Origin of the sequence: Microcoleus sp. D2_18a_B4, assembly GCF_036702475.1 — a bacterium.
Lineage (GTDB): Bacteria > Cyanobacteriota > Cyanobacteriia > Cyanobacteriales > Microcoleaceae > Microcoleus.
Window position 1 is genome coordinate 1 of record NZ_JAUBTL010000063.1, and the last position, 41749, is coordinate 41749.

Here is a 41749-nt window from a genome sequence, read left to right on the forward strand (position 1 = left end):
TCCTTCTTCCTTCTTCCTTCTTCCTTCTTCCTTCTTCCTTCTTCCTTCTTCCTTCTTCCTTCTTCCTTCTTCCTTCTGCCAAACCATGCAACTCAAATCAGCGGTGCAGTGGATACCTCATCCCGACGGTCATTGGATACTTCGCAATCCCGAAGACATTACCTGTATTCAAGTAGACGACTTGGACAAACAGGTAATTTTACAATTAAGCCAACAGCCAATAACTAATATTCTCGCTGAATACGACCTCGATTTAGAATATGTGCAAAATCTCTTGAGAGACTTAGCACAAGCAGGAATGCTAGAAGGAACCAAGCCACCGAAAGCCAAATTTAACCTGCTATCGTTCACAATTCCCCTAGTCAATCCCGATGTTTGGCTATCGCAGCACATCGACAAATTACGCTGGATGTGGACGTGGGAATTTGGCTTTTTGCTGTGCGCTTTCATCTCTTCATCCGTAGCAGTGTGGTTGGCTTCCTCTGCGGAAGTCGCAGCCTCACATCAGCAGTTGTGGATAGCCGGAAAAAATGAGACTATTTTCAAATTTGTATTGCTGACAATGCTGGTAATAGCTTTGCACGAACTAGGTCATGCTTTCACGCTCAAACACTACGGTGGCATAGTTAAAGAAATTGGATTGTTGTTCATGTGCCTCATCCCTGGATGTTACACAGATACAACCGATCAATACAGTTTAGTCAGGCGGAAACAGCGGGTTTTAGTAGTAGGCGCCGGAGTATTAATTCAAGTAACAATTTGGGCATTTGCTGTTTGGATGTGGCTGTTCTCTCAGTCAAATCCGGTTTGGCATCAAATTAGTTATTTGTTGATGGTAGCCGCCTTGCTGACAGTTGCAATTAATTTGAATCCGTTGAATAGATTTGACGGTTATTATTTGTTAGTAGCTGGAACTGGCATTAACAATCTGCGACAAAGGTCGTTTGATTTTTATGTGGACTTGTTGCGGAGGGAGGAGATTGAGGAAGCAGCAGAAACGCGATGGGTTTTGGCGGCTTACGCGCCTTTGAGTATACTTTATACTGTTTTGGTTTTGAGTTATTTAGCATCCTTGCTGGGTAATTGGGTTATGCAGGTTTGGAGTTTTTAATCGCAGATTAATCACAGGCGGGATACCCGTGGCACGAAATGCAAATTGATTATTTTAGGGGTTTATCGAAATGAATGTTTATCAAAAGTTGGGAATTGTTGGCGGAAGTTTGAGTTTTGCAGTTGTCAGTCAATGTTTTTCTGTACAAGCTGCTACTCTCACGCAAACTTATACTGTGGATCTGGGTTCCCAGCCACTAAATAGTAACACTAATGTGGTTTTGCCTAAATTTAATTCGCTGTTAGGAACGCTATTAAGGGCTTATGTTACAGTTAAATCTACTGTTAATAACAGTGTTAGCATTACTCCTTTGACTGGAGATTTTATGGGGACGGCGGCGATTAATGCAAGTATTGCTGTGAATATTCCGCTGTTAAAAGTTGACCCTAATTTGACTTTAAGTGTGTTAGCCAGTCCGCCGGAAACGAGGATTGCTAGTGGCGGTACGGGAAGTGTTAGCGGTTCGGCTTCTGGTACTGTGTCGAAGAGTTATGATTTGCCGCAGTTTTTAAGTGCTTTAACTGGCTGCGATGGTGATACTTTTACTGCAGGCGTGGCGACAACTGGTTTGACTCAAATTCTGGGGAGTCCGGCTAGAGGTAGTTTTGGGGGTAAGGTTGTGGCTAACACTACAGTTAGTGCAATTTATGAGTATGAACCTGTACCGGAACCGATGACTGCTGTTGGTACGTTTGTGGCTGCGGGAATGGGTTTGTGGTGGAAGAGAAAAGCGGCAAAAAAGGTGTAATACTAATTAGGAGATTAACTGGTTCCTAGGCTCTGCCTGGGAACCGATATCCAGAGGCTCTGCGTCGTCGATTGGGGAGAAAAAGAGGAGGCAGAGCCTCCGGGAATGCGTCCCCAGGCAGAGCCTGGGAACGAGTACATGAGCACAGCCTGGGAACGAGTAACTTTACGTTAAAGCGATCGATAAACGCGATAGTTAATTTCAGGGAAAATATTATCAATCTCCTCAACTTTCTCCAACCAACCCGAATCAACTTTCCCTTCTTTCACTTCATCGTAAAGCTTGTGAAAGCGCATTAAGTGCGATCGAGTCCGGCGCACTGCATAGGGCACCATCGTTCCTGTACGCATGATAAATGCCCAGTCAGAAGATTGAGCTAGCAGCACTTCCCGCGCCGCCTGGTTCAAAGCCCGCCACTGCAATTCATCCGCAGGTTCCATACTTCCCAACTCAATCATCCGTTCCGCAGCTTTGTGCAAGTGCGGGTAAATCCAAGCATTGGTATCGTTGAGCCAATATTCGTGGAAACCCCGGAAACCCCAGCTAGACTGAGACGGGCGGCACACTTGCTGAGTCGGATTTCCCCGCAAATAATCGGCTAAGTGCGTCATCTCGTAGGTATTTTGGTCATACCAACTCTTGCGGAACAGGTAATCTAAGAACCAAGGCCCTTCGTACCACCAGTGACCGAAAAGTTCGGCGTCGTAAGGTGAAACAATAATCGGCGGACGCTGCATAATGCCGTTGAGGTGTTCGACTTGGCGTTCCCGGTTGAAAGCAAAATTGCTGGCGTGTTCGGCTGCTTTTTCCCTTGCCCAGTACGGATCGTACAACTGTTTATCGCCTAAACCCAATCCGCGACCGGTGATTTTGTGATATTTAATCCCGGTATTTTTCCGCTGGCCGTTGGGCATGATGTAGGGCTTAATGTAATCGTAGTCAGCTTCCCAGCCCAAATCTTTGTAGAATTCGCGGTATTCGGCGGCCCCTGGATAGCCGACTTCGGAAGACCAAACCTGCTGCGATGATTCGTGATCCCGGCCGAAGGCTGCTACTCCGCATTCGGTGAAAATTGGGGCGTAGCTGCCGTAGCGGGGACGCGGGCGGGCGTAGAGGATGCCGTGACCGTCTGTGAGAAAGTAGCGGAGGCCGGCGTCGGCTAACATCCGCTCTAAGCCTTCATAGTAGGCGCATTCGGGCAGCCAAATGCCTTTTGGTCGGCGGCCGAAGTTTGCTTCGTAGTTGTCGCAAGCTACTTGAATTTGTGCCCAAACTGCTTCGGGGTACATTTTCATCAACGGTAGGTAGCCGTGGGTGGCACCACAGGTGATGATTTCGAGGTTGTTGGTATCTTGGTGTTCTTTGAAGGCTTTGACTAAATCTCGATCGTACTTTTCCCAAAAGTTGCGAACTTGAGAGAAATGGGCGGCGTAATGTTCTGCTAAATAGCGGAGGTGACCGTTTCCGCTGTTGTGTTCGATTTCGAGATCCGCTAATTCTTCGAGTTTAGCCAAGTGGTCGTCGAAGCGGTCTTGCAGCAAGGGGTCGCGCAGCATGGCAACCAAGGGCGGCGTCATGCTCATGGTAATTTTAAAGTCGATGCCGTCGCGCTTGAGCCCTTCAAAGACTTGCAGCAGGGGAATGTAGGTTTCCGCGATCGCCTCAAACAGCCATTCTTCTTCTAAAACGTAGTCGCTTTCCGGGTGGCGGACAAAAGGCAAGTGGGCGTGGAGAACGAGGGCGAGGTAGCCAATAGTCATAAAAAAAAAATTCCGTAAGTGGGAAACTCAGCGTCTTTAGACCTGAGAGGGAAACGGCTAGGCGGTTTCAACCGCCGTGAATCTTGCCATTACACGAGGATTGCTAGATGGGAGTGTACTTTTATAATGTACTTTTATAATGTACTTTCAGTGGGACAATTACCACTTCCAACCTGGCAACCCGCGATCGCATAATGTTCGCTCCATCAGGAGCCCCTATAAGAGGGGTAATGTTAGCTTGCGCCTTAGTTAAGGGCCGATACTATATTTAGGACACTGATTTAACCCAATAAGTCTATTTAATCCTAAATTTCGCTTGGCAAGGAACTAGCTTCGCATTCCCTGGTAGCTTTTTAACTCTTACCGTTAACGTAGTACGCAGGTACGCATCTGGTCAACTCGGGTTTAAGTCTTAGGCCCGAAGCAAGCGTGTCTTGAGACTTGGGTCGTTGACAGTGATTTGGATGCCGTAGTTATTAACTGACGCCATTTAGGGACAGCTTTAAAATATTTTAAGATTTTATGCTGAAACGGGACTCACAAAATGCCGTGTTTTTTTAATGACCTTTCTCTAACAAACTAAATGTCAGCAAATTCTGATTTTCTGCTTGCTGTCGGATTAGGGCTGCTGCTGTTTGAGAGTCTACTGCCTTTGAGAAAAAGAATCCCTGGGCGTACTCACATTTTAACCCTTTTAGTATAGATAGTTGCGAGGCTTCTTCGACTCCTTCGGCTACTACATCCATGCCTAAATTGTGAGACAAAGTAACGATCGACCGCACAATTTCTGTCGGGTCAATCCCTCCTTTACTGAAATCGAACTCACCTCCCATCCTGCTAACAAAAGAGCGGTCTATTTTTAAGGTATTGGTGGGGAAGCGGTGCAGGTAGGAGAGCGAGGAATAGCCGGTGCCGAAGTCGTCAATGCACAAGTGTATGTTTCGGGTTCTGAGCTGCACCAGCATTGCTGTTACTGATTCGGAATTTTCTATGAGTACGCTTTCGGTAATTTCTAGTTTTAAACTGCTGCCGTCGAGGTTAGTTTCTTGAAGAACTTGGTCGATGTATTCAATTAAGTCGGGCTGAGAAAACTGTTTGACAGAAATGTTGACGCTAACGCTTAAGGGGGGGTTGCTGGGAAATAGCTGCTGCCACTGGCGGATTTGGTGGCAAGCTGTGCGGAGTACCCAGCGGCCGAGGGGTACGATCAAGCCGGTTTCTTCGGCAATGGTGATGAATTCACCGGGGGAAACTAAGCCGCGTTCTGGATGCTGCCAGCGCACTAGGGCCTCAAAACCGGTAATTGTGTTATTGGCGATCGACACGATCGGCTGGTAGTGAATAATAAACTGGGGCGCTGCGGATAAGGGGGGTAAGGCTGATTCGGGGGATGGGGGAAAGTCTTCTTCTCTGGCCGGGTCTCTAATTGATTCGATCGCCCGCCGCAGGTCGTTTTCTAGCTGCAACAGCCGCAAAGCGTGGGCGTGCATGGAACTGTTGAAAACTTCGTGTCGGGCTCTGCCGAGTTCTTTGGCGCGGTACATTGCTGTGTCGGCGTCGCGCAGCAGGGTTGTCGGTTCCAGGTATTCGCCAGAACTCAAAGCTATGCCGATGCTGGCGGTGATAAATACTTCGTGTCCGTCTAGAAGGAGAGGGGAGGTGATTTTCTTTTGCAGGCGGTTGACAATGGTGGTAGCTTCATTGATGCCCTCGATGTCTTCTAGCAACAGCACAAACTCGTCTCCTCCGAGGCGGGCCACTGTATCTCCGGGCCTCAGACACGCTTCCAGACGCCGCGCGATCGATACTAGCAATTGATCGCCGATCGAGTGGCCGAGGGAATCGTTGACTACTTTAAATCTATCTAAATCGAGAAACAGTACGGCAAACAAGTAGTCTTTGCGCCGTTTTGCCAGCCTCAGAGCGTGTTCGAGCCGATCGGTAAATAGCGATCGGTTGGGCAATCCGGTGAGGGCGTCGTGAAAAGCATCGTGCAGCAGTTGTTCTTCGGCGAGTTTGCGCTGAGTGATGTCGTGACAGTTAATCACGATTCCTTCGACTGCGGGATCGTACAGCAAGTTGGTGGCTACAGCTTCTACATAACACCAGGAACCGTTGCGGTGGCGGACTCGGTACTCAACTGGGCACTGGCTTCTTTTGGGGTTTTCAATGGCTTTGTGGAGGGTTTCGGTGATCGTGGCGCAGTCGTCGGGGTGAACTATTTCTAAGGCGCTGCGGCCGATCGCCTGGTGGGGCGCGTATCCTAAAATTCGCTTGACGGAAGGGCTGATGTAGCGGAAGATTCCTTGGGCGTCGAGAATGATCGTGATGTCTGTGGCGTTTTCAATCAGCGAGCGAAATCGCTGTTCGCTTTGGCGCAGGGCTGATTCTGCTTGTTTGCGATCGCTGATGTCGAGGGCTACTCCGTCTATAATTACGTCGCCGTTTTCGTTTTTGGAAAATTTAGCGCTGTCTTGCACCCACTTGACCTCCCCGGATCTCAGAACGATGCGGTACTGGCGATCGCACGGCAAAAGACTCGCTCTCGATGCTGCTACACTGCTGTCACACGAGCTTTTGTCGTCTGGATGGATGATTTCGGTCAAGAGTTCCGGGTGCGAAATCACTTCTTCGGCCCCGAACCCAGTAACTTCGCGCACGCCCGGACTGATGTAGGGCATGGACATTGTGCCATCTGGATGCAGCACGGTGCGGTAGACTGAGCCGGGAATGTTGGCTGCCATTGTGGCTAGCTGCTGCTGGATGCCGCAGACTGCTGCTTCGGCGCGCTTGCGTTCTGCGAGTTCGGTTTGGGCTTGTTGGTAGAGTTCGGCTTGGTGGATCGCGATCGCGCACTGATCGGCTATGGCTTTGAGTAGCGACAGTTCTTCGACGCTCCAAGAGCGGGCCCGATCGCACTGATAGAGGCTAATTCCTCCCAAAAATGACTGCTGGTAGAGCAGTGGGGCGATCGCGACGGAGCGAAACCCTACCAACCCTGCTGATTCTTGCAGGGACGGGCACAGGGTCGATAACTCGTCGATAATCAGCGTTTCCCCGGCCGCGAGCCCCGATCTGTAGTGCTCGGCCACTTTGCAATTTAGCCCGACAAACCCTTCTCTGTCGGATGCTTTGCTGATGTAGCGAACTCTGATGCCGCCTTCAGCATCTGGCTGCAAGATGGCGCAGGCGCTGATGTCTAGAGCTTCGTGCAGTTGATCTGCGGTGGTTTGCAGCACTTCGTCGAGTACAAGGCTGAAGCGCATGGCTTGGAGGATGCGGTTGACGATCGCTTCTCGCTGAGCTTGCCGCTGAATTTGGGCGATCGCTTCTTGTTGCTGGCGTCGCATTTTGTATTCTTGGAGCGATCGTTCTAAGACTGTTGGCAACCTAAACAGTCGCCCTTTTAATACGTAATCGGTCATTCCGGCTTTGAGGCACTCAACTGCCGCTTCTTCTCCCAAACTTCCCGTTACTAAAATCAAGGGTATGTCTTGCCCTAATTCCTGCATTAATTTCAACACTTCTAAACCGTTGAAGCCGGGGAGGCGGTAATCTGAGAGTACAGCATCGTACTGGCAATTTTCGAGCAGTTTTCTGCACTCTGTTGCTGTTTCTGCCGTGTCGCACTTAAAATTTACCCCCCCCGATTCTAAGGCGAGCACTATTAATTCCATATCTTCTGCCATGTCTTCGATAATCAACAATTTTAATGTTGATTCCGCTACCATTTTTAGTAGATAGTTGGTCTCATTTATATCTAACATAAGGGATTGGGGATGTTTTCAATTGGTTATTCGTGTTGTTGCTAGGATTTTTTTAGACAGAATTTGGTTGTTAATTTCATCTCTATATTTTTAGCAAAATCAATTATATACTCTACTCTCAAAACCTTTATTTAGCACTGACCGTCGAGGGCTGACAGAACCGATTGGGGAGCATCCCAATTTTTAAAATAGCGTTTTTTAGGAGTACGAGCATCTTGCACAGCCCAGCCTATATCTTTCGCTTCCATCCCTGACAGTGAACACTCCTGTCATACCAAAATTCTGATTCTCTCACCGATTGTGACTTATTTAAGTGTATAAGAGTTTTAAATTTTGAATTTAAAACTCTTATACACTTAACTTACGAATCTATACTACCGTTTGAGATTGTTTGCCCTAGTTTAAAGTAAAAGGTGGCTCCTTGACTAGGTAGGCTTTCGGCCCAAACCGTGCCGCCGTGGCGGTGAATAATCCGCTGGACGATCGCCAAACCGATGCCGGTACCTTCAAATTCTCTCTGGGAGTGCAGCCTCTGAAAGGCTCCAAACAGGCGATCGGCATATTCCATCGGAAAACCCACCCCGTTATCCTTGACAAAAATCGTCCCATCAGGTAGACCCTCAATAACTATTGTAGCCGGAGTACGTCCGCGGCTGAACTTGACGGCGTTGCTAATCAAGTTGCTGAACACCTGTTGCAGCAATGTTGGATCTCCCATTACTGTCGGCAAATCTCCGACGACAAATTCAACGCTGTGGGGAGTTTGGGCCGGATCTGCGACGGTTGGGGGTTTAGTTAATTTAATCGCATTTTGTACCAAACGGCTCAGATCGATCGGAATTTGCCTCAACTCGGTGCGAGTCACCCGCGACAGGGCGAGCAAACCGTCAATCAACAGGCTCATTTTTTGGCTGCTGTCTTCAATTACTTCCATATAGTGAACTATTTTGCGATCGCTCAAAGCCTCAGTTAATTCTAGCCGCTGCTTCAAGGCATCCACAAAACCTGAAATGTGTCGCAAAGGTGCGCGCAAATCGTGGGAAACTGAGTAAGAAAAAGATTCTAATTCTTGATTGGCAGCTTCTAATTGCTCTGTGCGTTCTGACAAAGCTTGTTTTGTCTCTACCAACTCAGTGATATCGCGAGCAGTCCCAATTAAAGCATAAACCTCGCCGTTGAGATTTCTCAGCGGAATTTTAAACGTGTCGAAGTAAGCATTGCCACCCGGTCTTACAAATTTTTCCTCGTAATGCAGAGTTTTGCCTGATTCAAAGACGTGCAAATTTTCCCGGCAAAAGCGTTCTGTGAGTTCGCTGGGATAGCACTCAAAAATAGTTTTGCCTTGCATCTGCTGCCTGCTGTAGAAGCCAGAAAATTCGGCAAGGGGATGGTTGACAAAAGACAAGCGCATATTGTCCCGTTCTACAACATAAATGTAGTCCGGCAAAGCATCGAAAAAAGTTTCTAATTCTGCGGTACGCTGGGCAACTTGAGCTTCTAAAGTTTCGTTAAGTTCTTTGAGTTCAGCTTCTACTCGTTTGCGTTCGGTGATATCTTGACCAATGCCGATACAACTGCCGTCGGAAAGGTGAACATTTGCCCAAGAAGTGTCGATAATTCGCCCGTCTCTAACTTGTGTTTTGAAGTCGCTCCAGTTCGGAGTTGCTGCTTGCATTTCACCCAAAACGTATTGACGGTATTCTGGCTGCGGATAAAATTCGGTCAAGATATCGCGGTTTTTGATTTCTGCCAAACTCCAGCCGAGCACTTGTTCCCAGTGGCGGTTTACCCAGTTTACTTCACCGTTTTTGTCTAAGAAGGCGAGCATAATCGGCACGTTGTCGAAGATAGTTTGCAGCAGTTCTTTTTGCTGTTTTAATGATTCTTCTGCTTGTTTGCGATCGCTGATGTCGAGTACGGAACCGATAATTTGCCTCATTTTTCCGTCGGGGGTTCTTTTGAAGATTGTAGAGCGATCGTGCACCCAGCGCCATTCCCCATTTTTGTGTTTGATTCTGTAGTCTCTGTCATCCGTTTCATAGGGATTGCTGCTGTGTTTTAGGCGCTCCATACCAGTAATTAGTTTTAACAGATCATCGGGATGAACTAAGTTAGCGACAGCATCTATACCCAAATCTTGCCATTCTTTGGCAGTGTAGCCGAGTATGGCTGTGACAGATTCATTTGCATAAATATTTCTGTTTTCTACTGCATCGTAAATGTAAAGAAAATTGGGGATAGTTGTCAGGATACTCTCTAAAAGTTGTTGATGTTTTTGCAGTTCCAATTCTGCCTGCTTGCGCTCGCTTAAGTCCAGCACAAAACTAACGCCTAACTGTTGCGTTCCTTCTAAAAAAGTGCTGCCCAGCAGCACCGGAACCCGGCTACCATCGGAGCGTATAAATTCTTTTTCAAAGGGAACAACCGTATTTCTCGCCTTCAGTTCAGCAACTTTTTCTGTATCTAAACGCACGTATTCGGGCGGTGTCATTTCTTGCCAGTTAATTCTTCCTGAAAGCAGATCGTCCCGCGTATAGTTGACGGTGTTTAAAAACGCGGCATTGGCATCTGTAATGCTGCCGTTAAGATCCCAAAAAATTAAGCCGATCATGTTAGAATCAACTATGGCTTTAAATTTGGATTCGCTTTGCCGCAACTGATCTTCGACTTGTTTTAGTTCTGTGATGTCGCGGGCGATGGATAAAACTGTTTCTACTGAATTGTCTTCAGCAAACTCGGGAATGACTCGACAGTGGTAATGTTTTATGCCATCGGGAGTGGGAAATTCAAATTCTATGGTTTCTTGTTTGCCGCTACCCAAAACTTTCATAAAAGCCTCATCCCACAGGTTGCACAAGTGCGGCGGCATTCCTGATTCTTGGTTGGTTTTGCCAATCAATTTGGCGGCAGGTTTTCCAATTGTTGATTCTACTGCTGGATTGATGTAAAGGAGGCGTAGTTTGCGATCGAACCGGGCGATAATATCGGTCGCATTTTCGGCGAGGGCGCTGAAAGCTTGTTCGCGCCGATGCAGTTCTTCTTGAGCGCGGTGAAAATCGGTTATGTCTCTGGCAAAAGAGAGAATTGAAACTACTCTTCCCGATTCATCGATGAGTGCAGAATTGTACCATTCGCAGTAAATTACCGAGCCATCTTTGGTATAGTTGCGGTTGTGGCAAACATTGCGGGGTTCTCTGCTGTGTAACAGTTGATTTGTGACGGCGCACACTTGCTCGAAGTCTTCTTGATGAACTATTGACCATTCGTGCCAGTATTTGCCGATTACTTCTGCTGCACTCCAGCCAAATATTTGTTCTGCCATTGGCGACCACCGCACTACCCGAAATTCCCTGTCCCACTCTACAACTGCCATTGGTGAGTTTTCTAGATGAAATTCCCGCCGCAAGTTGGCTTGTTTTATTTGACTTTGAAGTTGCTGGCGGAGTTGCTTCGCCTCGGCCAAGCGATCGCTGAGTTCCTGTGTATTTGCTGAGCCGGCGTTGGCAATGTGAGCAATGGTTTCGGCTGTTTGTTTTTCGAGTTCGTTCCAAGCGAGTTCAAGGGCTGATTCCGCCTGCTCTAGCTCAGTGATGCTGTTCTGAAACAGTGTGGCACTTTCAACTGGAATTTCAGGCATATTTTTGACACTTAGACAAGTGTTACTTTTACAATTCAAAATTAAAGCTTAAAAATTAAAAATATGTAATTTCCTGTTAAATTATACATTTTTAATTTTTAATTTGTGCGCGGAGCCGATCGTTGGAGGCGGGCGGCGTTATTAAAGACTGCCAGTAAAAGGATTTGGGGTGCTGATCGATCGGCAATTGTGGTGGATCGATCTAAAATTCTCCTGGGTAAGGGAAGGGTGCGGGCAGGAGCTGGCCCTAACTATATTTTTGCACAGAGTTGTTGTTTGGGGGCGATCAAAAGGATCTCGGCGTGGCTGCGGCCTTGGGTCGATCGCCCATCTGTAGCAGGGCGTTGCGTATGCAGATCCCCATTTAGTAGTCTCAACTAAACACGCTTTCTCAAAGTCCGGCAGGGGTTTAAACCTGCCGAACTAAGGGTTTGACGCGCTTGTTGACACCAATGAAACCGCCCCTACCTACAAATACTCTCCAATCACTTTGGTCAATAAAAAGCTAAAATAAAATCTAAAGTTATTCAGTCTTTTAAATCGCTTATGACTGCTGCTGCACCCTCTTCGATAAAAAACCAAACTCAGTACGAAGCCATTATCGGTCTCGAAACTCATTGTCAATTGAGTACGAATACTAAAATTTTCTCCAGTTCTTCTACAGAATTTGGCAATACCCCAAATACTAACATTGACCCAATTTGTATGGGAATGCCTGGAGTGTTGCCAGTATTAAATCAAAAAGTTCTGGAGTATGCGGTGAAAGCAGGGCTGGCTCTCAACTGCTCCATCGCACCTTACAGTAAGTTTGACCGCAAGCAATATTTCTATCCCGATTTGCCGAAAAATTATCAAATTTCTCAGTTCGATTTGCCGATCGCTACTAACGGTTGGCTAGAAATTGAACTCGTGGATGAGACGGGAAATTCTACTAGAAAAAAAATCGGGATCACTCGCTTACACATGGAGGAAGATGCCGGAAAATTGGTTCACGGTGGCAGCGATCGGTTGAGCGGTTCTACTTATTCAATGGTGGATTACAACCGCGCCGGTGTGCCTCTAATCGAAATTGTTTCGGAACCGGATTTGCGATCGGGCGCGGAAGCTGCCGAATACGGTCAAGAATTGCGCCGGATCGTGCGCTACATCGGTGTTGGCGACGGGAATATGCAGGAAGGTTCGCTCCGGTGCGACGTGAATATTTCGGTGCGCCCGGTTGGCCAAAAAGAGTTCGGCACGAAGGTGGAAATTAAAAATATGAACTCTTTTAATGCGATCGAACGGGCGATCGATTATGAGATCGAGCGGCAAATTCAAGCGGTGGAAAATGGCGAAACCATCATCCAAGAAACCCGGCTGTGGGATGAAAACAAGCAGTGTACTTTCAGTATGCGGGTTAAGGAAGGTGCAAGCGATTACCGGTATTTCCCGGAACCGGATTTGCCTCCGATCAAAGTTTCAGCCGAGCAATTGCAGGATTGGCAAGCTCAACTGCCGGAATTGCCGGCAATGAAGCGCAATCGCTACGAAACTGAGCTCGGTCTTTCTCCCTACGACGCGCGGGTGCTGACTGACGACAAAGCGGTGGCGGAGTATTTTGAAAAATCGATCGCCGCCGGTGCTGTGGCTAAACAAGCTGCCAATTGGGTGATGGGCGATATTACTGCTTATCTGAAAAATGAAAAGCTGGCGATCGCAGAAATTCCTTTCCAACCGCAGGATTTAGCTGAACTGCTGGGGTTAATTGAGGCCGGTACGATCAGTGGCAAAATCGCTAAGGATATTTTGCCGGAGTTGCTGGCAAACGGTGGTTCGCCTCAGAAGTTCGTTGAGAGCAAGGGTTTGATTCAAATTTCGGATACTGGGGCGATCGATCAGGCGATCGATGCCGTGTTAGCGGCCAATCCCAAGGAGCTCGAACAGTACCGAGCCGGTAAAACTAAGCTGCTGGGCTTTTTTGTCGGCAAGGTGATGAAGGAAACGGGCGGCCGAGCCGATCCCAAATTGACCAATGAGCTGCTGGTGGCGAAGCTTAACGCCCCAGGCTAAGCAAGTCGTTAAGGGGCAGGGCTGTTTCATTCTCACCACAAACATGAATTTTGTAGGGGGTAGGGGTAGCACGACCCCTACTGAGAATGAAACAGCCCTGCGTTAAGGGGATCGTGTAGCAGATACAGCGGCGGGCGATCGGTTTTTCCTGAGCTCGCCATTCTCGCGGGATTGTAACTTTATAATTGATCTACATTTCTTTACAACATCTTCACGTTTGGGGGTAACACCCCTCATCCCGGTTGTGTTATATTGTGTTATGTAGATGCACCCTGATGGCAGAGGGAGTTACTTAGGTAGCTCTCTCTTTTTTTGTCTTTTTTTTTGCACGGACGTGAAAATACGGATGGGGGAGAGGTCGATTTAATGATGTGTCTCTCTGTTAGTTGCATTCAGAGTCTCCATCTTTCAACTCAGCGATTATTTTTTCCGTCTTTCTAGTAGCACGGCGCTGCCCGTAAAGCCGTGCAGCAAAGCTTGTAATTATCGCTACTAAGTCTTGCATCAACTCATCTTTCCCGTTATCGGCTAGATTAACTATTTCCAATTTGACTCCTAACCGAAGAAGTAATACGCCTAAGTAATTTGTACCAAATCGACCCAAGCGGTCTTTGTGTTCAACCAACAGAATATCGTAGTCATTCTGCTGTAGCAGTGTTTCCAACTGCTTTCTGTGATCGTTCAATCCGCTGCCGATTTCTTTTACATTTCTAACGATTTGATAACCGTTAGCAATTGCGTATTCAGTAAGCCGCTCTGATTGGCGGTTAAGGTTTTCTTTGTTTTCGGAGGAAGAAACTCTGCTATAAATAGCGACTCGATTCTTCTTGACCTCGGTGGATGATGTTTGTGGCACGTAATCCACGATGATTAGACCACTTTCTGTTTGTCGCGCTGGATGGGGTAGTTTATTTGCCTTCCACCACCGCCACGCAGTTGTGTAACTTATGCCTATTGCTTTGGCGTAGTCAGGTAGTTTCATTTTTCACCTCCTGACTACATATTACAGTTATTGCTTACTATTGCTTATAAGCTTAATGAAGTTTTACAATACCGATTCCCGATTACTGATTACCGATTAGCAATTACCGCTTTGAGTCGATTAATATCAACTTTAGCTATTAACTAATTTTGACAGTATGAGCGAACAAGCTAGCGAGCTAATCAAGCAGGGGATTTCGCAATATCAGGCGCGCCAATTTGAGGCGGCGCTGGATTCTTGGCAGGAAGCGCTGGGGCTGTATCGCTCAATGGACGATAAGCGCCGATCGGGTGCGGCGCTGGGTAATATGGGCGTAGCTTACGAAGCGCTGGGAAATTATGCTCAGGCGATCGACTGCTACCAGCAACATTTGGTGTTAGCGCGGGAAATTGGCGATCGCCGGGGTGAGGCAAATGCTTTGGGAAATCTGGGCAATGCTTGTTGTGCTCTGGAGGATTTTTCTGGTGCTATTGATTACCAGCAACAGCGTTTGGCGATCGCGCGGGATACTGGCGACGCGCGCTCTGAGTTGGAAACTTTGGGCAATTTGGCCCTAGCTTACGATGCTAAGGGAGATTTGCCTGGTGCGATCGAATGCTATCACCAGCAGTTGTCGATCGCGCGCACCAGCAAGGACGATCGCATTGAGCGCAATGCTCTCAAGAATTTGAAGGTTGCTTACAAGTATTTAGCAGATTACGAGAAGGCCGACGAGTACCGACAGCAGCAATTGGCGATCGTCCGGGAACTGTTTTTAATTGATAAAAATAAGAGTTTTGTACAACTTGCAGAAACAGTGGGTTTGAATCCGATTGAGGATTTTGCTGGGGCTAATTTAAGCGGTTTTGACTTGCACTACGCTGATTTTAACGGTGCGGATTTGCGCGAAACCAACCTCCGAGGCGCAGATTTGACTTTGGCAGATCTCAGTGGTGCTTTGCTGAGCGCTGCTATTTTAATTGATGCTAATTTGTGCAATGCTAATTTGCGGGATGCTGAACTCAGCAGCGCCAATTTGAGCGGTGCTGATTTGCGGACAAAGCTGCCGAGGGCAAATTTGAGCGGTGCAAATTTAACCGACGCTAATTTGAGCAGTGCTTATTTACCGAATGCGATTTTAGTAAATGCAAATTTGACAAATACTGATTTCAAAAATGCTGATTTAAGTGGTGTTAATTTGAGTGGTGCGATTTTAAACGGTGCTGATTTGAGCCGCGCTGATTTGAAAAATACGGTGGTGAAAAATACGAAGTTTGCTGGTTGTTTGGGGATTTCGGAAGCGGTGAAAACTGAGTTGAGGGCACGAGGCGGGATTTTTGAGTAGAATGGGGAATGTTAGTAATTGTAGAGGGTAACAAAAGCTATGACTGCCGTAACTGCAAAACGATTCTCGATCGCCGAATATCACCGTTTGGAAGAACTGGGATTTTTTGATCCCGATGACCGAGTTGAATTGATTCGCGGAGAAATTATCATTATGGCTGCTAAAGGTACGTTTCACTCTGTTTGCAACTCGCTATTGCTTAAAAAATTGTACCCACTGCTGGAAGAACGAGCGATCGTGCGCGGTCAAGAGCCGATTATTTTGTCGGCTGATAGCGAACCAGAGCCTGATGTTGTTATTGCTCGCAATCGTTCTGATAATTATTTATCTTCTCACCCGGAGCCTGCTGATATTTGGTTGGTAATTGAGGTTTCAGATTCTACTTTGAAGTACGATCGGAGAACGAAGTTGCCTCTCTATGCTGAGACTGGAATTTCTAATTATTGGATATTTAATTTGGTTGATAATCAACTGGAAATGCACAGCGAACCTTATCAGAAAAAAAACGGGAGTTATAGTTATCAATTGCAACGAGTGGTTTTGCCAAATCAGACGGTGGTAATTCCGGGTTTTCCAGATTTGTCTCTGGATTTGTCTTCGGTATTTCCGGCGCAGAGTGGTGACTAAACATTCTGGCTCGATAGCACATATTTTAACTCAGTAATTAAAGAGCGATCGAGCTTTTTTCGAAGATATAATGTAAAAGTGCAAAGAAATGATATTATGTCCGGTCGATTACCCCTAATACGGTAGGGGCGGGTTCACGAAAAATATCTGCCAATAATTGACAATCTCAAAAACCCGCCCTTTTAATCGCTATCATCCAAAACAATTTGGTTTCTGACCCCGGATTTATTCGCGGGAGAAATCTAAAATCTAAAATCTAAAATCTAAAATCAGATGACTGCTCAAACTCTCTCCCCGCCCGAACAAATTGTCCAGCTATCGGGTATCAGTTGGCAAACCTACGAAACTTTGCTTGCCGAAATCGGCGATCGGCAAATTCGACTGACATATAATCGCGGCAATCTGGAAATTAGGGTACCTTCTCCAGAACACGAACGCTTCAAAACAATAATGGGTCGATTTGTGGAAACCTTAGCGGAAGAATTAGAGGTGAGAATTGAGCCTCTTGGTTCCACCACTTTCAAGCGTCCTGAACTTAGCGGTGTAGAACCGGATGAATGTTTTTATATCCAGAATATTAGTGCAGTTAAAGGCAAAAAAAGAATTGACCTGACTCAAGATCCGCCGCCGGATTTAGTGGTGGAAATTGATATTACCAGCAGTTCCGAAAATAGTTTGCAGATTTATGCGGATCTGGGAGTGCCGGAAGTTTGGATTTATAATGGACTGCGACTCAGAATTAACAGATTAGAAAATGGAGAATACGTTGAGGGCGAGATCAGTTTAGCCTTTCCCAGCTTACCGATATTAGAGATTGTCAGATTTTTGGAACAAGCAGAAACAATGGACTATTTGGAATTAGTAAAAGCATTTCGGAATTGGGTAAAAAGCCAAATTCAGCAAAACCAATGAAGGGCGGAGAGAATTAAACAAAATTTACAATTTAAACCCGCGATAAAAAGCTGTGTTGTGATAAAATAAAGATGATAAACTAATTTAAATATCAATTACAGGCTGGTAGTGCCAGCAATTCTACCCGATATGCGATCGCTAGAGTCACACAACAAATACCCAGATTGCTTGTGGATGCAATTAGAAGCAATTCCCGTTCCATCGGTTGCACCCCAAACCCAGCAGCTCGACATTCACTTGAGCCTGAATTTTAACGAGCATTGGGAACCCCTGCTAGGTGGTCGCGTCAAGTTTGGTCTGCAAGGCGGGACGCTAAAACTCTATCTAGAAAACTGCGAAATTCCCGTAGCATCACGTCAGTTAGTCGGTTCTTTCAAGCTTTGGCCAATAGAAGAAACCCTGGCCATTCAAAGCAGTGCAGAAAATTTAGCAACCGAAAGCCAGCGGGGAGTTCCGGGGGGGGAGAAGGTGGAAAAAACTAAGGAGACAGAGAGCATATTTTGTCACGTTTCCACAATCAGCGATGATACAACGCCAGCTTGGATTTTTGCAGTAGAACAGGGCAAATCCGTATTAAAAGGTTTGCTAAAAAGTGCTAAGCTGGGAGAAATTACTGCCAAAGAATTTCGGCTAGCGGCGGCTTTTGAAGTGGCTAAAGAAGATATTTATCTCACAGATGCTGAGGGTTTGTGGCCGCACGAAATCACGCCAAATCAACATTCGATTTTAGAAAGAATTCTGACTGCATACCTGCAAGCAAATAAACTCAAACCTGCTCTTAGTTGGGCGCTATTCTCCTACAATTTGCCTCCGGTTGAACCGCGCGAAGTGGAAATTGTGCCGGAAGCTGAATCGGAATTGCAGGAAATGGTCGATCGCATTATTTCCGCTGAAACCGACAACTTTGCAGAGTTGGCAAAAATCGCCAATCTCAATCCAGCAGTAGATTTCGCGGGTAGCAGCTTGCGCGGAACGACTTTAAGTGCAGTGGATTTTAGCAGCGCAAATCTCGATCGGGCAAATTTCCGGGGTGCAACCTTAAACGATGCCGATTTCAGCGACGCCAACCTGCAAAATGCCAAATTCGGCGGTGCAGATTTGAGTGGGGCTTTCTTAGGAAATGCTGATTTAAGCGGTGCAGATTTGCACAAAGCAAGTCTAGCTTTAGCTAACCTCAGCGGCGCCAATTTGAGCGGTGCAAATCTGCTGGAAGTGAACTTAACAAATACTAATTTCAGTGGTGCGAATATCGAGTCAGCCAGATTCGGGAACAATTCAGGAATCGATGAGGAGATGCAGGTGAATCTACAGCAGCGAGGCGCAATTTTTGAGGAGGTTTAGTCCCTAAGTGCGAGATCCCTTTTATTCATCGGCCTCCATTAGAAAGATTTCGTAAAAATAGCAATTACTGAGAGAAATTGTATCGAACAATCCCCAGGTTCTTAGAGAGGATAGTCAGTCTAAATCCCAACCCAACACCTTCGCAATCTCAACGGCAAGCATAGTTGGTTCTAGAGGATTGACGATCGCTGCTGCAAGTTGAGATTTGTGGAACCAACTCTGTTGTAAATTTGACCATTTGGCTTTGAGAGTTAGCAGCACAACCGGAATCCCTTGGGTTTCTGGTTGGCTTTTTAGTTGTTTGAGAAATCGCACTCCATCTATTTCGCCGATAGAAACCTCCAAAATAATCGCATCTGGCTGATAGGAACTTGCTTGTCGCAATCCTTCTAAAGTCGAGCCCGCAACTTCGACTTTCCAACCTACCACATCAGTCAAGCAAGCCTGGATTACCTCCCCTATAGTCGGATTTTTGTGAATTAATAAAAGTCTTTTTGTAGTCATACCAATAACTTATAAAGGCTTCATTTATTTTTTGAACAGCCTGTCAAATAGTAGCCCTGTCTGGGTTTTTGGCGAGTTTGTCACGCCCCCAGGGTGAGTTTTGGAAGCCTACCAATAGGAATATTAAGATTATAAAGTCTTAAGAATCCTGCGTCTGCCATACCGGGGAGTGTCAATAGATTTTAGATTTTAGGAATGAGAATTAAATAACTTCCACTCTTGAAAGTGGGATGGGCGTCCCGCCCGTCCTTTTTGGACGGGCGGGACGCCCATCCCACAATAACAATTAAAATTGTAAGTTATTTAATTCGCTATCCTTAGATTTTGGATTAAAGAATTGAAGCATTGACTTGCGCGAGATAAATACGTTCGGCAAGTTTCATCGGATACAGGTTTTTTATTTCTGGATCGATGACTCACGTGGCGGGTATCCTGGATGCTGTCGGTCAATCATTCCATCCCAAAATCTCTGCCACTTTTCCCGGCAGGGTGGTGGCTTCAAATGGTTTGGGAATTACCCCAGCAACACCCATTTTGGCAAAGTTGGCCATATCGCTTGACAAAACTCTTGCTGTCAGCAGAATCACTGGAATCGATCGAGTTATGGGATCGGATTGGAGGATCTCGTACACAGCAAACCCATCCATTTCCGGCATTGATATATCCAGCAAAATAGCGTTAGGTCGTTCTGTTTGTAGGATTTGTAAACATTCTTTTCCTGATGCGGCCACCAGGGTGTTCCATCCCGCGAGGTCTTCCAGGCACATCTGTATCAGTTCGCGGAGGTGTTCTTGGTCATCAACGATGAGAATTTGTTTCCCTATCATCTTGTTTTCGGGAAGGAGACTGCGATCATAATTAGCTAGTTGCAAAGTGTTCATTTTATTTGGGTTGATTATAAATCAATTTTTCGGTGGTCAATTGGGTCTCAAATACACATCTTTGAGCCATTGCTCAAATTTGCAGGTGAGAGTTGAATCCGAACTTCGGATGGCGGAATTCTCAACTCTTTAGCAAGCTGAATTGTTAAACCAGCGCCGTGTATTTCAGTGCCATAGATTTCAGGATGTACGCGGTGGGGCAACGGGATGAGACTTTGAAATCTACTAGGAAGGAAATAACCTTCTACTCCCGCCACTTCGGTAGGTTGACCTTTAATTAAAACAGTTTCGGGAGTGATTTGGAGATTCAATTTGACAAGATGAATGTCAGAAATGCGAATCTTAAGGATCAGTGTCAGCTTCTTTTCTTGAATTGTAATACCTGCGATCGGTGTTTCCTCTGTATGAGCAATCCAAAGTGTGGATTGCTGACAACCAGTGGGAAAACGGGAAAATGAACCTGCCCGATCCTGATTTATATCATTCAAAGCCTGAAAAGCATTCATTGAGTCTCCTCCTAATGCCAAGAACTGTTAGCTGCATAACAGGAGACTAAATAGCAACGGTAAGGAATTGGTAAAGATTCCGTTATTGTTACAAAAATTGACAAAAATGGTGAAAGTCAATCGATTTTCGATTTTCGATTTTCGATTGAAGCATTCACCCCCACGGATAAATACGTTCGGCAAGTTTCATCGGATACAGTTTTTTTATTTCTGGGGTCTGAGTCTGCTTTCGGAATGAATCCGGGGGCTTGTATCCTGGATGCTTGATTGTCAATCATCCCATCCCAAAATCTCTGCTACTTCTTCCGTCAGCGTGATCGGTTGGATTGGTTTGGCAATTACCCCAGCTACGGCCATCTGGGCAAATTTAGCCCGATCGCTGGGCAAAACTTTCGCTGTCAGCAGAATCACTGGAATCGATCGGGTAATCGGATCGGACTTGAGGGTCTCGTACACGGCAAACCCATCCATTCCCGGCATAGATACATCTAGCAAAATAGCGTTGGGTTGTTTTATTTGCAGTATTTGTAAACATTCCTCTCCCGATCCTGCCCCCACTGTTTCCCATCCGCCTAAATCTTCTAAGCAGGCTTGCACAAGTTCCCGTAGGTGTTCTTCATCGTCAACAACTAGAATTTGTCTCTCTGTCATGGGATTTTGGATGGGAGATTTTGGGTTTGGGGTGGATGCTACAGATTAATCTAAGCGTTCTTCAATGGTGGGTAAGGGTAGGGTGAAGCAAAATGTGCTGCCTTCACCTAAGATACTTTCCGCCCAGATTTTGCCACCATGCTGCTCAACTATACTGCGACAGATTGGTAAACCTAAACCGGTGCCTCCTTTTTCACGGGAGTCGGAGGCATCGACTTGCTGAAATCGACCAAAAATGAGTTCTAGTTTATCGGCAGGAATGCCTCGCCCGCGATCGCTAACTTGGAACAGCACAAAGTCTGTCTGGTTTTGGGCACTCAGATGAATTGTGGAATCGGCAGGTGAAAATTTAATCGCATTACTGAGCAAATTTGTTAAGGTTTGGACGATCGCATCTCCTGTTGCCCAGACTTCTGCATCTGTGGGGTTAACGATTAATGAGATCTGCTGTTGAATAGCGATCGCCTGAATGCTATCTACTGCTTGCTGCATCAAATCGGCAGCTTTCCAAACGGTTTTCTCCACAATTGCCCGCCCGGAGTCTAGGCGCTCCAAATCTAAAATATCATTAACCAGGTTCACTAATCGATTGGTATCGAGGAGGGCAATTTCAATCATGCGTCTACATTTTTCTGGCTTGTTATCATAAACCCCACTTTTTATTAGTCCTAATGACATTTGAATTCCTGTCAAAGGAGTGCGAAGTTCATGGCTGACAATGCCAATGAACTCATCTTTAATGTGTTCGATCCTTTGTCGTTCGGTAATATCTTCCCCAATGCCGATCATTCCAATGAGGTTGCCCTCTGAATCTTGCAGAATGGTATTGTTCCACGCAATGAACCGTTCTTCACCAGATTTGGTCAAGATGTGATTTTGATAATAGGGATGATAGTTATGGGTGAAAAGTTCCGAAACAACAACTTTAATTGATTGTATAATAGAACTGGGTAAGAAGTTTTCACACCAATTTTTCCCGACAACTTCTGGGTGAGTATATCCTGTGATTTTTAAGAAAAAAGGATTAACGTAATTGACATTTCCCCCTATATCAATTCCGACAACAATCAACTGCACGTTATCCAAGAGCGATCGCCAGCGTCGTTCGGCTTCTCGGATCGTGGCTTCGGCTTGCTTACGTTCTTGCAGTTCTAGGTGAAGTTGTTGGTAGAGTTTGGATTGCTGAATGGCGATCGACAATTGGCTGGCAATCTTTTCAAGTAAGTCTATTTCCCAGGATTGCCATTGACGAGGTGCATTATTTTGGTATATAGCTAACAAACCCCAGAGATTTTCTCTCAAAAATATCGGGAAAACTGCATAACTTTGGGCTTGAAATTGTTCCACTAGCTCGATATGACATGGTTGAAGTTCAGCGTTGTAAATATTATTAACAACAAACTTTTCATGATTGCGGAATCGACCGCCCTGAGTTTCTTGCAGATAGGTATCTGCACAATTTTTTTGAACATCGCTTCCTATCAGTTTTACCCAATCCTCACCAACTGACTCCACGACAAAATCACCACTCCAATCAGGATTAAAGCGGTAAATAGCAGCGCGATCCGTTTGTAATGTCTGCCTGATTTCAGTAACAGCAGTATTTAGAACTGCCTCCAGATCCAAAGATTGGCGAATCCCTTGAGTAATCCTCCATAGCAAATTTTCCTTTCGGGATTTCTGTAGTAAGGCTACTGCCGCCTCTTGTCGAAGTTCTTCGAGGTGCTTCGCTACTGTGATATCTTGATGAACTGCCACCAGAACCTCGCCATAGTCGGAATGATTGAATACACAGCAAGTGGCACTACACCAAAATGGAGTCCCATCTTTCTTGACATTATGAACTTCATAGCTAAATTCACCGCTTTGTAAAACGGCAGACCGAATGGCTTGATTTACATCTTCAGGACTCACCGATTCGCTGCCATAGTTCACTATCGAAACGTGCTGACCGTTGAGTTCGCCAGAGTCATAGCCAAACATCTGCTCAAATTTAGGATTGGCATAGACAATTACCCCATTGTCGGTTCTTACTAAGCAAATTCCTTCCGCTATATTACGGGTAATAACAGCCTGAAGTTCCAGCATTTGTTCGGCTTGTTTAAGCTTAGTCAGATCGCGCAGACTAACGATTACCCCTACAATATTTTCGCAGGCATCACGTAAAGGAATATAAGTAACGCTCAAAAATTGCCGGACTAAATTGGGAGAATCAAACCAGTTTTCATGCTGAATTTTTTCTCCAGCCAAACATCTGTCTAGCCGAGGTTTTATCATGTTATCGAACACGTCTGCATCCAGGATATTTCTAACAGAACTTCCGATAACTTCGCTTTCAGATTTGTTGCACCAAGTTAAATAAGCTGGATTGACTATTTGATAAATATAGTTGCGATCCATCAACACAATCCCATCTGTTGTATTGAAGACGATGCGTTCATATTGGCGGAAGGCTTCTTCAGTACGTTTGCGATCTGTGATATCAAATACGCTAGAACGACTCATCATGAAGTTACCTGCTTCATCATAAATTGCTGTAGCATTTAGGTTAATCCAAAGGGGTTCTCCATTTTTATTCAATATCTGAAACTCTAAATTATCGAGCCTGCCTTGTTTTTTAAATAAGGGAAAGTTTTGATAAAAAAGATTTTTACTTTCAATTGTCATTAAATCAACATATTTCATTTGGTGCACAATTTCCTCGCGGGTATAGCCTAACCACTTCAGTTCCGTATCATTAATCATAATTATTGTTCCTGCTGCATCTAGGGAATGATAGCCACAGGGAGCATTATTATACAGGTCTTCAGCTTGAGTGATATATTGTTGGCAGCTATCGTTGACTTTAGTGAGTTCTGCTGTCCGTTCTATGCCTCGTTGATCGAGTTCAGTATGGAGGTGTTGTAGGGAAATTCCTGCTTGTTGGCGCTCCCTCAGTTCCGTTTGTACTTGAGGAAATAAATCAGCTTGCTGAATGGCAATTCCAGCTTGAGTTGCTAGCTGTCGCATGAGTTCAATTTCTGAGGGTTGCCATTCGCGAGGGGCTGCACAGTGATGGGCAATCAATAATCCCCAAAGTTCTTCTCCCTTAAGGATAGGAATAACCAGGTTAGCTCTAACTTGAAAAGTTGCCAGGAATTCCCGGTGACAATTATCAATTGGGGCAGTATAAATATCAGATTTAGAGGTAAATAAGCCTTGTTTGAAGGGTGCGATATAGTTTTCACCCACGCAAGGATCGTGAATCTGAGTGAATAAGATTGCTGTCCATTCTGAACCAACTGACTCTACCAACACCTTTCCGCTCCAGTCTGGAGCAAATTGGAAGATAATTACCCGATCGCATTGCAGAATGTTTCTGAGTTCCGTTACCGTAGTGTTGAGAATATCTTCTAGATTGACGGATTCGGAGAGAGAAAGTGCGGTTTTAGCAAGGATTTGTTGTTGCTGTTGTTGCAATTCCCCATAATTCTCATCAGTATGATCTATCATTAATCTACTTAATTAATTAATTACATTTTTTAGATTGAGGCCGAAACCGGGTTTTTAGCCCTCGTGCGTAAGTTTTATTTAAGTATTCCCAGGCTTAAGTAAAGGACGAGTGCGCTTGATTCGGCTGAGTACCCGCGTGACTAATTCAGGCCCTAGTACCGGCTTGGTAATAAAATCATCGGCTCCCGCTGCAAAGGCTTGTTGCAGAGATTCTGGATCGGTATGGGCTGTCACCACCAAAATCGGTAAATTTTCCCATTGGATATCCTGTCGGACGATCTGACACAATTCTAAGCCACTGACGATCGGCATTTCTAGATCCAGCACTACTAAATCGGGCTCAATGGTAATTAACACCTCCCAAAATTGCTGTGGTTCTTGGAGATTTGTCACCTCAATTCCCCAAGGAGTCAGTAACGCTGATAATTTAACCAGCATCACAGGGTCATCATCTACGATTAAGACTTTGGCTTCTGAAGTTTTGGGACTGGGTAGAACACGGGCGATGGCTCGAAAAATTTGCTCGGTGGTTGCAGGTTTGTGGAGAAATTGCTTAGCACCTAAGCGCGATACTGCCAAGCGATCGGCAAGACTATCTCGTCCGGTAAAGACAATTATAGGAAGAGTAGGCGATCGCTCGGTGAGTTCTCGCAGTAGCGTCAATCCATCTTCCTCTGTCTCTGCAAAACTTAAATCTAGTAACATCACATCGGGCATTGACAGAGCAAGACGCGATCGGGCCGCAGTAATATTCGGCGCAATTTTCATCCGCAATCCCCAAGCTTCCGATTCTACTTTCAATCGCTCCGTTAATGCAGCATCATCATCAACTACCAAAACCCGATAGTTGAAAGTTGAAATAGTAGAAACTGGTACAGCCGTTGATGTAATCGGTCTTTTGGCTAATTCCTGCTGTAATCCTGTCACCAATTCCGAGAAGCGGGTAATTTCCTCAGCAGTCAAAGAGCGATATTTTATTAGCAAATGCTCGGCCGAGCGTGCCAATTTCGAGCCTTCGGGATAACCAAAAGATCCCAGAGATCCAGCCAATTTATGAGCTTCATGTTTTGCCGATTGCTGTAATTCTGTTTCTAACTTTCCTGCTAATAGAGCAGTTTTTGCCTGCTCCAATACAGCAATTTGTTGGGTGAAGCATCCCCGAAACCGCTCTAAAACTTGGTCGGTCTCGGAGTTCTCAACCCCGCCAGATTGATGTTTTTGGGTACTCTTTCTGAGCAACTTGTTGACGTTAAAAGACGCAGATTGCGGGTACGGTTTCAGTCGATAGCCCATGCCATAAACTGTTTCGATGATTTCTTCAGTTAAGCCGCCGGCCTTCAATTTCTTTCTGACATCCTTAATATGAGTGATAATGGCGCGATCGGTTGGTGCGTCATCAAATCCCCACAGACGATCCAAAATCGCATTGCGGCTAAAGATGCGATCGGGATTTCGCAGCAATAATTCTAGCAGATTATATTCCGTCGGTGTCAGTGAAATTATTTGTTCGCCAAATGTCACTCTACCAGAATCTACATCTAAACAAAGATCTCCCCAAGTCAATGTATTAGCCGCTGAATTCTGAGTAGAACCTCCTGGGGAAAGTGCTTTACTGCGTCGCAATAAAGTTCGGATTGTTGCCAGTAATACTTCCGTAGCAAAAGGCTTGCTGATGTAATCATCGGCTCCCGCATCGAAAAGAGCCACCACCTCCGCATCTGAATCATTTGCCGTCATTAACAGGATCGGTTTGCAGTAGCCTTGCGATCGCAATTGCCGACATAGAGTAATTCCATCTAGTTTAGGAAGCTGCACGTCTAACAAAATCAGGTCATACTCAATTTCTGCTGCCCAGTCTAGGGCCACTTGTCCATCATTTGCCCGATCGAACCCGTAATGATTTGCTTCCAACACCTTGGCCAGTGTTGCACTCAGCCATCCATCGTCCTCTACTAGCAGAATTTTGATCTGAGACTTCTTCATTTTGGCTGTGTGGTTTAATTTCCATGCGATCGACGCGCTTTGATGTCAGGCCGAAGCGTGGCTTTTAACTAAATCACTGCTACTCATTACTGCTCCTTTTATCTTAGCCTTTTTACAGTCCCATAACCTAAAAATTGCTGTCACTTCCGCAGTTTATACCAATTTAATGTGAAGTTGCACATATCTCGATCCCCCTAAATCCCCCTTAAGAAGGGGGACTTTGAGAAGAATCTTGTCCCCCCCTTATTAAGGGGGGCTAGGGGGGATCGAGATATGTGCAGCCTCATACAAAATTGGTATTACATAAAACCGATCGCCCTTTCCTTCATCTGCGTCCATCCGCGTTTATCCGCCTGCATCTGCGGTTCAAAAAAGCAATCGCCCCCAAAAAGAGCGATCGCCCTCCCAAACAAATTATCCCTCATCCTCCGACTTTACAGGAGGACGCCCCGAAATCACAATAAATCCCACAGACTCAAGAGTCATGTGCGGGCGGCGAATACCAGCTAAAACCGCTTCACTCAACAAACTTTCCGTATTGATTTCCTCAGCCAAAACCGATTCTAAAAGTTGTTCGGATTTAGAAAGTCGATTCAACCGCAATTGCAATTGATTCACCCGGTTTTCTAGTTGGATAGCAGCAGTAACAGCAGATCGATCGCACATTTCCACAAAAGCCGATCGCCCGCGCAGCAACTCCTCAGATACCACCCGTCCCTTTTGACAAAAATCATCCCATTCTAGCGGATCGACAAAACTGTCAATCAGCGACGTGCGATTTTTCGACAAATTATAATCCCGATTGGGCCCGCCTTTTCCCTTATAATCACGCTGCAAAATCGCCAGAATTTCTGCATCTTCCACCAGAGACATTGGCTCGCTGCGAGCATCTACAAACACCGTTTCAAAAATTGGGAGAAACAGAGCATCAGCGCGGCGCTGCAAAGCTTTTAAGTTGTAATTTTCGATGTTTTGTGCTTGCAAAACTTGCTCAGCAGGCTGCACATCAGTCTGGATTGAATAATTAAACTGAAAGCCGAACCACTCCTTCCCGGGCTCCGCATCCCAACTTTCATCATGCCGCCACATGGCAAAAGCTTGACCGCGATCGTCCCAGCGAATATAAGAGCTAATTGCATCGATCAATCCCTCACCAATGCGGTAAAGAGCAACATCCGCATTCTGATAAGCAATACGGCGATTGTAACTACCATATTGCTGGCAATAAGGAACCAATCTGGTCATCAAATCCTTGGAGGGAATTAACGTTTTTTGAGTAGGTTTATAGCGCATCAACCCCGATACACTCGGATGTTCAATTTGTTTGAAGTGGAGAGCTTGACACAACCAACCTTCAGTAGCCCGCTGCATTTCTTTATGCTTAGCATCGCAGTTGTCGAGAGATTCAAAATACTGAGATGCACTGTCATCAAGAGTATCAATTTCATCGAGAACGTACTGTTCGTCAATTTTGATTTTCTCTTGTTCGATTTCAGTTTTAATCGCTTCAATTTCGCTGGATAAGCCCTTGCCTCCCTCAGCAAACAACTTTTCTTCAAGTTTGAGAAGTTTTTCCTCAGCATAAAACTGAAGGCTGGCAATAGATTTGTTGAAAATATCAAACCCATCTTTTAAAACTTGAAACCAAGCTTCATGGGGACTCTCCGGCAAATCCGGGCCTGCAAACAAACAAAATTGCACTCCCATTTTGCTGCCAATGCGATCGACTCTGCCGAGTCTTTGTTCTAACTGGTTGGGAAACCAGGGTAAATCGAAGTGAACTAACCAATCTGTCAATTGCAGATTTAGCCCTGCTTCCGCTGATCGATCGCACACTAAGATAAAACAATGCGGGTGTGTCTTAAACCGCTTGACATTCGCCTCAACATCATCAGCCGATTTGCTCGTGTCATGGCTGGCGATCGCATTTTTACCAAAGATTTTAGCTAAATTTTCCGCAATCTCTTGACAAGTTGCAGTAAAACTGGTAAATATTACAATTTTCGGGAAACGCTCGCCCGGAATCGGTCGTTTAATTTGCTGTTGAATTCTCGACAGCAAATCGCGAGGTTTGCTGTGATACTCGCGCGGAACCTTCAAAGCAACTGCCAGAAATCGGAGAACCGCGATTCGTAACAAACTCAGTCGATCGAGTCCTTCCTGGGGCTTTTCCAGGGTATTGAGCAAGGTTTCCAGCATTTCCCTTTCTTCGGGAAACAGCGCAGTTTTGGTCAAAATCGCCGTGTCATTTGGTCCAAATTCGCGATCGAGTTCTGGAGTCGATTTTTTCTGCAAACGAGCTTTGACAACCCGTTCTAAAACACTCAGCCAAGTACCAGAAGCGCGGAAAAACAGCAGAAAAATTCTCTGATATTCGCTCGACTTGGGAGCGACTGTGCGCCATTTATCGAGTACGGCTTGAATTTCCGACCACTGTTCATCATTCAGATCATACTCGGCTTTGGGGACAGCATCTCGGTCGAAAATCACATCTTCAACCGCATCCCGGCGGTTGCGAAGGATGCGACGATGCAGGCGGTAGGTATCGCTAACGTGAGTGCGAATAGTTCGGACAAGGCGAGCCTGTTTTGCGGTTTCTTTAGTTTTCAAACAACTTTCTAACTCTGTTGCTAATCCGATTAAATAATCATCTTTTGCAAAAATAGTGCGAAGTTGAGCAAGTTTTGTTTGCAAGACAGCCGGCTGGGAATTTTCTCGGAAATCTAGCAAAGCGCGACCGATTTCTTGACGGTTTTGCACCTGTTCTTTGAAGCTTTCCAGGTCATCAAGACGGTAAGTTGTTGGATCTAGCAAGTGCAGCATCGTTAGAAAATCTTGCTCCTGGCCGAGAACTGGCGTTGCAGATAATAACAATACATTTTTGCTTTTCTGAGCTAATTTCTGACAGAGTTCAAAGGACTGCTGCTGAGCACGATCGCTCGAATTTGCCATTGCCGCCACATCATGCGCTTCATCCACAATCAGAAAATCTAGGTTAGCGTTGCGGCTAATTTGATTGATGTCGCTAACAGCAACAAGCTGCACTCTGTCAGCAAAATGAGACAAATAGAATTTATTTTCCAACTCCTGCCGCCACTGTTCGAGCAAGTATTTGGGAACCAGTACCACAGCGCGTCCGTTGGGTTCATCTAGCAGGAATTGGCGGAGAATTGTCCCGGCTTCTACTGTTTTTCCGAGGCCTGGTTCGTCGGCTAATAAATAGCGCACGATTGGGTCTTCTAGGACGCGCCGGACGACTTCAACTTGGTGGGGATAGAGGTCTATGTTAGCAGAAATTAAACCTGTCATGCCGCGGCTGACGGCCCGCTGTTCGATCGCAGATTGAACAAATGCCAATCGGCGATCGTGAAAATACGGCGTTTCTTGGCCTTTGACTGCTAAAATGTCGATCGGATCGGCGATCGGGATATTGCAGCGAACGTAAAGTTCGGTTTCAACAGCTTGCAAACTTTGGCTGTCGGGCAGGTCAATTTCGTACTCTAATTTATCTTCATCCCAGTCATAAACTCGCCCAATTATCCATCTTTCCTGAGTGGTACTCCAGAGGTAGCAGCGGGTTTGGCGCTGAAGTCTAGCTTCTTGCAGTAGACTTAAGGGCACGGTTTTGCGGATGCGATTTTTAACTGAGCAAAAATATTCAACTACCGCCTCGGTACGCGATACCTCGACAACTTTTCCGACTCCCAAATCGCTTCGGGGCGATCGAACTAACGAACCAACATCAATCATAATTTCAGCCTGACAATACTTACTAGATTACAATCAATCCTTTCCAGTTAAAATTTTTAGCAAAATGCGATTTTTGCCTGAGTCACTTTTGTAGTCAAATGACAGCAAATCTGGCATTCGGAAAACAATAAGTTTAGCATGGTAACTCACATCTTGCACCATTCTCAAGAACGGGCAAGATGCCCGTTCCACAAAAGATAATTTTTTTTGTGGAACAGGCATCTTGCCTGTTCCTAAAAGACTAATTGAGAATGGTGCAACCTATGAGTTAAAACTCACATCTTGCACCATTCTCAAGAACGGGCAAGATGCCCGTTCCACAAAAGATAAATTTTCTTGTGGAACAGGCATCTTGCCTGTTCCTAAAAGGCTAATTGAGAATGGTGCAAGATATAAGGCATGGTAACTAACATTAGAAAACCTAGTGCAACAATCTCAAACCCTTGATTCAACGCCCTTGAGTCCGTAAGTCCTGAATAACTAATTACGAGGAAGGAAAAATAACGCCTAGATTACCGGATTCCCATTTCGGATATTTCTGCATAACACTGCTATAAATTTCCGACTCTGTGAACCATGCTAACCAAGCTTGTAGCCCAGGCCAAGGCTGTTGGTTGAACCAACTTTGATCTGTATGAGCGAATTGACGAACAAAAGGTGCGATCGCCATATCAGCCAATGCTACATTGTTACCAAACAAATATTTAGTGGCACTTAACTGTGAGTTGAGTTTTTCCAGGAATAAAGAACCTTCATACCGATGTACTTGGGCATCAACACCGGGATAACGATCGGGGTACTTATAACGGTCAAGATGATATTTAAACCTATCATCAAATAGAGCAATTAGTTCCAGCATTTCTGTAACAGAACCTTGCTGTGGCATTAACCATTTTTCAGGATCGTGTTGTCTCAATGCCCACAACATGATATCAATACTTTGATCCAGTACACGCCCGTCAACATCAATCAATATTGGTACTGTACCTTTGGGAGATACCTCCAACATCTCTGGTGGTTTGTCTCGCAAAACAACTTCCCGTAACTCACACACCCGATTGCTAACCATCAAGGCCAAGCGCGCGCGCATAGCATAGGGACAGCGGCGAAAGGAATACAAAATCGGGTATGTTGCTGACATATAAGATCAATTCCGGTTGCACCGGAATTATTGTTGACTGTTGACTGTGGGTCAAAGAAATGAAAATTGCGCGAATTATTTGTTGACCGCAGGATTAGACTTGACGCCCGACGATGAAGCGCGGATTTGAGATCATTCCGGCCTGCGCCGGAATTGATATAATTAGTCGATCGCACGATCGGGTTTTTCGGGCCAGAAACGCGGTTTCTTTCGATATTTCTCGTCGCCAAACAAGATTTTTCGTAGAAACCGGGTTTCTTTCAGCTTAGTGAATAATAATATTAGTCGCAGGCCTCATCTACTTTTTCCTTCCCATCGTAGCGCGCGCCTATATGTACTTGGTTGCGACGCTTAGCAAGCTCAATCTGACGTTGACGTTCAGATAAGGCTTGTTTTTTGGTTTCAGTTTTTGAGTCATGACAATGAGGACAACTCACACCAAGTACAAATAATTCAGAAGCCTTATCTTCCTGACTAATCGGGTGACGACAACCGCGACAAAGTTCATAGTTTCCCGGCTTTAAGTCGTGACCAACAGAAACCCGTTCATCAAAGACAAAACATTCACCTTCCCAACGACTTTCTGCTTCCGGCACCGTTTCCAAATATTTTAAAATTCCGCCTTCGAGATGATAGACTTCCTCAAAACCTTGAGTACGCAAAAAAGCAGTAGATTTCTCGCAGCGAATACCACCCGTGCAAAACATTGCCACCTTGGGTTTATTGCGTAAAGCAGTTTCCCGCCGCACCCATTCAGGTAACTCAGAAAAGCTTTTTGTTTTGGGATTAATAGCGCCTTCAAAAGTACCCAGAGATACCTCGAAGTCGTTACGCACATCAACCACGACAACATCGGGATCGTCAAGCAGCTTATTCCACTCATCAGGCTTAACATATTTGCCAGCCATGAGGCGGGGATTAATGTCCGGTACCCCCATCGTGACTATTTCGCGCTTCAAGCGTATTTTCAGACGGTAAAAAGGTGCTTTTTCCGAGAAAGATTCCTTGTGTACCAGATCCGCAAAACGCGGGTCACTACGCAAGAATGCCAGCACTGCGTGTACCCCCTCGGACGAGCCGGCAATCGTGCCATTAATACCTTCTTGGGCCAGCAAGATAGTGCCTTTGACGTTGTTGTTGTTGCAACGATCGAGTAGCGGTGCTTTCAGCTCAGCAAAATCAGGTAATTCAACGAACTTATATAAAGCAGCGGTTAAGAAATAAGCCATAGATTGAATGGATAAGAGTAATTAAATTTCATAATTAAATTATATGAAAATTCAGTCAAAGCGGGCGGTGGGACTCGAACCCACGAGGTTCAGCGGAAGAGGTAAGCATCACTCATGGAACCCGATACTGGCAAAGGGTTACATCCTCCGAGCTGATTTTTGTATCCCGTGTGGTCTCGAATTTGTCTCCAAAGTGCTAACGTTGTCCTGTCGCTTTTGAAATTTTACCATGAGCCATACGTCTCGTAGAGGTGCGGAATGTGAGTTAAAAGCACCACGCAAAAAGTCGAGGGCTGATTTGGCGGATATGGAAACTGTGCTGGACGTATTGGCAGAGCTAGGCGCTTAACCAAAGCCATATTTAGAGACACTCCAAATACTCTCCAAATTGTCTCCAAATTGTCTCCAAACAGCCCTCAAAAACCCTGTGTTTGTCTCCAAAAACATCCTGTGCAACCACAGAGATCCAGCCCTAGAAACGCCAAAACCCTTGATTCCTCAAGAGTTTTAAAGAGTTTTTTCGCAAGCGGACGGTGGGACTCGAACCCACGACGTTCAGCATGGGAAGCTGACATTCTACCACTGAATTACGCCCGCACTTAGTGTTTTTTACCTGTTTTCACCTTCTTTGACTTGGGAGGCCGATCGGTAAAAAACCACTAGAAAAACATTGTACAACTATTTTCGGATTTTGAGTAGACCTCTTGCAAAAATCCTTTTCATCAATTGATGGGACGGGCAAGATGCCCATCCCACAAGAAAAAATAAATCTTGTGGGATGGGCATCTTGCCCGTCCTAATTATTTTTGCAAGAGGTCTAGTATAGCATTTTGACAATCAATTTTGGGCGGCCGCCGATCGCCCCTCCACCCGACAAAAAAGTCCTGCACCAAAGGCAGGACTTAATCTAACTTAAATTTCTTAGTCTCAAGCGAGAGGGACTTTGTTTGACAAGAAGCGGTTTCAACCGCCGATCGATCGAGGGGAATCGAACTTTGCCGTTAGACGAAGCGCAAAGAGGTGCTGTCAATAGCCAGGAAAGAAACTGATTGGACGATCGCAATCAATTCATCCGATCCCGAAGTCTTCTTAAAGATAGCGGTTCCAGCAGGCAATCCTTCGGGTGAAGCACCTAACTGGTAAGTGCTAGGAGCACCTTGAAGTTGGAGGATATCTTCAGTCGGGTTAAAACCGACAATCAAAGCGTAGTCGCCTGCGCCAGTGCCGGTATCGTTGCCATCGTTGTAATAGAACTTGGTGGCATCTCCCAGCAAGAAAGTATCATTGCCTTCAGCGCCAATCAGCGTATCGATTTCGCCTCGCCCTGGGTTAGCAGCAGTGCCGTCAACGCCACTGAGAATGTCGTTGCCTTCTTTGGCATAGAGGAAATCGTTGCCAGTACCGCCGAGCAAAGCATCATTATCTTTACCGCCGTAGAGGTTGTCGTTACCAGCGTCGCCGGCTAAGGTATTGTTGCCTAGATCGCCGCTGATGGCATCGTTACCGTCGCCGCCATACAAAACGTCGTCACCTTTTCCTCCTAACTCGATATCGTTACCGTCGCCTCCAATCACGGTGTCATTGCCGTCGTTGCCAAATAGGAGATCGTTGCCGTCGTCGCCAAATAAGGCATCGTCTCCTTTGCCTCCGAAAAATGTGTTGTTTTCGCTATTGCCGATTAAGGTGTCGTTGCCTTTGTTGCCGTAGACGGGACTGTTAGCGTCGATCGCAATAATCGCGTCATTGCTGTTGCTGCCGATATTCCCTGACGCTGAGCCAGTCGGTGCGGGCGCGCTTGTGACTGTGAGTGCGATCGGAAGTGCGATCGTCTGAGCCGGCGAGGGAGTGAAAACGGGTGTAGGTGTTGTAGCCGGTGTGGGTGTCGTAACCGGTGTGGGTATCGGTGTGGGTGGCAGCGGTGGGAGTGCAACCGGTGTTGGCACGGTGGGTGTTGGCGCCGTGGGTGTTGGCGCCGTGGGTGTTGGCGCTGTGGGTGTTGGCGCTGTGGGTGTTGGCGCTGTGGGTGTCGGCGCTGTGGGTGTTGGCGCTGTGGGTGTCGGCGCCGTGGGTGAGTCTGGTAAATTAGCAGCCAGAATGTCGCTACCAGAGAGGTTGTTGATGGTTTCGATTAAGCCAGCACCTGCGAGGGTTGGGGAGGCACCGAAAAAGTCTAAAATCACCAAGTCATCCGCAGGGTTGGCGATTCCGTCTTTGTTGATATCAACTACCAGACTGGTACCTTGGCGCCCCAACCCCTGAGTTCCCGCCGCCAGCAGCGACAGGGAAAGGTTTGTGCTGGTGCCGAAACCTATTTGCACATTATCTATACCCTCAGTATCCTGAATCTGACTCGACTTGCTGTTGGAGGAATTGTATAAATCGTTACCTGCACCGCCTCGCAGCACATCAGTGCCTCCATTACTGCTGATGTAGGAATTCAGCGTATCGTTACCTGCACCGCCTTCTAAAGTGCTGTTGGAACTACCTACACCGGTAAAGAACAAGTCATTGCCATCTCCCCCTAACAAGAGGCCACCACCATCCAAGATATCATCGCCCACACCTCCATCCAGGGTGCTATTGTTGCTGCCGCCACGGATGTCGTCATTTCCTGCACCCCCGCTGAGGCTGTTAGTACCGGCATTGCCCTTGATGGTGTCGTTGTCGGCACCGCCATCCAGCGTGTCATTGCCGTCGCCACCAAAGAGGCTGTCATTCCCCCCACCACCACTGAGGTTGTTATCTCCTGCACCGCCAACCAGGGTGTCGTTGCCTTCTAAGCCTGAGATGTTGTCATTGCCTTCTAAGCCTGAGAGGTTCTCATCACCGGCAGTGCCTATGAGGTTATCATCGCCGGGAGTACCTGTGGTTACACTGAGTCCGCCTGCTATCGTAGCCTCAGTGAGATTAGCAGCGAGGATTGCTGTACCAGAAAGGTTGTTGATGGTTTCGATCAAGCCAGCACCCGCGACAGTCGGCGATGCACCGAAAAAGTCTAAAATCACCAAGTCATCGGCAGGCTTTGCTATCCCATCTCCGTTAATGTCAATCAGTAGGCTAGTACCTTGTCGCGTTAATCCAATCTTTCCAGGCGACAAGGATAGAGAAACATCTGTGCCCTGGATATCGAAATTGCCAACAAACAGCCGATCTGTGCCATCGGTATCCTGAATCTGACTCGTTTTCCCCCGTGGAGCTAGATAGTAATCGTTGCCGATTCCCCCTCGTAGCACCTGGCCGGTATTCCCATACTCGGCATCGATCGTATCATCGCCAGCACCCCCATCTAAGGTGCTATTTGAGGAGCTATAAAAACCGCCATAAATAGAGTCATTCCCGTCGCCGCCAAACAAGCTATCGTTGCCCAAGCCTGGCTCGAGAGTATCATTTCCTGCACCCCCATCTAAGGTGTTATTGGAGCCCGAACCAATAAGTGAGTCATTGCCGTCTGCCCCAAAAAGGCTGTCGTTGCCTAACCCGCCATTGAGAGTGTCCTCTAAGGATGTACCCAGAAATATTGCCATGTTTTTTCCTGCTTAGTGTAAACAGGCGAGGGCTAATTTTACTTAGCTACTACGCCCTAATTATCTCTCAGTGCTTTTTCCCAATAATTCTGCGAATTTTCCAAAAAAGTTTTTTTGGCATAATTTGTTTCATTTGCAACAAAAGATGCTATCGCTTATAGCCTATCGTCACAAAAAAATAACTGGACTTACAGCACTTTGAGATAAAACCCGCCACAAAGATGGTAAACTTTAAAGATGTAAAAAAAGCACATTATTTAGACATGGCGGCATATTGTATTGACTTACCACAGAAGATACTAAGTGCGTGGCAAAACAGAGATTCACTCTTGAAATAAAAGAGCGCCAAGGCATAGAGGTAAGTAGAACAAGTTTGTCCCGCACTCTTAACCGCTTAAAATTAAGGCGTAAAAAAAACTTTAGTAGCGACTGAGCAAGCTACAGAACTTGTACAAAAATTGCGCTATGAATGAAGGCGTTGGCTAGATACTATACACATCAAAAACCACGTATTCATTGATGAAACAGCGGCAGCCGATCGCACAACCGAGCCATGATACTGTGGGGGACGAGCAAATTGTCATCGCAACGCAAACCTGCCCCGAACCTTGACAAAGAGTTAGCCGCTTCTGCGCGCACATTCCGATCGCGAGCGAACTGCATCATTTTTAACAGGGCCGCCATTGAGTCCGCAGTTTGAGTCTGCCGCCCTCCCATCGCCACGAACGATCGCACCATAAACTCCCCATCCTTCACTTTCCTCAGCAACCTCGCTAGCGCCACCGCAGAGTCGCACTTTCTCACAGCCGTTACCCCCCGCAGCCCCTCTTGAGAATCCGAACTTTGCAGCGCTGCTTGGATTTCCCTAATTTCCCTCATCCAAATAAAATTTATTTTTGTTAATTTTATTTAAGATTTTAGCAAAAAGTGCCGGATGTTGGCAAAATAAAATAATTAAAAAATTCAGTTATTAAATTAGGTCTGCAAATTAACATCCTCAAACTTCAACACCCGAAGAAATTTAGGAAGTAATTCCTGAGTTCAAGCAATATTGGCAACCGCTAATCAACGATACTCTGGAAATGACTCAAGCAGTTAAAAAAATAATCCAGAGATAGTTTACATCGACGGGGCGCTAGCGAATTTGCGTGAAGCGAAGCTATCCCGCTCTTAATCGCCACAACCTGCCTAAAAACGAGCTTAATGGCGGTTCTGTAGGAGATTTTTTTATACTTAATTGTACTATTTTCTTTCCCCGCATATTCTCGCTAGCCCCACTGCTTGAGAAGAACCCAAAAGATTCCGGTTGGAAGTTTATTGAGGAGTTGGGGCATTTAGGGAACTCCACTCGCTCGCAAACATTCATAGAATTGCTACGATCGCAGAATCTGGAAAGTTCACTGATTCTCCGCTCTTAACAGTACAATTAGTATAATTTATAAGGGATTTCCCGTTTCAATCTTGTCCCGGCTAGGAAAGGGGGAACTCCCAAATAAGAATTTTAAAATCGATGCAGCGCACCGACCGAGTTCGGGTAGAAATTATTATATCGGCAGGTAGATGACTCATTATTCATTCTGATATATATATATATATATATATATTAAAAACAAATGCAATATAACTCTAATACGCGCCCCCGAAGGTATCTGGTAAAAAAAATGAGTCAGAATAAGTATTCCAAGAAATTTAAATTTCAAGCTGCTATCAAAACTGCTCAAAAGCAGCAGAACGATCAAAACGACTTATTTCCTGTAGTCGCCATAGGAGCATCGGCGGGTGGATTGGAAGCCTTTATCCAATTACTGAGCCATTTGCCGATCGATACCGGCATGGCGTTTGTAATAATTCAGCATATGTTGCCGAATCAGGGAAGTGGGTTGAGTTTGATTCTGGCTCGATCGACCCTGATGCCCGTGCATGAGGTGACAGATGGGATGCTCATAGCACCGAATCAGGTCTACGTTATCCCCGCGAATTTCAGCATGACCATCGAGCGATCAGTGCTGAAGCTAACGCCTCGCGGCAAACGAAAGGGGGTATTTATGTCCGTCGATATTTTTATGTTTTCCCTCGCCGAAGAACGGGGGAACAAATCCATCGGCGTCATTTTGTCCGGGGGCGACAGCGATGGTGCCCAAGGGTTAAAAGCGATTAAGGCCGCAGGCGGTATTACTTTTGCCCAATGTGAAGATACGGCACAAGTTAGCAGTATGCCGAATACTGCGGTGGCTACGGGTCAGGTAGACTTTATCTTGCCACCGCAAAAAATAGCATATACAATAGCAGAGATCGGCCGTCATCCCTACATGAGCGCATCTTCACTTGCGATCGCAAGTGAAGATGCGATCGCAAGTGAAGATGCGATCGCAAGTCAAGATGCGATCGCAAGTGAAGATGCGATCGCCATTATCTACAGTTTGCTGCGGGCGGCTGCAGGAGTTGACTTTACTCACTACAAACAAACCACCTTGAAGCGGCGGATACATCGGCGGATGTTGCTCTACAAGCTGGAACGGATCGAACATTATGCCGAATATCTCCAAAACACCCCGGCAGAAGTAACGGCGCTGTATCACGATGTCTTAATTCATGTCACCAGCTTTTTCCGCGACCCAGAAAGCTTTGATGCCTTAAGCAGCAATGTTTTTCCCGCAATCGTCAAAGATAAATCGCCGAAAAAACCGATCCGAATTTGGATTGCCGGCTGTTCAACGGGTGAAGAAGCTTACTCGATGGCGATCTGCTTGCTAGAGTTTTTAGCAGCTCGATCTACTACCCTGCCGATTCAGATATATGCCACAGACATCAGTGAAAATGCGATCGCGATCGCTCGCACTGGCTTTTATACCCATGCCCAAGTCGCCGATATTTCACCCGAACGCCTACATCGGTTCTTTGTCCCAGTCGAGGGCGGATACCAAATCGCTAAGCCCGTGCGCGAACTCTGCGTCTTTGCGAGACAAAACCTGATCGCCGATCCGCCCTTTTCGCGGATGGATTTGATTACCTGTCGGAATGTGCTGATCTATCTGACACCCCTGTTGCAGAAAAAACTGCTGCCAATGTTCCACTATGGGCTTCAGCCGGCAGGCTTTTTGCTGTTAGGCACTTCGGAAACGGTTGGAGAGTTTTCACTATTGTTTGCGGTATTCGATAAAAAGAATAAAATTTATACTAAAAAACTGGTAACGCATTGGCTTAGCATGGATTTAAATGCTAGCAACTACCCTCTGACACCACCCAACCCACCAGGGCAGCACGCGGAAAGATTGGAGGAAATCGAAATGGAAAAAGAGGCCGATCGCATTGTTTTGAATCACTATGCCCCTGTCGGAGTCGTGATTAACACAGCCAGCGAGATTCTGCAATTTCGAGGACAGACGAATGCCTACCTAGAACCGGCTCCCGGTAGAGCGAGCTTTAGCCTGCTGAAAATGGCAAAAGAAGGATTGCGCGTGGAACTGCGTACTGCAATTCAAGAAGCCTCACATCAGAAGCAGCCGATCGCACGGACAGGCTTCCAACTTAAAGACGGCGCTCGCCTCCGGCAGGTCGGAATTAATGTGATTCCATTCCAAGCCGGCGCTGTAGCAAAAGACTATTTTTTAGTGTTGTTTCAAGAGGAGTCGCCGATCTCTGCAATGCCTGCTGCTGACGAGGATAGAGTCAACTCTGATGATTCACAGGGTGAAAGTGAGGAGATTGCAAGGCTGCTACAGGAACTGAAAACTACAAAAGAACATCTCGGAGCGATCGTCCAAGAACATCAAGCCGCTAATCAAGATTTGAGAGCCGCCAACGAAGAGATTTTGTCGAGCAACGAAGAGTTGCAAAGCATGAATGAGGAACTCGAAACCGCGAAAGAAGAGATTCAGGCAACCAATGAAGAACTCAACACGATTAATGACGAATTGCAGCGGCGCAATTTGGAATCGACTGAGGTGAGCAACGATTTAGAGAATCTCCTGACCAGCATCAATATTCCGATCCTGATGCTGGGAAACGACCTGCGAATCCGCCGGTTTACTCCCGCAATTGAAGGCATCTTCAACTTGATTTCTGCCGATGTCGGGCGGTCTTTGAGCGACATCACTCACAAGTTGATAGTACCGGACTTAGAGCAATGGATTTTAGGGGTGATCCGCACGCTCAATTTGAAAGTTCAGGAGGTTCAAGATCGAGACGGTCGTTGGTACGATCTGCATATTCGACCCTACCGGACGCTCGACCACAAGATTGATGGGGCGGTGCTGATGTTGGTGGATATCAACGAGCTAAAAGTGAGCGCCCAGCATTTGATGGAAGCGAAAAATTACGCCGAAACGATCGTGGAAACCGTGCGGGAACCGTTGCTAGTGCTAGATCTCGACCTGCGGGCGCTCACCGCCAATCGTTCTTTCTACGAGACGTTTCAGGTGATGGCGAGCGAAACAGAGCACCGATCATTGTTCGATCTCGGTAATGGACAGTGGAATATTCCCAAGTTGCGAGCGCTCCTCAAAGAAATTCTGGCAGGCACTCCCCAGTTTCAAAATTTTGAGGTCGAGCATAACTTTGAACACATCGGGCATAAAATAATGCTGCTCAATGCCCGCAAAATGCCTCCGCTTGGCGATACACAGATGATCCTGTTGGCGATCGAGGATATCACGGATCAAAAACAGTACGAGAGAGAACGCAGCCTTCGGATTCAAGAACAATCGGCTCGTGCGGCTGCTGAGGAGGCCAACCGCGTCAAAGATGAGTTTTTGTCCGTCCTTTCTCACGAACTGCGGACGCCGCTGAATGCGATGATTGGCTGGGCACAGTTGCTGCGCGTGAAAAAATTTGACGAGGCTAAAACCCTGGAGGCGCTAAAAACGATCGAGCGCGCCGCCAAAGCACAAAACCAGCTCATCGATGACATCTTAGACGTTTCGCGGATTACCACAGGCCAATTTCGGCTCAATGCTTCTGAAGTTGAGATCAATCCACTGGTTGAAAATGCGATCGGGGTAATTCGTTTCGCCGCAGAAGCCAAAAATATTCAAATAGAATCCAGGCTAAGTCCTTTAAAACCAAAGATTTTGGGCGATCCCAGTCGCTTACAACAAGTGGTGTGGAATCTACTTTCAAACGCGATTAAATTCACCCCAGCCGGAGGAAGAATTGAAATCGCATTAGACTACATTGATGGCATGGCTCACATCCAAATTAGCGATACTGGTAAGGGCATTCACCCTGATTTTCTCCCCTATGTGTTCGATCGCTTCCGTCAGGCAGATAGTAGCTACTCTCGCAGAGACTCAGGATTGGGGCTAGGATTGTCGATCGTCCGTCATTTAGTAGAACTCCACGGCGGTACAGTTTGTGCCACAAGTGCGGGTGAGGGACAAGGGGCAACCTTTACCGTGAGGTTGCCGCTACGAACCGATATCCATGATTGTTGACTGTTGATTGTTGACTGTTGATACCAATTTAATGTGAAGTTGCACATATCTCGATCCCCCTAAATCCCCCTTAAGAAGGGGAGTAGGGGTTGACTTTGAGAAGAATCTTGTCCCCCCCTTAGTAGGGGCGGTGCGACCCCTACTCCCCGTGCCCGCCCTCTTGGCTAGGGGGGATCGGATTCTATGCAACCTCATAAAAAATTGGTATTGTAAAACTTCATTAAGTTTCTCGTCAAAGATAGTCAGGAGTAGTATATGCTGACTGAACAGAAGGATTTGGACTGCCCAAGCAACCGCTTTCAACGCGGTCTTTATTTACGGGCCACACCTATCACTCATGCAGCTAGCCGATTGGCAAACACATCCACAGAGGTTTGTACAAAACCGCAGATGGTTTG

Annotated in this window: 26 protein-coding genes and 1 tRNA gene; 9 read left to right on the forward strand and 18 right to left on the reverse strand. The window is 46.2% G+C overall.

The window, feature by feature from the left end; translation table 11 throughout:
* The first annotated feature begins 85 nt into the window (after positions 1-85).
* Together QUB04_RS26935 and QUB04_RS26940 are read left to right on the forward strand one after the other, a co-directional pair.
* On the forward strand, positions 86-1111 hold the full coding sequence (locus QUB04_RS26935; protein WP_333289162.1) for a site-2 protease family protein: 1026 nt from the start codon (positions 86-88) through the stop codon (positions 1109-1111).
* A 70-nt stretch (positions 1112-1181) separates the two neighbouring features.
* Positions 1182-1859, forward strand: coding sequence for a PEP-CTERM sorting domain-containing protein (locus QUB04_RS26940; RefSeq protein ID WP_333289164.1), 678 nt, complete (start codon positions 1182-1184; stop codon positions 1857-1859).
* A gap of 170 nt (positions 1860-2029) precedes the next feature.
* On the opposite strand, the gene QUB04_RS26945 is transcribed toward QUB04_RS26940, so the two are convergent.
* From QUB04_RS26945 to QUB04_RS26955, 3 genes are all read right to left on the reverse strand, one after another.
* Complete coding sequence (locus tag QUB04_RS26945) at positions 2030-3619, reverse strand: glycoside hydrolase family 57 protein (RefSeq protein ID WP_333036521.1); 1590 nt, start codon at positions 3617-3619, stop codon at positions 2030-2032.
* Positions 3620-4176: 557 nt separating this feature from the next.
* Entirely contained in the window at positions 4177-7386 is a 3210-nt protein-coding gene (locus QUB04_RS26950; RefSeq protein WP_333289166.1) for an EAL domain-containing protein, read from the reverse strand.
* A 361-nt stretch (positions 7387-7747) separates the two neighbouring features.
* A complete protein-coding gene (locus QUB04_RS26955) occupies positions 7748-11023 on the reverse strand; it encodes a PAS domain S-box protein (RefSeq protein ID WP_333289167.1) in 3276 nt (1091 codons plus the stop codon).
* A gap of 546 nt (positions 11024-11569) precedes the next feature.
* Between QUB04_RS26955 and gatB the strand changes: the two genes are divergently transcribed.
* The gene (gatB, locus tag QUB04_RS26960; RefSeq protein WP_333289169.1) at positions 11570-13072 is read left to right on the forward strand and encodes an Asp-tRNA(Asn)/Glu-tRNA(Gln) amidotransferase subunit GatB; all 1503 of its coding nucleotides are present in this window, start codon (positions 11570-11572) and stop codon (positions 13070-13072) included.
* A gap of 382 nt (positions 13073-13454) precedes the next feature.
* On the opposite strand, the gene QUB04_RS26965 is transcribed toward gatB, so the two are convergent.
* Positions 13455-14054: an IS607 family transposase gene (locus QUB04_RS26965; RefSeq protein ID WP_333289171.1), complete on the reverse strand. Its 600-nt coding sequence runs from the start codon at positions 14052-14054 to the stop codon at positions 13455-13457.
* A 157-nt stretch (positions 14055-14211) separates the two neighbouring features.
* On the opposite strand from QUB04_RS26965, the gene QUB04_RS26970 reads away from it, so the two are divergent.
* From QUB04_RS26970 to QUB04_RS26985, 4 genes are all read left to right on the forward strand, one after another.
* On the forward strand, positions 14212-15378 hold the full coding sequence (locus QUB04_RS26970; RefSeq protein ID WP_333289173.1) for a pentapeptide repeat-containing protein: 1167 nt from the start codon (positions 14212-14214) through the stop codon (positions 15376-15378).
* A gap of 39 nt (positions 15379-15417) precedes the next feature.
* Complete coding sequence (locus QUB04_RS26975) at positions 15418-16005, forward strand: Uma2 family endonuclease (protein ID WP_333289175.1); 588 nt, start codon at positions 15418-15420, stop codon at positions 16003-16005.
* A gap of 273 nt (positions 16006-16278) precedes the next feature.
* Entirely contained in the window at positions 16279-16917 is a 639-nt protein-coding gene (locus QUB04_RS26980) for a Uma2 family endonuclease (protein WP_333289177.1), read from the forward strand.
* A 108-nt stretch (positions 16918-17025) separates the two neighbouring features.
* Positions 17026-18258, forward strand: a complete 1233-nt coding sequence (locus QUB04_RS26985; protein ID WP_333289179.1) for a pentapeptide repeat-containing protein — start codon at positions 17026-17028, stop codon at positions 18256-18258.
* 114 nt (positions 18259-18372) lie between these two features.
* Here QUB04_RS26985 and QUB04_RS26990 read toward each other — a convergent pair whose 3' ends face one another.
* From QUB04_RS26990 to QUB04_RS27030, 9 genes are all read right to left on the reverse strand, one after another.
* Positions 18373-18762: a response regulator gene (locus QUB04_RS26990; RefSeq protein ID WP_333289181.1), complete on the reverse strand. Its 390-nt coding sequence runs from the start codon at positions 18760-18762 to the stop codon at positions 18373-18375.
* 446 nt (positions 18763-19208) lie between these two features.
* The gene (locus tag QUB04_RS26995) at positions 19209-19589 is read right to left on the reverse strand and encodes a response regulator (RefSeq protein ID WP_333289206.1); all 381 of its coding nucleotides are present in this window, start codon (positions 19587-19589) and stop codon (positions 19209-19211) included.
* Positions 19590-19690: 101 nt separating this feature from the next.
* Positions 19691-20149: a hypothetical protein gene (locus QUB04_RS27000; protein WP_333289182.1), complete on the reverse strand. Its 459-nt coding sequence runs from the start codon at positions 20147-20149 to the stop codon at positions 19691-19693.
* A gap of 270 nt (positions 20150-20419) precedes the next feature.
* Entirely contained in the window at positions 20420-20800 is a 381-nt protein-coding gene (locus QUB04_RS27005) for a response regulator (RefSeq protein ID WP_333289184.1), read from the reverse strand.
* Between the two features lie 45 nt (positions 20801-20845).
* Entirely contained in the window at positions 20846-24292 is a 3447-nt protein-coding gene (locus QUB04_RS27010; protein WP_333289185.1) for a PAS domain S-box protein, read from the reverse strand.
* A 78-nt stretch (positions 24293-24370) separates the two neighbouring features.
* Positions 24371-26275 carry a response regulator gene (locus QUB04_RS27015; protein WP_333289187.1) on the reverse strand — a complete coding sequence of 635 codons (1905 nt, stop codon included), beginning with the start codon at positions 26273-26275 and terminating at the stop codon, positions 24371-24373.
* A gap of 299 nt (positions 26276-26574) precedes the next feature.
* Positions 26575-26700, reverse strand: coding sequence for a hypothetical protein (locus tag QUB04_RS27020; protein ID WP_333289189.1), 126 nt, complete (start codon positions 26698-26700; stop codon positions 26575-26577).
* Positions 26690-30025: a protein DpdE gene (gene dpdE / locus QUB04_RS27025; RefSeq protein ID WP_333289191.1), complete on the reverse strand. Its 3336-nt coding sequence runs from the start codon at positions 30023-30025 to the stop codon at positions 26690-26692. The genes QUB04_RS27020 and dpdE overlap by 11 nt, the downstream gene beginning before the upstream one ends.
* Positions 30026-30058: 33 nt before the next feature.
* Positions 30059-30247 carry a hypothetical protein gene (locus QUB04_RS27030; RefSeq protein ID WP_333289193.1) on the reverse strand — a complete coding sequence of 63 codons (189 nt, stop codon included), beginning with the start codon at positions 30245-30247 and terminating at the stop codon, positions 30059-30061.
* A 1-nt stretch (position 30248) separates the two neighbouring features.
* Between QUB04_RS27030 and QUB04_RS27035 the strand changes: the two genes are divergently transcribed.
* On the forward strand, positions 30249-30431 hold the full coding sequence (locus QUB04_RS27035; RefSeq protein WP_333289195.1) for a hypothetical protein: 183 nt from the start codon (positions 30249-30251) through the stop codon (positions 30429-30431).
* 78 nt (positions 30432-30509) lie between these two features.
* Here QUB04_RS27035 and QUB04_RS27040 read toward each other — a convergent pair whose 3' ends face one another.
* The 5 genes from QUB04_RS27040 to QUB04_RS27060 form a co-directional block, all read right to left on the reverse strand.
* The gene (locus QUB04_RS27040; RefSeq protein WP_333289196.1) at positions 30510-31166 is read right to left on the reverse strand and encodes a glutathione S-transferase; all 657 of its coding nucleotides are present in this window, start codon (positions 31164-31166) and stop codon (positions 30510-30512) included.
* A 281-nt stretch (positions 31167-31447) separates the two neighbouring features.
* A complete protein-coding gene (trhO, locus tag QUB04_RS27045; protein ID WP_333289198.1) occupies positions 31448-32395 on the reverse strand; it encodes an oxygen-dependent tRNA uridine(34) hydroxylase TrhO in 948 nt (315 codons plus the stop codon).
* A 525-nt stretch (positions 32396-32920) separates the two neighbouring features.
* A tRNA-Gly gene (locus QUB04_RS27050) sits at positions 32921-32992 on the reverse strand.
* A gap of 404 nt (positions 32993-33396) precedes the next feature.
* Complete coding sequence (locus QUB04_RS27055; RefSeq protein WP_333289200.1) at positions 33397-35919, reverse strand: calcium-binding protein; 2523 nt, start codon at positions 35917-35919, stop codon at positions 33397-33399.
* 513 nt (positions 35920-36432) lie between these two features.
* Positions 36433-36798 carry a HEAT repeat domain-containing protein gene (locus QUB04_RS27060; RefSeq protein ID WP_333289202.1) on the reverse strand — a complete coding sequence of 122 codons (366 nt, stop codon included), beginning with the start codon at positions 36796-36798 and terminating at the stop codon, positions 36433-36435.
* A gap of 782 nt (positions 36799-37580) precedes the next feature.
* Here QUB04_RS27060 and QUB04_RS27065 point away from each other — a divergent pair.
* On the forward strand, positions 37581-41351 hold the full coding sequence (locus tag QUB04_RS27065) for a chemotaxis protein CheB (RefSeq protein WP_333289204.1): 3771 nt from the start codon (positions 37581-37583) through the stop codon (positions 41349-41351).
* Positions 41352-41749: the final 398 nt, after the last annotated feature.

Coding starts and splice junctions, on each gene's coding strand:
- QUB04_RS26935 (WP_333289162.1), top strand. CDS start 86: ATGCAACTCAAATCAGCGGTGCAGTGGATACCTCATCCCGACGGTCAT.
- QUB04_RS26940 (WP_333289164.1), top strand. CDS start 1,182: ATGAATGTTTATCAAAAGTTGGGAATTGTTGGCGGAAGTTTGAGTTTT.
- QUB04_RS26945 (WP_333036521.1), bottom strand. CDS start 3,619: ATGACTATTGGCTACCTCGCCCTCGTTCTCCACGCCCACTTGCCTTTT.
- QUB04_RS26950 (WP_333289166.1), bottom strand. CDS start 7,386: ATGTTAGATATAAATGAGACCAACTATCTACTAAAAATGGTAGCGGAA.
- QUB04_RS26955 (WP_333289167.1), bottom strand. CDS start 11,023: ATGCCTGAAATTCCAGTTGAAAGTGCCACACTGTTTCAGAACAGCATC.
- gatB (WP_333289169.1), top strand. CDS start 11,570: ATGACTGCTGCTGCACCCTCTTCGATAAAAAACCAAACTCAGTACGAA.
- QUB04_RS26965 (WP_333289171.1), bottom strand. CDS start 14,054: ATGAAACTACCTGACTACGCCAAAGCAATAGGCATAAGTTACACAACT.
- QUB04_RS26970 (WP_333289173.1), top strand. CDS start 14,212: ATGAGCGAACAAGCTAGCGAGCTAATCAAGCAGGGGATTTCGCAATAT.
- QUB04_RS26975 (WP_333289175.1), top strand. CDS start 15,418: ATGACTGCCGTAACTGCAAAACGATTCTCGATCGCCGAATATCACCGT.
- QUB04_RS26980 (WP_333289177.1), top strand. CDS start 16,279: ATGACTGCTCAAACTCTCTCCCCGCCCGAACAAATTGTCCAGCTATCG.
- QUB04_RS26990 (WP_333289181.1), bottom strand. CDS start 18,762: ATGACTACAAAAAGACTTTTATTAATTCACAAAAATCCGACTATAGGG.
- QUB04_RS26995 (WP_333289206.1), bottom strand. CDS start 19,589: ATGATAGGGAAACAAATTCTCATCGTTGATGACCAAGAACACCTCCGC.
- QUB04_RS27000 (WP_333289182.1), bottom strand. CDS start 20,149: ATGAATGCTTTTCAGGCTTTGAATGATATAAATCAGGATCGGGCAGGT.
- QUB04_RS27005 (WP_333289184.1), bottom strand. CDS start 20,800: ATGACAGAGAGACAAATTCTAGTTGTTGACGATGAAGAACACCTACGG.
- QUB04_RS27010 (WP_333289185.1), bottom strand. CDS start 24,292: ATGATAGATCATACTGATGAGAATTATGGGGAATTGCAACAACAGCAA.
- QUB04_RS27015 (WP_333289187.1), bottom strand. CDS start 26,275: ATGAAGAAGTCTCAGATCAAAATTCTGCTAGTAGAGGACGATGGATGG.
- QUB04_RS27020 (WP_333289189.1), bottom strand. CDS start 26,700: ATGAGGGATAATTTGTTTGGGAGGGCGATCGCTCTTTTTGGGGGCGAT.
- dpdE (WP_333289191.1), bottom strand. CDS start 30,025: ATGATTGATGTTGGTTCGTTAGTTCGATCGCCCCGAAGCGATTTGGGA.
- QUB04_RS27030 (WP_333289193.1), bottom strand. CDS start 30,247: ATGCCTGTTCCACAAAAAAAATTATCTTTTGTGGAACGGGCATCTTGC.
- QUB04_RS27040 (WP_333289196.1), bottom strand. CDS start 31,166: ATGTCAGCAACATACCCGATTTTGTATTCCTTTCGCCGCTGTCCCTAT.
- trhO (WP_333289198.1), bottom strand. CDS start 32,395: ATGGCTTATTTCTTAACCGCTGCTTTATATAAGTTCGTTGAATTACCT.
- QUB04_RS27055 (WP_333289200.1), bottom strand. CDS start 35,919: ATGGCAATATTTCTGGGTACATCCTTAGAGGACACTCTCAATGGCGGG.
- QUB04_RS27060 (WP_333289202.1), bottom strand. CDS start 36,798: ATGAGGGAAATTAGGGAAATCCAAGCAGCGCTGCAAAGTTCGGATTCT.
- QUB04_RS27065 (WP_333289204.1), top strand. CDS start 37,581: ATGAGTCAGAATAAGTATTCCAAGAAATTTAAATTTCAAGCTGCTATC.